Origin of the sequence: Streptomyces sp. NPDC006529 (assembly GCF_040611795.1) — a bacterium.
Lineage (GTDB): Bacteria > Actinomycetota > Actinomycetes > Streptomycetales > Streptomycetaceae > Streptomyces.
Window position 1 is genome coordinate 57,672 of record NZ_JBEXPB010000018.1, and the last position, 50,524, is coordinate 108,195.

Annotated in this window: 40 protein-coding genes (1 of these 40 running past the window's edge); 26 read left to right on the forward strand and 14 right to left on the reverse strand. The window is 73.4% G+C overall.

The annotated features are described in order from the left end of the window. Positions 1–932 carry the 3' portion of an ATP-binding protein gene (locus ABZY31_RS15565; protein ID WP_356409899.1) on the forward strand. 334 nt of this gene lie to the left of the window's left edge, so 932 of the gene's 1,266 nt are visible here — the last part of the coding sequence; its start codon lies beyond the left edge, outside the window; it ends in the stop codon at positions 930–932. Here the strand turns inward: ABZY31_RS15565 and ABZY31_RS15570 are convergent. Continuing rightward, positions 929–1,522: a GtrA family protein gene (locus ABZY31_RS15570; protein WP_356409901.1), complete on the reverse strand. Its 594-nt coding sequence runs from the start codon at positions 1,520–1,522 to the stop codon at positions 929–931. The genes ABZY31_RS15565 and ABZY31_RS15570 overlap by 4 nt on opposite strands. A gap of 157 nt (positions 1,523–1,679) precedes the next feature. On the opposite strand from ABZY31_RS15570, the gene ABZY31_RS15575 reads away from it, so the two are divergent. The 4 genes from ABZY31_RS15575 (at position 1,680) to ABZY31_RS15590 (ending at position 5,887) form a co-directional block, all read left to right on the forward strand. After that, positions 1,680–2,849, forward strand: coding sequence for a 5-(carboxyamino)imidazole ribonucleotide synthase (locus tag ABZY31_RS15575; protein ID WP_356410016.1), 1,170 nt, complete (start codon positions 1,680–1,682; stop codon positions 2,847–2,849). Further along, the gene (gene purE / locus ABZY31_RS15580; RefSeq protein ID WP_356409904.1) at positions 2,846–3,406 is read left to right on the forward strand and encodes a 5-(carboxyamino)imidazole ribonucleotide mutase; all 561 of its coding nucleotides are present in this window, start codon (positions 2,846–2,848) and stop codon (positions 3,404–3,406) included. Before ABZY31_RS15575 ends, purE begins: the two co-directional genes overlap by 4 nt. Before the next feature lie 26 nt (positions 3,407–3,432). Continuing rightward, positions 3,433–4,617, forward strand: coding sequence for a dipeptidase (locus ABZY31_RS15585; protein WP_356410019.1), 1,185 nt, complete (start codon positions 3,433–3,435; stop codon positions 4,615–4,617). Positions 4,618–4,753: 136 nt separating this feature from the next. Beyond that, positions 4,754–5,887 carry a membrane dipeptidase gene (locus tag ABZY31_RS15590; protein ID WP_356409907.1) on the forward strand — a complete coding sequence of 378 codons (1,134 nt, stop codon included), beginning with the start codon at positions 4,754–4,756 and terminating at the stop codon, positions 5,885–5,887. 21 nt (positions 5,888–5,908) lie between these two features. Here the strand turns inward: ABZY31_RS15590 and ABZY31_RS15595 are convergent, their stop codons facing one another. Continuing rightward, positions 5,909–7,249: a UDP-glucose/GDP-mannose dehydrogenase family protein gene (locus ABZY31_RS15595; protein ID WP_356409909.1), complete on the reverse strand. Its 1,341-nt coding sequence runs from the start codon at positions 7,247–7,249 to the stop codon at positions 5,909–5,911. A gap of 216 nt (positions 7,250–7,465) precedes the next feature. On the opposite strand from ABZY31_RS15595, the gene ABZY31_RS15600 reads away from it, so the two are divergent. The 3 genes from ABZY31_RS15600 to ABZY31_RS15610 all read left to right on the forward strand — a co-directional run bounded on the left by ABZY31_RS15600 (position 7,466) and on the right by ABZY31_RS15610 (position 11,038). Continuing rightward, positions 7,466–8,638: an acyl-CoA dehydrogenase family protein gene (locus ABZY31_RS15600; protein WP_356409912.1), complete on the forward strand. Its 1,173-nt coding sequence runs from the start codon at positions 7,466–7,468 to the stop codon at positions 8,636–8,638. Positions 8,639–9,084: 446 nt separating this feature from the next. Next, positions 9,085–10,167, forward strand: a complete 1,083-nt coding sequence (locus ABZY31_RS15605; protein ID WP_356409915.1) for an NDP-sugar synthase — start codon at positions 9,085–9,087, stop codon at positions 10,165–10,167. Between the two features lie 49 nt (positions 10,168–10,216). Next, complete coding sequence (locus tag ABZY31_RS15610) at positions 10,217–11,038, forward strand: polyprenol monophosphomannose synthase (RefSeq protein ID WP_356409918.1); 822 nt, start codon at positions 10,217–10,219, stop codon at positions 11,036–11,038. 92 nt (positions 11,039–11,130) lie between these two features. Here the strand turns inward: ABZY31_RS15610 and ABZY31_RS15615 are convergent, their stop codons facing one another. Then, positions 11,131–12,447: an LCP family protein gene (locus tag ABZY31_RS15615; protein WP_356409921.1), complete on the reverse strand. Its 1,317-nt coding sequence runs from the start codon at positions 12,445–12,447 to the stop codon at positions 11,131–11,133. Between the two features lie 105 nt (positions 12,448–12,552). Between ABZY31_RS15615 and ABZY31_RS15620 the strand changes: the two genes are divergently transcribed. From ABZY31_RS15620 to ABZY31_RS15630, 3 genes are all read left to right on the forward strand, one after another. After that, positions 12,553–13,110 (forward strand): acyl-CoA thioesterase, encoded by a 558-nt coding sequence (locus tag ABZY31_RS15620; protein WP_356409924.1) that lies wholly within the window; start codon positions 12,553–12,555, stop codon positions 13,108–13,110. Positions 13,111–13,276: 166 nt separating this feature from the next. Then, positions 13,277–14,455 (forward strand): acyltransferase, encoded by a 1,179-nt coding sequence (locus ABZY31_RS15625; RefSeq protein ID WP_356409927.1) that lies wholly within the window; start codon positions 13,277–13,279, stop codon positions 14,453–14,455. 93 nt (positions 14,456–14,548) lie between these two features. Continuing rightward, the gene (locus ABZY31_RS15630) at positions 14,549–16,066 is read left to right on the forward strand and encodes a glycosyltransferase family 39 protein (RefSeq protein WP_356409929.1); all 1,518 of its coding nucleotides are present in this window, start codon (positions 14,549–14,551) and stop codon (positions 16,064–16,066) included. 31 nt (positions 16,067–16,097) lie between these two features. Here the strand turns inward: ABZY31_RS15630 and ABZY31_RS15635 are convergent, their stop codons facing one another. Continuing rightward, positions 16,098–17,486, reverse strand: a complete 1,389-nt coding sequence (locus tag ABZY31_RS15635) for an LCP family protein (protein ID WP_356410022.1) — start codon at positions 17,484–17,486, stop codon at positions 16,098–16,100. Positions 17,487–17,738: 252 nt separating this feature from the next. On the opposite strand from ABZY31_RS15635, the gene ABZY31_RS15640 reads away from it, so the two are divergent. Then, positions 17,739–18,767, forward strand: a complete 1,029-nt coding sequence (locus tag ABZY31_RS15640; RefSeq protein ID WP_356409932.1) for a glycosyltransferase family 2 protein — start codon at positions 17,739–17,741, stop codon at positions 18,765–18,767. A gap of 73 nt (positions 18,768–18,840) precedes the next feature. On the opposite strand, the gene ABZY31_RS15645 is transcribed toward ABZY31_RS15640, so the two are convergent. From ABZY31_RS15645 to ABZY31_RS15660, 4 genes are all read right to left on the reverse strand, one after another. Beyond that, the gene (locus ABZY31_RS15645) at positions 18,841–20,553 is read right to left on the reverse strand and encodes an LCP family protein (RefSeq protein ID WP_356409935.1); all 1,713 of its coding nucleotides are present in this window, start codon (positions 20,551–20,553) and stop codon (positions 18,841–18,843) included. Positions 20,554–20,648: 95 nt separating this feature from the next. Next, a complete protein-coding gene (locus tag ABZY31_RS15650) occupies positions 20,649–22,418 on the reverse strand; it encodes an LCP family protein (RefSeq protein WP_356409938.1) in 1,770 nt (589 codons plus the stop codon). Between the two features lie 224 nt (positions 22,419–22,642). After that, positions 22,643–23,854: an LCP family protein gene (locus ABZY31_RS15655; protein ID WP_356409940.1), complete on the reverse strand. Its 1,212-nt coding sequence runs from the start codon at positions 23,852–23,854 to the stop codon at positions 22,643–22,645. Positions 23,855–24,036: 182 nt separating this feature from the next. Beyond that, positions 24,037–24,786, reverse strand: coding sequence for a TIGR03089 family protein (locus ABZY31_RS15660; protein ID WP_356409943.1), 750 nt, complete (start codon positions 24,784–24,786; stop codon positions 24,037–24,039). Positions 24,787–24,924: 138 nt separating this feature from the next. On the opposite strand from ABZY31_RS15660, the gene ABZY31_RS15665 reads away from it, so the two are divergent. Then, the gene (locus ABZY31_RS15665; RefSeq protein WP_356409946.1) at positions 24,925–26,361 is read left to right on the forward strand and encodes a peptidoglycan recognition protein; all 1,437 of its coding nucleotides are present in this window, start codon (positions 24,925–24,927) and stop codon (positions 26,359–26,361) included. 338 nt (positions 26,362–26,699) lie between these two features. After that, on the forward strand, positions 26,700–27,797 hold the full coding sequence (locus ABZY31_RS15670) for a DNA-3-methyladenine glycosylase 2 family protein (protein WP_356409949.1): 1,098 nt from the start codon (positions 26,700–26,702) through the stop codon (positions 27,795–27,797). A gap of 56 nt (positions 27,798–27,853) precedes the next feature. Here ABZY31_RS15670 and ABZY31_RS15675 read toward each other — a convergent pair whose 3' ends face one another. The 3 genes from ABZY31_RS15675 to ABZY31_RS15685 form a co-directional block, all read right to left on the reverse strand. Next, positions 27,854–29,179, reverse strand: a complete 1,326-nt coding sequence (locus tag ABZY31_RS15675; RefSeq protein WP_356409952.1) for a coenzyme F420-0:L-glutamate ligase — start codon at positions 29,177–29,179, stop codon at positions 27,854–27,856. Beyond that, the gene (cofD, locus tag ABZY31_RS15680) at positions 29,176–30,135 is read right to left on the reverse strand and encodes a 2-phospho-L-lactate transferase (RefSeq protein ID WP_356409955.1); all 960 of its coding nucleotides are present in this window, start codon (positions 30,133–30,135) and stop codon (positions 29,176–29,178) included. Before cofD ends, ABZY31_RS15675 begins: the two co-directional genes overlap by 4 nt. A 62-nt stretch (positions 30,136–30,197) precedes the next feature. Then, positions 30,198–30,797: a cysteine dioxygenase family protein gene (locus tag ABZY31_RS15685; RefSeq protein ID WP_356409958.1), complete on the reverse strand. Its 600-nt coding sequence runs from the start codon at positions 30,795–30,797 to the stop codon at positions 30,198–30,200. A gap of 674 nt (positions 30,798–31,471) precedes the next feature. On the opposite strand from ABZY31_RS15685, the gene ABZY31_RS15690 reads away from it, so the two are divergent. The 3 genes from ABZY31_RS15690 to ABZY31_RS15700 all read left to right on the forward strand — a co-directional run bounded on the left by ABZY31_RS15690 (position 31,472) and on the right by ABZY31_RS15700 (position 37,054). Beyond that, entirely contained in the window at positions 31,472–31,735 is a 264-nt protein-coding gene (locus ABZY31_RS15690; protein WP_003983763.1) for a WhiB family transcriptional regulator, read from the forward strand. Between the two features lie 214 nt (positions 31,736–31,949). After that, on the forward strand, positions 31,950–35,561 hold the full coding sequence (locus tag ABZY31_RS15695; protein WP_356409961.1) for a glycosyltransferase family 2 protein: 3,612 nt from the start codon (positions 31,950–31,952) through the stop codon (positions 35,559–35,561). Beyond that, entirely contained in the window at positions 35,558–37,054 is a 1,497-nt protein-coding gene (locus ABZY31_RS15700; RefSeq protein WP_356409964.1) for a DUF5719 family protein, read from the forward strand. The genes ABZY31_RS15695 and ABZY31_RS15700 overlap by 4 nt, the downstream gene beginning before the upstream one ends. 64 nt (positions 37,055–37,118) lie before the next feature. Here ABZY31_RS15700 and ABZY31_RS15705 read toward each other — a convergent pair whose 3' ends face one another. Next, positions 37,119–37,592, reverse strand: a complete 474-nt coding sequence (locus ABZY31_RS15705) for a metallopeptidase family protein (protein WP_356410025.1) — start codon at positions 37,590–37,592, stop codon at positions 37,119–37,121. A 62-nt stretch (positions 37,593–37,654) separates the two neighbouring features. On the opposite strand from ABZY31_RS15705, the gene ABZY31_RS15710 reads away from it, so the two are divergent. The 6 genes from ABZY31_RS15710 (at position 37,655) to ABZY31_RS15735 (ending at position 43,433) form a co-directional block, all read left to right on the forward strand. Beyond that, positions 37,655–38,146 (forward strand): DUF3499 domain-containing protein, encoded by a 492-nt coding sequence (locus ABZY31_RS15710; protein ID WP_356410028.1) that lies wholly within the window; start codon positions 37,655–37,657, stop codon positions 38,144–38,146. 97 nt (positions 38,147–38,243) lie between these two features. Further along, the gene (locus ABZY31_RS15715) at positions 38,244–39,611 is read left to right on the forward strand and encodes a phosphomannomutase/phosphoglucomutase (RefSeq protein WP_356409967.1); all 1,368 of its coding nucleotides are present in this window, start codon (positions 38,244–38,246) and stop codon (positions 39,609–39,611) included. Between the two features lie 124 nt (positions 39,612–39,735). Next, a complete protein-coding gene (locus ABZY31_RS15720) occupies positions 39,736–39,921 on the forward strand; it encodes a Trm112 family protein (protein WP_356409969.1) in 186 nt (61 codons plus the stop codon). A 107-nt stretch (positions 39,922–40,028) separates the two neighbouring features. Then, the gene (locus ABZY31_RS15725; protein ID WP_356409971.1) at positions 40,029–41,162 is read left to right on the forward strand and encodes an SIS domain-containing protein; all 1,134 of its coding nucleotides are present in this window, start codon (positions 40,029–40,031) and stop codon (positions 41,160–41,162) included. Positions 41,163–41,204: 42 nt separating this feature from the next. Then, on the forward strand, positions 41,205–42,371 hold the full coding sequence (manA, locus tag ABZY31_RS15730) for a mannose-6-phosphate isomerase, class I (RefSeq protein WP_356409973.1): 1,167 nt from the start codon (positions 41,205–41,207) through the stop codon (positions 42,369–42,371). Between the two features lie 93 nt (positions 42,372–42,464). Next, the gene (locus tag ABZY31_RS15735; RefSeq protein WP_356409976.1) at positions 42,465–43,433 is read left to right on the forward strand and encodes a cation diffusion facilitator family transporter; all 969 of its coding nucleotides are present in this window, start codon (positions 42,465–42,467) and stop codon (positions 43,431–43,433) included. Between the two features lie 73 nt (positions 43,434–43,506). Here the strand turns inward: ABZY31_RS15735 and ABZY31_RS15740 are convergent, their stop codons facing one another. Next, a complete protein-coding gene (locus ABZY31_RS15740; protein WP_356409979.1) occupies positions 43,507–45,567 on the reverse strand; it encodes a fructose-specific PTS transporter subunit EIIC in 2,061 nt (686 codons plus the stop codon). A 334-nt stretch (positions 45,568–45,901) separates the two neighbouring features. On the opposite strand from ABZY31_RS15740, the gene ahcY reads away from it, so the two are divergent. Both ahcY and ABZY31_RS15750 read left to right on the forward strand, forming a co-directional pair. Beyond that, entirely contained in the window at positions 45,902–47,353 is a 1,452-nt protein-coding gene (gene ahcY, locus ABZY31_RS15745; protein ID WP_356409982.1) for an adenosylhomocysteinase, read from the forward strand. A 99-nt stretch (positions 47,354–47,452) separates the two neighbouring features. After that, positions 47,453–48,076 carry a hypothetical protein gene (locus tag ABZY31_RS15750; protein ID WP_356409985.1) on the forward strand — a complete coding sequence of 208 codons (624 nt, stop codon included), beginning with the start codon at positions 47,453–47,455 and terminating at the stop codon, positions 48,074–48,076. 24 nt (positions 48,077–48,100) lie between these two features. Here ABZY31_RS15750 and ABZY31_RS15755 read toward each other — a convergent pair whose 3' ends face one another. Beyond that, positions 48,101–48,994 carry an RDD family protein gene (locus tag ABZY31_RS15755; RefSeq protein WP_356409988.1) on the reverse strand — a complete coding sequence of 298 codons (894 nt, stop codon included), beginning with the start codon at positions 48,992–48,994 and terminating at the stop codon, positions 48,101–48,103. A gap of 103 nt (positions 48,995–49,097) precedes the next feature. On the opposite strand from ABZY31_RS15755, the gene ABZY31_RS15760 reads away from it, so the two are divergent. After that, complete coding sequence (locus ABZY31_RS15760; RefSeq protein ID WP_356409991.1) at positions 49,098–50,105, forward strand: stage II sporulation protein M; 1,008 nt, start codon at positions 49,098–49,100, stop codon at positions 50,103–50,105. The last annotated feature ends 419 nt before the right edge of the window (positions 50,106–50,524 follow it).

Sequence of the window (50,524 nt, forward strand, 5' to 3'; positions counted from 1 at the left end):
AGGAGTCCCGCTCGACGGTCACCAAGGAGGTCGGGCGCACCCTCGTGGTCGTCGGCGCCGTCGCCCTGCTGGCCGTCGTGGCGGCCGTCCTGCTCGCCGTGCGCCAGGCCAACCGCCTGGCCTCCCCGCTCACCGACCTCGCCGAGACCGCCGAGCGCCTGGGCTCGGGCGACCCGCGGCCGCGCCACAAGCGGTACGGCGTGCCCGAGCTGGACCGGGTCGCGGACGTCCTGGACGCCAGCGCGGAGCGGATCGGGCGGATGCTGACCGCCGAGCGGCGGCTGGCCGCCGACGCCTCCCACCAGCTGCGGACCCCGCTGACCGCGCTGTCGATGCGGCTGGAGGAGATCACCGTCACGGACGATCTGGAGACCGTACGGGAAGAGGCCAGCATCGCCCTCACGCAGGTGGAGCGGCTCACGGACGTGGTGGAGCGGCTGCTGACGAACTCCCGCGACCCGCGCACGGGCTCGGCGGTCCCCTTCGACCTGGACGAGATCGTCAAGCAGCAGGTGGAGGAGTGGCGGCCGGCCTACCGCAGCGCCGGGCGGGCCATCGTGCGGTCGGGGAAGCAGGGGATGCGGGCCGTCGGCACGCCGGGCGCGGTGTCCCAGGTGCTGGCGACGCTGGTCGAGAACGCCCTCATGCACGGGGGCGGCACGGTCGCCCTGCGCACCCGGGTGACCGGGAACCAGTCGGTCATCGAGGTGACGGACGACGGCCCGGGCGTCCCTCCGGATCTGGGCAACCGGATCTTCGAGCGGGCGATCAGCGGGCGGAACTCCACGGGCATCGGCCTCGCGGTGGCCCGGGACCTCGCCGAGGCGGACGGCGGACGGCTCGAACTGCTCCAGGCGCAGCCGCCGGTCTTCGCCCTGTTCCTGAGCCGGACGGCCCCGGAACGGGTGGAGCAGGAACAGCCGGTGCGCTAGCGGGCGGCGGGCGCGGGGGTGACCGGAGCCGGGACGACGGCCGCGGCCGCCTCCACGACCGGCGCGTCCACGGCCGGCGCGTCCGCGCCCTCGCGCTGCGCGGCGAGGACGGCCGTGGCGCTCGCGTCCGTGGCGCTCGCGTCCGTGGTCTCGGGCAGGGCGCGGAACACCCAGGTCCGGTAGGACCAGAAGCGGAAGACGGTCGCGATGGCCATGCCGAGGAACTTGAATATGTTGCTCTGCAGGTTGCTGTCCCAGCCGAAGCCGTAGGTCGCCACGTAGAGCACGCCGCTCTCGATGACCATCCCGATCAGGCTGAACGTCACGAACAGGGTCATCTCGCGGCGCCGGCTGCCCCGGTCGCGGTCGCGGTAGGTGAAGTACCGGAACCCGATGTAGTTGCTGATGATGGCCACGACGATGGCTATGACGCTCGCGCGCACCACGGCCAGGTCGGTCGTGTGCCGGAGCAGGTTGAAGACGCCGAAGTTGACCAGCACGCCCAGACCGCCGACCGCGCCGAACTTCAGGACCTCCCGGCCGATGCCCCGGAAGCGTTCGGACAGCGTGACGTGCGTGGGCGTACTCATATGAGGGTTTCAGTCCTTGCCGGTCGAGGGTGCCAACCCATCCATGTTAAGTCTCGGTCCCCTGGAACGCGTGTGCCTTCCGACACCCGCCCGGCGCAGCGGGCGGGACGCGCGTAGACCTCGCCGGGTGACGCGAACCGGCCCGGGCGCCGTCCGTATGGCGGAATCCGGCCGATACCCTGGAGGAGTGACGTTCCCGGTAGTTGGCATGGTCGGCGGCGGGCAGCTCGCCCGCATGACCCACGAGGCGGGCATCCCCCTCGGCATCAGATTCAAGCTCCTCAGCGACGGCCCCCAGGACTCGGCGGCCCAGGTCGTGAGCGATGTCGTCATCGGCGACTACCGCGACCTGGAGACCCTGCGCGCCTTCGCGCGCGGCTGCGACGTGATCACCTTCGATCACGAGCACGTCCCCACCGAGCACCTGCGGGCCCTGGAAGCGGACGGCATCCCCGTCCGCCCGGGCCCCGCCGCGCTCGTCCACGCCCAGGACAAGGGGGTGATGCGCGCCAAGCTCGACGAGATCGGCGCGCCCAGCCCCCGCCACCGGATCGTCAGCGATCCGGCGGACGCGGTGGCCTTCGCGGCCGAGGTCGGCGGCTTCCCCGTCATCCTCAAGACCGTCCGCGGCGGGTACGACGGCAAGGGCGTGTGGTTCGTCCGCACGCCCGAGGACGCCGAGGCGCCCTTCAAGGCGGGCGTCCCGGTCCTCGCCGAGGAGAAGGTGGACTACGTGCGCGAGCTGGCGGCGAACATCGTCCGCTCCCCGCACGGGCAGGCCGTGGCCTACCCCGTCGTCGAGTCCATCCAGGTGGACGGGGTCTGCGACACGGTGATCGCCCCCGCCCCGAACCTCTCCGAGGCCCTCGCGGGCGAGGCCCAGGCCCTCGCCCTGCGGATCGCGAGCGAACTCGACGTGACCGGCCACCTGGCCGTGGAGCTGTTCGAGACCACCGACGGCCGGATCCTGGTCAACGAACTGGCCATGCGCCCGCACAACTCCGGGCACTGGACCCAGGACGGCGCGATGACCTCCCAGTTCGCCAACCACGTACGGGCGGTCCTGGACCTCCCGCTCGGCGACCCGCGCCCGCGCGCCCGCTGGACGGTCATGGCGAACGTCCTGGGCGGCGACTACCCCGACATGTACGCGGCGTACCTGCACTGCATGGCGCACGACCCCCAGCTGAAGATCCACATGTACGGCAAGGACGTGAAGCCCGGCCGCAAGGTCGGCCACGTCAACACCTACGGCGACGACCTGGACGATGTGCTGGAGCGCGCACGTCACGCAGCCGGCTACCTCCGAGGGACGATCACCGAATGAGCTTCTCCGGCACCCCCGCCGCGACCCCGGCCCCGGCGGGCCCCGTCGTCGGCATCGTCATGGGATCCGACTCCGACTGGCCCGTCATGGAGGCCGCCGCGAAGGCGCTCGACGAGTTCGAGATCCCCTACGAGGTCGACGTCGTCTCGGCGCACCGGATGCCGCGCGAGATGATCGCGTACGGCGAGCAGGCCGCCGGGCGCGGGCTGAAGGCGGTCATCGCGGGCGCGGGCGGTGCCGCGCACCTGCCCGGGATGCTCGCCTCGGTGACCCCGCTGCCCGTGATCGGCGTACCCGTCCCGCTCAAGTACCTCGACGGCATGGACTCGCTGCTCTCGATCGTCCAGATGCCCGCCGGGGTTCCCGTCGCCACCGTCTCCGTCGGCGGCGCGCGCAACGCCGGACTGCTGGCCGTCCGCATCCTGGCCACCCAGGACCCGGAGCTGATGGCCCGCATGCGGGAGTTCCAGCAGGAACTGAACGACCAGGCCACCGAGAAGGGCAAGCGGCTGCGCACCAAGGTCGCGGGCGCCGACTCCTTCGGGTTCGGCAAGTGAGCGCGGCGCAGCGCCCGGCCGCCGCGCTGAGCCCGGAAGCGGCCCAGTGCCTGCCCCAGGCGCTGGACCTGCTCGCCGAGCACCCGGTCGTCGACGGCCACAACGACCTCCCCTGGGCGCTGCGCCACCAGGTCCGCTACGACCTGGACCGGCGGGACATCGCCGCCGACCAGTCCGCGCACCTGCACACCGACATCCCCCGGCTGCGCGCCGGCGGGGTCGGGGCCCAGTTCTGGTCCGTCTTCGTGCGCTCCGACTACGCGGGCGACGAGGCGGTCAGCGCGACCCTGGAGCAGATCGACGCGGTCGGCCAGCTGATCGAGCGCTACCCGCACGACCTGGTGCGGGCGCTCACGGCCGACGACATGGAGGCGGCGCGGGCGAACGGCCGGATCGCCTCCCTGATGGGCGCCGAGGGCGGCCACTCCATCAACAACTCGCTCGCCACCCTGCGCTCCCTGCACCGGCTCGGCGTGCGGTACATGACGCTCACCCACAACGACACCATCGACTGGGCCGACTCGGCGACCGACGAGCCCCGCCACGGCGGGCTGAGCGACTTCGGCCGCGAGGTCGTGCGCGAGATGAACCGCATCGGCATGCTGGTCGACCTCTCGCACGTGGCCGCCACCACCATGCGCGACGCGCTCGCCGTCTCCGAAGCGCCGGTGATCTTCTCGCACTCCTCCGCGCTGGCGGTCTGCGACCACCCGCGCAACATCCCGGACGACGTGCTCGCGCAGCTCCCCGCCAACGGGGGCGTGGCCATGGTCACCTTCGTGCCCAAGTTCATCCTCCCGGCCGCCGTCGCCTGGACCGCGGCCGCCGACGAGAACCTGCGCGCGTACGGGCTGCACCACCTGGACACCGGACCCGAGGCGATGGCCCTGCACCGCGCCTTCGAAGCGGCGAACCCGCGCCCGGTCGCCTCGGCGGCCACGGTCGCCGACCACCTGGACCACATGCGCGAGGTCGCGGGCGTGGACCACCTCGGCATCGGCGGCGACTACGACGGCACGGCCTTCACCCCGGCCGGCCTGGACGACGTGTCCGGCTACCCGAACCTGATCGCCGAGCTGCTGACCCGCGGCTGGTCGCGGGCCGACCTCGCGAAGCTGACCTGGTCGAACGCGGTACGGGCGCTGCGCGACGCGGAGTCGGTGGCGGCCGGGCTGTCGGCGCGGCGCGGACCGTCGAACGCGATGCTGTAGCCCCGGGCGGCGGCGCGGGCCGCCGCCGTGAGGGTGGCGCGGGATCCCGCGCGGTGCTGTAGCCCCGGGCGGCGGCGCGGGGTCCCGGTCCCGCGCCACCCGAACGCCACATCCGCCGCGTACCCGCGCGTCCCCCATGTCACGGTGGCAGCACTTCTCCCTCCCCGCTGCCGCCGAGACCGGAGCGAACGCCATGGCCGACCTGCAGGACGACCCCGCGCACGTGGGCTCCGCCCCCGCCGCGCCCGACGCCGCCGGAGCCGACCCCGCGGCCGCGCCCGGCACGGGAACGCCCGGGGCCCTCGACCGGGCCGCCGCGCTGCTGGCCGCCCATCCCGTCGCCGACGGGTGCAACACCCTGCTGTGGACGCTGCGCCAGAGCCCCTACCACGACGACCTCGGCACCCCCGAGGGCGGCGTGGACACCGACATCCCCCGGCTGCGGGCCGGCGCGGTCGGGGCCCAGTTCTGGTCGCTGTTCACCCCGGGGCGGGACCGGGTGCTCGTAGAGACCCTCGAACAGATCGACCTCGCGCAGCACCTGCTGCGGCGCCACCCCGACAGCCTGAGCCTCGCGCTGTGCGCGGACGACATGGCCGACGCGCGCAACCGCGGGCGGATCGCCTCGTTCCTCGGCCCGGCGCCCGGCCGCGCGCTGACCGACTCGCTCGCCACCCTGCGGGCCCTGCACGCGCTGGGCGTGCGCAGCCTGGCCCCGGCGGGCGCCGCCTGGGCCGACCAGGGGCTGACGGTCTTCGGCCACGAGGTGGTGCGGGAGCTGAACCGGCTCGCGGTCCTGATCGACCTGACCGGCTGCGAGGACGCGGTCGCGGTGCAGATCGCGGGCGCCTCGAAGGCCCCGGTGCTGATCTCCCACACCGCGGCCGCAGCCGTCACCCCGCACCCCGGGAACGTCTCCGACGAGGTCCTGCTCGCCCTGCGGGCCGCGGGCGGCCTGTGCATGGTGACCTTCGCCTCCGCCCGCACCGGGGACTCGCTGCACGCGGTGGCGGACCACCTCGACCACGTACGGGCGGTGGCGGGCCCGCAGGCCGTCGGCCTCGGCGCAGCCTTCGGCGCCGAGGCCCCGCTCCCGCGCCCGGCGGGCCTGACCGACCCCTCCGGCTACCCCCGCCTGATCGCGGAACTCCTGGACCGCGGCTGGACGGAACCGGACCTGGCCCTGCTGACCTGGGGCAACGCCCAACGCGTGCTGCGCGACGCGGAGTTCACCGCCCGCGCGGCCCACCACCGGCGCGGGGGCCCGTAGCCCACCGGCCTGCAACCCCGACTACGCCCGCGGGCGCCCCATGGCCCGGTAGGTCCAGCCCGCCGCGCGCCAGCGGGCGGAGTCGAGGGCGTTGCGGCCGTCCAGGATCAGCGGGACCGAGACCAGGGGGGTCAGGGCCGCCGGGTCCAGGTCGCGGAACTCGCTCCATTCGGTCAGGTGCAGGACGACGTCCGCGCCCGTCACCGCCGCGACGGCGGAGTCGGCGTACGCCAGGGTGGGGAAGACGCGGCGGGCGTTGTCCATGCCCTTGGGGTCGTAGACGGTGACCTGGCCGCCCTGGAGGTGGATCTGACCGGCCACGTTCAGCGCGGGCGAGTCCCGGACGTCGTCCGAGTCCGGCTTGAAGGTGGCCCCGAGGACGGCGACGCGCTTGCCGAGGAAGGACCCGCCGACCGCGTCCCGGGCCAGCTCGACCATGTGGCCGCGGCGGCGCATGTTGATCGAGTCGACCTCCCGCAGGAAGGTCAGCGCCTGGTCGGCGCCCAGCTCGCCGGCCCGGGCCATGAAGGCCCGGATGTCCTTCGGCAGGCAGCCGCCGCCGAAGCCGATCCCGGCGCGCAGGAACTTGCGGCCGATCCGGTCGTCGTGCCCGATCGCCTCGGCCAGCTTCATCACGTCGCCGCCCGCGGCCTCGCACACCTCCGCCATCGCGTTGATGAAGGAGATCTTCGTGGCGAGGAAGGAGTTCGCGGCGGTCTTGACCAGCTCGGCCGTCGGGAAGTCGGTGACGACGAGCGGCGACCCCTCGCCGAGCGGGATCGCGTAGACCTCGCGCAGCAGCTTCTCCGCGGACTCGCCCTGCACGCCGACCACGATCCGGTCCGGGTGCAGGGTGTCCTGGACCGCGAAGCCCTCCCGCAGGAACTCCGGGTTCCAGGCCAGTTCCACGTCCCGGCCCGCCGGGGCCAGCTCCGCCAGCCGGGCCGCAAGCCGGACCGCCGAGCCCACCGGCACGGTGGACTTGCCGACGACCAGGGCGGGCCGGGTCAGGTGCGGGGCCAGCGACTCGATCGCGGAGTCGACGTACGACATGTCGCAGGCGTACTCGCCGTGCTTCTGCGGAGTGTTCACGCAGACGAAGTGGACGTCGCCGAAGGCGCCGACCTCCTCCCAGGAGGTGGTGAAGCGCAGCCGCCCGCTCGACCCCGGCAGCCCGGCGACGTGCGCGCCGAGCAGCTCCTCCAGCCCCGGTTCGTACATCGGGACGCGGCCCGCGGCCAGCATCTCGATCTTCTCCGGGACGATGTCCAGCCCGAGCACCTCGAAGCCCAGTTCGGCCATGGCAGCGGCGTGGGTGGCGCCGAGATAGCCGGTACCGATCACAGTGATCTTGGGGGCCATGCGTGCTCCAGGGGTGCGGGGCCGATTGCGGCAACCGAGCATAGTCGGGCGGGGACGGGGGGACGCTCCTCCGTGTCCCCGGCGTGCGGCGGCCTCCCCGTACCGGCTGTCACGCAACTCACGTGCGGCCCACGTATCCGTGACCGGGCCGGGACACTAAGCTCAGGGTTACTTAACGGTAGTTAGCATCACGCATCACCTTGGGGAGTGAGAGTCTTGGCGGGTTCTGCCGACTTCGACCTGTACCGCCCGGCCGAGGAGCACGACATGCTCCGCGAGTCGGTCCGCTCGCTCGCCGAGGCCAAGATCCTGCCGTTCGCGGCCGCGGTCGACGAGGAGTCCCGCTTCCCGCAGGAGGCCCTCGACGCGCTCGTCGCCAGCGACCTGCACGCCGTCCACGTCCCCGAGTCCTACGGCGGCGCGGGCGCCGACGCGCTGGCGACCGTCATCGTGATCGAGGAAGTGGCCCGCGTCTGCGCCTCCTCCTCCCTCATCCCGGCCGTCAACAAGCTCGGCTCGCTCCCGGTGATCCTCTCCGGCTCCGAGGAGCTGAAGGCGAAGTACCTGGGCCCGCTGGCCAAGGGCGACGCGATGTTCTCGTACGCGCTCTCGGAGCCCGACGCGGGCTCGGACGCGGCCGGCATGAAGACGCGCGCGGTGCGCGACGGCGACTTCTGGGTGCTCAACGGCGTGAAGCGCTGGATCACCAACGCGGGCGTCTCCGAGTACTACACGGTGATGGCCGTCACCGACCCGGAGAAGCGCTCCAAGGGCATCAGCGCCTTCGTCGTCGAGAAGTCGGACGAAGGCGTCTCCTTCGGCGCCCCGGAGAAGAAGCTCGGCATCAAGGGCTCGCCGACCCGCGAGGTCTACCTCGACAACGTGCGCATCCCGGCCGACCGCATGATCGGCGCCGAGGGCACCGGCTTCGCCACCGCCATGAAGACCCTGGACCACACCCGCATCACCATCGCGGCGCAGGCGCTCGGCATCGCGCAGGGCGCCCTGGACTACGCCAAGGGCTACGTCCAGGAGCGCAAGCAGTTCGGCAAGCCGATCGGCGACTTCCAGGGCGTGCAGTTCATGCTCGCGGACATGGCCATGAAGCTGGAGGCCGCCCGCCAGCTGACGTACGCGGCCGCCGCCCGCTCCGAGCGCGTCTCCGGCGGGGGCCCCCACGAGGACCTCACCTTCTTCGGCGCCGCGGCCAAGTGCTTCGCCTCCGACGTCGCCATGGAGATCACCACGGACGCCGTCCAGCTCCTCGGCGGCTACGGCTACACGCGCGACTACCCGGTGGAGCGCATGATGCGCGACGCGAAGATCACGCAGATTTATGAAGGCACGAACCAGGTCCAGCGGATCGTCATGGCCCGCAACCTGCCGTAGCGGCGCGGCGGCCACGCAGTCCGCGCCACCACGGCGGCCCCCGCGCGAGCGCGCCGGGGGCCGCCGTGCGGCGTACCGAGGCGCGGCCGGCTGCGCGGGGTCCGGTGCCGCGGCCGCCCCGCGGGTACCGGCTCGCTAACGATCCGGTTCCGGCGCGGGCCGTACGCGGGCCCGGGCGGCCCGGGACCGGCGCGGCGGGTGAGTGGCCGTCACCAAGGCCCGCGCCGGGGTGAGTTGGGCCCGTCCGCGGGTCGGGCGGCGCGTCGCGTGGGCGCGGGAATTCCCGGGAAGGGAACCAACCGGTCCGGTGGATCGTCCTGGTACGTAACCTCCCATAAACAGTGCCGTGGCCGCAGGGGTTCCCCGGGCGCCGCCTCCGGCCTCCGCACGTCCCCGGGTGGGCTAAATTTGAACCTTCGTGTGCCCGTACCTGTTGGGGAGAAAAAATGACGGAAGCGATCCTGCTGGTCGGTGGGCAGGGGACGCGACTGCGCCCCGTCACGGTGAACACCCCCAAGCCGATGGTTCCGGCCGCCGGTGTGCCGTTCCTCGCCCACCAGATAGCCAGGGCCGCCGACGCCGGTGTCACGCACATCGTGATGGCCACCTGCTACCTGGCCGAAGTGTTCGAGCCCTACTTCGGTGACGGTTCCGCTTTCGGTGTCCACCTCGAATACGTCGTCGAGGACGAGCCCCTCGGCACCGGTGGCGCGATCCGCAACGCCGCCCGGCTGCTGACCGGCGGCGCCGACGAGCCCGTCCTGGTCTTCAACGGCGACATCCTGACCGGCCTGGACATCCGCGGTCTGGTCGATTCCCACCGGGCCGCCGACGCGGACGTCTCCCTGCACCTGGTGCGGGTCGAGGACCCGCGCGCCTTCGGCCTGGTCCCCACCGACTCCGAGGGGCGGGTGCTGGCCTTCACCGAGAAGCCGCAGACCCCGGAGGAGATCGTCACCGACCAGATCAACGCCGGCTGCTACGTCTTCCGCCGTTCCGTCATCGACTCCATTCCGGCCGGTCGGCCGGTCTCCGTCGAGCGCGAGACCTTCCCCGGGCTCCTCGCCTCCGGCGCCAAGCTGTACGGCAAGACCGAGGACACCTACTGGCTGGACCTCGGCAAGCCCGAGTCCTTCGTCCAGGCATCCGCCGATCTCGTCCGCGGCGTCGTCCACTCCCCGGCCGTCCCCGGCCCGCGCGGCGAGGCGCTGGTCCTCCCCGGCGCCCGGGTGGCGGAGGACGCCAAGGTTGCGGGAGGTACCGTGGTGGGTGCCGGTGCCCGGATCGAATCGGGCGCCGTCGTACTGGGCTCCATCGTGCTGGACGGCGCCACCATTGGGCCGGACGCGCACGTGACCGCCAGTCTGATCGGTGCCGGCGCCGCCGTGGGCGCGCGCACGGTGCTGGACGGCGCCGTGATCGGCGACGGTGCGCTGGTGGGGGCTGACAACGAACTTCGTGCCGGGGTGCGGGTGTGGTGTGAGGCAGAGCTGCCTGACGCCGCCGTGCGCTTCTCCTCGGACCGGTGATTGCGGCCGGGTGCACGCGTACCGACCGACTTCAGTGAGGCATAACCCTGTGATAGGCGAGCAGAAGACTCCCCGCGAGAGCGCGGCCGCGGCCGCGACCGCTTCCACCACGCTGCCCGACGCGTGGGCGCACACCCCGCTGACCGTGGTCATGCCCACGTACAACGAGGCGGGCAACCTGCCGGGCATGGTCGAGCTGCTGATGGGCCTGGACCTGCCGGGTCTGCGCCTGCTGGTCGTCGACGACTCCTCGCCCGACGGCACCGGCAAGATCGCCGAAGACCTCGCCGAGGGGCACCTCGCCGAGGACGGCTCCCCGCGCATGTCGGTCCTGCACCGCACCACGAAGGATGGCCTCGGCCGCGCCTACGCCGCGGGCATGACCAAGGCCGTCGAGGACGGCGCCCGCTACGTCCTCCAGATGGACGCCGACGGCTCGCACCCCTCCGGCAAGATCGCCGAGATGCTGGGCGTGGCCATGTCCACCGGTGCCGGGCTCGTCGTCGGCAGCCGCTACGTCCCCGGCGGCACCCTCTCCGACGCCTGGGGCGCCCACCGCAAGCTGCTCTCCCGCTGGGCCAACGCCTACGCGAGCACCATCCTGGGCACCCGCGTCCGCGACATCACGGGCGGCTTCAACATGTGGAGCGCCGAGGCGCTGCGCGCCATCGACCTCGCGTCGGTCGGCAGCGCGGGCTACAGCTTCCAGGTGGAGATGAAGTTCAAGGCGCTGCGCCGCGACTTCCAGGTCATGGAGGTGCCGATCCACTTCGAGGACCGCACCGTCGGCGAGTCCAAGATGAACCTCGCGGTCCAGCTGGAGTCCATCGCCATGCCGTGGAAGCTGCGCGCCCGCGCCGGCAAGCGCTGACCCGGTCGCACTCCGGACGCACTGCGTACGCAGCGAAGGGCCCGCGGACACCGTCCGCGGGCCCTTCGCCGTATCCGGTCGGGCACGGGCTTCTAGTTGGCCGTCACCGTGACCTTCTGGTCGTTCTGGATCTGCTTGACCAGCTGCTGCACCTTGGTCTTGTCCCAGATGAGGTTGCCGCCCCGCTCGCCGGAGATCGGCATGTTCATCGAGACGCCGTCGCCGCCGCTGATGCCCTTCATCGCGAAGAACATCTCGCCCAGGTCGAACAGGCCCATGTCCTTGTCCACGATCAGGGTGTCCAGGCCCGCGCCCAGCGTCGGGTACAGCCGGAAGGGGTTCAGGACGGTGCCCGGCGTGGCCGCCTGGTGGGCCAGGGTCGACAGGAACTTCTGCTGGTTCTTGGTGCGCGCCAGGTCCGACTCGGCGAAGGCGTAGCGGGTGCGGACGAAAGCCAGGGCCTGCTGGCCGTTGAGGGTCTGCTCGCCCGCCTTGAAGTCGGCGCCGGACTTCTCGTCCTTGAAGCCCTTCTCGATGTTCATGTCGACGCCGCCGAGCGCGTCCACGATGTTCGCGAAGCCCGCGAAGCCGATCTCCGCGTAGTGGTCGATGCGCAGACCGGTGTTGAACTCCACCGTGCGCACCAGCAGTTCGGGCCCGTCGTCGGCGTACGCGGCGTTCAGCTTCTCCCGCTTGCCCTTGCCCGCGAACTTCTTGCCGGACTGCGAGCCGACGAAGGAGGGGATCTCCACGTCCGAGTCGCGCGGCAGCGAGACCATGGTGTTGCCGCTGGAGCAGGCCGCCAGGATCATCATCGAGTCGGTCCGCTTGCCCTCGGCCGAGCCGGTGTGCAGCTTCTTCTTGTCCTCGTCGGACAGGCCTTCGCGGCTGTCGGAACCGACGATGAGGTACGTCGTGCAGTCGCCCTCCTTGGGGCGCTCGATGACCTTGGAGAGGTCGACCTCCCGGCGCACCTTGGAATCGGCCCAGAAGTAGGTGCCGACGGTGGTCACGACGAGCGCCGAGACCAGCACGATGGAGCCGATCTTGATCCGCTTGCGCCAGTCCGGGGCCGGTCCCGGGGCGCGGCCCGGCCGCCCGCCCGGCCCTCCGGGGCCGCCGGGACCCGCGGGTCCGGCCGGGCCGCCGGGGCCGTGGGGCGCGGGGGATCCGTAGACCTGCCCGGTGTTGTACCCGCTGTCGTAGCCGCCGTCGTACGACGGCTGCTGCTGGGGCGGTACGCCGTACCCGGGCGGCGCCTGCGCGGGGCGGCCCTGCTGCGGTACGGGGGGCTGCCGGCGCTGGACGTGCGGCAGGCGCTGGGCGTCCTCGGGACGCGCCTGGGCGCCGCCGCGTCCGTACCGGTCGTCGCGGTTCTCGTTCCGCCGCCCATCAGGCCAGTCATTCATGGGACAAGGATGCCTGGCCGCCGGGGGCGCGGGACAGGGCGGGCGGGGGATCGTACCGGTGCTGTTGCACAGCTGATGCATCCGCGACGGCTTTAAGGTGGCGGTATGACAGACACACCGGCCGTGCGGGACGAGCGGGGCGCGCAGACGCCCGGCAAGCCGATCTCGGCCTCGCGGACCACCCTCAGCCACATCATGACGGCCAACGACACCAATCTCCTCGGCACGGTGCACGGCGGCGTGATCATGAAGCTGGTGGACGACGCGGCGGGCGCCGTCGCCGGACGGCACTCCGGCGGCCCCGCGGTCACCGCCTCCATGGACGAGATGGCCTTCCTCGCACCGGTCCGCGTCGGCGACCTCGTGCACGTGAAGGCGCAGTGCAACTGGACCGGCCGCTCCTCCATGGAGATCGGCGTACGGGTCCTGGCCGAGCGGTGGAACGAGTCGACCCCCGCCACCCAGGTCGGCAGCGCCTACCTCGTCTTCACCGCCGTCGACGCCGAGGGCAAGCCGCGCACCGTGCCGCCGGTGATCCCGGAGACCGACCAGGACCGGCGCCGCTACCAGGAGGCCGAGATCCGCCGCACCCACCGCCTCGCCCGCCGCCGGGCGATCATGGCGCTGCGCGAGGAGAGGACGGCCCAGGGCCTGGACGCCTGAGGCGGGCGGAACGGGGTGTTCCCGGTCACTTGGGCCGTGCACCGCCTGTGGGTCCGTGGCGGATCCCCGTAAAGTGTCGCGGACGTCCGCGGCTCGTCCGGCGGACCGGAACCCGGCTCTCCTGCCCTCCTGCCTACAGTCGGCCTCGCCGCGGAGTTGTCTTCACATGTCGACCGTCACACCGCCCCCGCCCCTGCGGGAGGCCGTTCCCGCCCCGCCGGACCGCGGCCCGAGGGGACCCCGGCGTCCCCGTCTCTACGTGCTCGACGGACTGCGCCTGATCGCGGCGCTCTCGGTGGTCGCCTTCCACTGGACCGGAGTCAACATCCACCCCGAGGTCTGGGGCCAGCGGGCCCAGACGGTGATGCCGACGGCCCACCGGTTCGGGGCCTACGGCTGGATGGGCGTCCAGCTGTTCTTCCTCATCAGCGGCTTCGTCATCTGCATGTCCTGCTGGGGGCGCTCGCCGCGGGACTACTTCACCTCCCGCGTGGTGCGCCTCTACCCCGCCTACTGGGTGGGCATCGTCATCACCACCCTCGTGGTGAACTTCGCGTCCACGGTCCGCGCCGCCCGCCGCCCGATGAGCCTCAGCGACGTGCTGACCAACCTCACGATGCTGGAGCGCCCGCTCGGCGTCACCGAGGCGGACGGCGTCTACTGGACCCTCTGGATCGAGCTGCGCTTCTACCTGCTGTTCGCCGTCGTCGCGGTGATGGGCCTGACGTACCGCCGGGTGCTCGCCTTCTGCGGCATCTGGACGATCCTGGCCGTCATCACGCCCGGTACGGGCAGCAAGCTGATGGACACCGTCTTCATGCCGCAGGACGCCCCGTACTTCATCGCGGGCGTGGCCATGTACCTGATCTACCGCTTCGGCGTGAACCCGATGCTGCTCGGAGTGGTCGCCTTCTCCTGGCTGTTCGCGCAGAACCGGCTGCACATCACCGTCGGCTCCTACGAGTACGAGGTCCACCACACCCTGTCCTGGCCGGTCATGGCCGTCATCTCGGGCGCGAGCTTCCTGGTCATGCTCGCCGTCTCGATGGGCGCCCTCAACTGGATCCGCTGGAAGTGGCTGACGGTGGCGGGCGCGCTGACGTACCCCGTGTACCTGCTCCACCAGGAGCTGGGCTGGGCCATGATCCGCTGGGGCCGCGACCACGGCATCGCCCCGTACCCGCTGCTCGCGATGTGCCTGGCCGTGATCCTCTCGCTGGCCTGGCTCGTCCACCGGTACGCCGAACGCCCGCTGTCCGCGTGGCTCAAGCGGCTGCTGGACGGGGCGCGGGGCCCCCAGGGCGCGCTCCCGAAGAGCGACCCGCCGGTCCGGGCCCGCGCCTAGGGCTCCCCGGGGCGGCGGCGCCGCCCCGGGTTGGGCTCCGGCTCCACCCCTCACTTACTCTGGATCGTTGACCGATCCGGAAGGCCTGAGCAGATGACCACCAGCAGTACGGCCGTCGTGCCCGACACCGGCTCCGGACGGGAGCCGTCGGCCGCCGGACGGGCAGGGGCGGCCCGCGCGCCGCGCGCCTCCCGCTTCGACTGGGTGTGGGCGGCGCTGCTGACCTTCGCGGTCGCCACCATAGGCAGCGGCAACGCCCAGCCCTGGCGCGACGAGTTCGCCAGCTGGAACGCTGCCCTCCGCGACACCGACGACCTCCTCGGGATGCTCGGTCACGTCGACGCCGTCTCCGGTGCGTACTACCTGATCCTGCACGGCTGGGTCTCGGTCTTCGGCGACTCCGAGGCCATGCTGCGGATGCCGTCGGCCCTGGCCATGGCCGGGGCGGCGGCCTTCGTCGTCCTGACGGCCCGCCATCTCTTCGACCGCCGCACCGCCGTCTTCGCCGGGCTGCTCTTCGCCCTGCTGCCGGCCGTCTCCAAGTACGGCCAGGAGGCCCGTTCCTACGCCTTCGTCGTCCTCGCGGTCGCCGCGGCCACCTGGCTGCTGCTGCAGGCGCTCGACCGGCCCACGGTGGCGCGCTGGCTGCCGTACTCCCTCGCGGTGGCCGCGGCGGGCCTCTTCCACGTGGTCTCCCTGCTCTTCCTGCTGCCCCACGCGATGATCGTGGTGCTGCGCTGGTGGCGCGCCCGCGCCTGGCGGCTGCCCGTCACCTTCGCGGCCGCGGTCGTGGTCGGCCTGCTGCCGGTGATCCCGCTGGCGCTGCTGGGCCAGCGCCAGGTCGGCCGCCAGATCAGCTGGCTGAAGGTCCCGCACCTGCGCGGCATCGCGGACCTGTGGACCAACCTCTTCGCCTCCCCCCTGGTCGCCCTCGGCATGATCGCGGCCGCGCTGCTGCCGCTGGCCTGGAGCCGCGGCCGGCGCCCCGCCGTCGAGGCGGGCCTGGTGGCCGCCGTGCCGATCGCCGTCGCCTTCGTGATCTCGCAGGGCAGCACGTCGTACTTCCTGGACCGCTACCTGCTCTTCACGCTGCCCGCCTGGGTGGTGCTCGCCGCGGCCGGCCTGGCGGCGCTGCGGCCGCGGGTGGTCGGTGCGGCCGGTCTCGCCCTGCTGATCCTGCTCGGCGCCGCGGACCAGCGGCAGCTGCGGACGAAGTACGTGAAGGACCGCACCGACGGCCGGGCCGTGGCGGACATCATCGGCAAGGACTACCGGCCCGGCGACGGCTTCGTGCCGGTCCGGGGCGCCGACCGCGTCTACATGATCGACTTCACGGTCGAGTACTACCTGCCCCCGCGGGTCCGGCTCAAGGACGTCTTCGCCCAGCGCTCCGCGATCGCGAGCGACGACCTCTTCCCCGTCGAGTGCGACCGCCCGGTCGTCTGCCTGGACGGGACCCGGCGGGTGTGGGTCGTCACCTGGAGCGGTACGGCCAACCCGTACCACAAGCTTCCCGAGCCGCAGGAGAAGGCGCTCAAGGACCACTACAAGGTGGTCAGGACCACGAAGGCGGGCAACCTCCAGGTCAGCCTGGTCGAGCGGAACCGCTGACCGGGGGCCCGGCCTTGGCCCCGCCCCCCGCTCAGCCCCCGCACACCACCTGGTCGCCCGTCACCACGCCGAACTCGCCCTGGTAGGGGTCCTCGGCGCGGACCGGGACCACCTTCTTGTAGTCCGCGCCCGCCGTCACGATCAGGGTCCGGCCCTGGCCGGCCACCGCCCGCAGTTCGATGCCGGGCAGCGCCGCCGCCACCGTCCGCGCCGAGCGGTCCCAGCGCGGGTCGTAGGTGACCACCGTGCGCTTGACCTCGCGGCTGGCCGCGTTCCCGGGGGCGCGGGTGGTGTCGAAGCCGGTGGCCCGCAGCGCCTCGTCGACGCGGCCGCCCATGCCGTCGATCCGGGTGCCGTTCTCCACCTGGATCCGGATCTGCTGGGGGGCCACGTCCACCGGTACGGCGGCCGGCGCCGCCGCCCGCCCCGGCGCGGCGGCCGGCCGGGCCGGGGCGAGCGGGCGGTCGTCGCGCAGCGCGGCGAACACCTTGGCGGCCTTCGGCCCGTCCCACTTGACCGTGTCGCCGAGGCCCTTCACCGGGAACGAGGCGTCGCCGACCGGTACGGACGCGAACTCGGAGGAGGACGGCGAGAAGCCCCGCATCGCCTGACCCAGCGCCAGCATCTGCTCGGAGCCGAAGCCCGGGTCGGCCCGCACCGAACCCAGCAGCGTCGAGCTGACCTGCTTGAACTTCACCGGGTTCAGCAGCATCCCGCCGTTTGCGGACTGCTTGATCAGCGCCGCGACGAACCGCTGCTGGCGCTGCATCCGGCCCAGGTCGGCGGCCCCGTCCACATGGCGCGAACGGACGTACTGCAGGGCCTGGCCGCCGGTCAGGCGGTGGGTGCCGGGCTGGAGGTCGAGGCCGGTGTAGGAGTCCCGCATCGTCTTGGCGGTGCAGATCTCCACCCCGCCGATCGCGTCGACCGTCTTCATGAAGCTGGTGAAGTCGACCTCCAGGTAGTGGTCGATCTTCACCCGGGTCATGTTCTCCACGGTGCGCACGGTCAGGTTGGGGCCGCCCTCCGCATAGGCGGCGTTCAGCTTCACCGGGTGCGCGCGGTGGGTCTTGCCGGTCGAGGGGTCGGTGTGTTCGGGGATCTCGGCGTAGCTGTCGCGGGGCAGGCTCACCACGCTGGCCCGTCCCCGGTCGGCCGAGATGTGCACCAGCATGATCGTGTCGGTGCAGTGGCAGGGCGCCCCGCCCAGCTTGTAGTCGCGCTTCTGGTCGGAGCTGATCTTGTCCCGGCCGTCGGTGCCGACGAGCAGGAAGTTCACGCCGTGCCCGGCCTGGGGGCGGTTCTTCATGTCCTTGAAGGGGTCCACCCGCTCGATCCCGGTGTCCAGGCCGGTCATCACCGCGTGGCCGATCGCCCCGGAGCCCAGGACCACCACCGAGACGGTCGCCGCCAGCCGCACGCCCCAGCGCGGCGGGTGAGGGCGCCGGGCGGGGCCGCCGCGCCGGGGGCGCTGCGGTGGTGCGGGACGGGGAGAGCGGTGCGGGTGGGGCACGGGGGACACGGGGGACACCTCCGCGGCGCAAAGCAGGGGGCAGATTCGCCAGAACAGTAGGCCCATACGATCAGCGACTGACCGTACCGATCGTCCGGCGCGCACCCGGTTCCCCCGTACGCGGTAACGTGACACCGATACCCGACCTTGAAGGACCACATGCCGACCCAGCAGCCCGCCGTCTCGGTGATCATGCCGGTGCTCAACGAGGAGCGCCATCTGCGCGACTCCGTCCAGCACATCCTGGGGCAGGACTACGCGGGCGAGATGGAGGTGGTGATCGCGCTCGGCCCGTCCACGGACCGGACCGACGAGATCGCCGCACAGCTCGTCAGCGAAGACCCGCGCGTCCACACCGTCCCGAATCCCACCGGCCGCACGCCCGCCGCCCTCAACGCCGCCATCAAGGCCTCGCGTCACCCGATCGTGGTACGGGTCGACGGGCACGGCATGCTCTCCCCGAACTACATCGCCACCGCCGTGCGGCTCCTGGAGGAGACCGGCGCGCAGAACGTCGGCGGCATCATGCACGCCGAGGGCGAGAACGCCTGGGAGGACGCCGTCGCCGCCGCGATGACCTCGAAGATCGGTGTCGGCAACGCGGCCTTCCACACCGGCGGCGAGGCGGGCCCCGCCGACACCGTCTACCTCGGCGTGTTCCGCCGCGAGGCGCTGGAGCGCGCGGGCGGCTACAACGTGGAGTTCATCCGCGCCCAGGACTGGGAGCTGAACTTCCGCATCCGCGAGGCCGGCGGACTGATCTGGTTCTCGCCCGAGCTGAAGGTCCAGTACCGTCCGCGGCCCTCCGTGCGGGCGCTGGCCAAGCAGTACAAGGACTACGGGCGCTGGCGCCGCGTGGTGGCCCGCTACCACGCCGGCTCGATCAACCTGCGCTACCTCGCCCCGCCGACCGCGCTCGTCGCGATCGCCGCGGGCGCGGTGGCGGGCGCGACGCTCACCCCCTGGGCCTTCGTGGTCCCGGCGGGCTACCTGGCCGCGATCACCGCGGGCTCCGTCCCGGCGGGCCGGGGGCTGTCGCCGAAGGCCCGGGTCCGGATCCCGGTCGCCCTGGCCACCATGCACATGTGCTGGGGCTTCGGCTTCCTGACCAGCCCGCGCTCGCTGGCGGCCAAGGTCATCGCGAGCCGCCGCCCGTCGGTGCGCGAGGACGCTCCGGCGGCGCCGTAGGACGCGTTGGCACCACACGACGCAGGGGCCCGGCGGATGCGATCCGCCGGGCCCCTGCGTCGTACGGGAGCGGCTACCAGGTGAAGCCCTCCTGGATCGCCATGCACTCCTTGTCGTTGTCGCCGTTCAGCGGGCGAGCCGAGTCCGGGGCCTTGTTCAGGGCCGGGGGAGCGGCGGCCGGGGCGTCGCCCTTGCGCCAGTCCTTGCCCACGAACAGGGTGATCCCGGTGACGTCGGTGGAGCGCTGCACGGCGCCCGCGGGCAGGCCGAGCGCGGTGGCCACGGCCTGCGCGTCACCGGCCTGGTCCAGGCCCGCGTAGCGGATCACCGTGGTGTCCTCGCCGGCGACCTGGGTGTCGGACCGGGCCCGGGTGAAGCCCTTGCCCGCCAGCAGCGCGGTGACCTCGGTCGAGCGGCCCTTGACCATGGCGCTCTCGCCGTTCTTGCCGCCGGTCGCGTTGCGCACCAGGACCGGGATCTGGGCGGGCGGCGCGGCCGGGTCGGCGGCGGGCTGTGAGGGAGCGGGCGCCGCGGACGCGGCGGCCCCCGGCTGGCCCTTGCCGTCGAGGGCGACGTCGTCCCGGACCATCTTGAACAGTTCCTCGGCCTCGACCGGCTTCGGCTCGACCCGGCCCTCCTCGCGGGTGCTGTACACCCACGGCATGGTGGTCATCGTGATCCGGCCCGGGGGGACCTTCTTCAGTTCCATGCTGAGGTCGAACAGCTTGTCGATCTTGTTCAGTCCGGTGTCGACGACCATGGCCTTGATCGCCGCCTGCGCCAGGCTGTTCAGCTTCACCGGGTTGGTGAGCTTGGCGTTCTTGCGGAACTCGCGGGCCATGGAGTTCATGTACATGTGCTGGGCGTGCGTACGGCCGATGTCGGTGCCGTCCTCGAAGCCGTAGCGGGTGCGCAGCCACTGGAGGGCCTGTTCGCCCTGGATGACGTTCTCGCCCTTGGTCAGCTTCAGGCCCGAGCCGTGGCCCTCACTGTTGTGCGAGTACACGTTCTGCTGGACGCACACCGGGACGCCGCCGATGGCGTCCGCCATCGCGACCACGCCCTTGAAGTCGATCAGCATGAAGTGGTCGATCGGGATGCCGGTCAGCTCCTGCCAGGCCGCGACCGTGCAGCCGGGGCCGCCGCGGTTGAGGGACTCGTTGGTCTGCACGAGCCTCGTGCTGGCCTGGTAGACCTTGCCGTCCGTGTCGGTGCACTTCGGCATCTTGATCATCGTGTCGCGCGGCATCGAGACGACCGACATGTTCGTGCGGTCCGCGGACAGGTGCAGCAGCATCTGCACGTCCGCCAGCGGCGGCCCGTCGAAGGTGTCCCTGGCCCCGCCGAGGGCCTGGTTCTCCTTGTCGTTGCGCGCGTCGGAGCCGATGAGCAGGATGTTCAGGGGGATCTGGCCGAAGGCGTTCGGCTTGGACCCGCCGAGCTTGCTGTCGCCCAGGTTCAGCGCGTCCGTCTGGATGCTGCCGTTCATGTAGCGGTAGTACAGGTATCCGGCGCCGGCCGTCCCGAGTATGACGAAGGCCAGCACCGAGGCCACCCAGCGCAGCGCGCGTCTGCGGCCCCTGCGCGGCGGTCCCGACGGGCCGCGTCTGCGGCGGGCGCGTGCGCCCGGGCCGTCGCCGCCGGGGGTGTCGCCACCGGTGGCGTCGCCGCTCCCCGGGCCGCGCCGCCGACGGGGTACCGCGCCGGGCGCGTCACCGCTGCCGCCGGATATGCCGCCGGTGGCCCCGGAGGGCGCACCCTCCCCGCGCACGTTGCTGTGCGTCACACGTACCCCCCTCAAGATCCTGTTCGTCAGGCATTGTGCCGGTCATCGCTGTGGAGGTCCCCCGGGGGACCCGTCATCGGGCCCCGTGGGCCCCGTTATCGGGCGCAGACCGCCTTGTCGGCCTCGACCCGCTGGACGCCCTCGGGCGTCTGCTGCGGCGCCGTGAGCGACACCCCCGCCCCCTTGAAGTCCGCGCCGAGCGTGAGCTTCATCGGGGTCTTCGGCGGCGCGTCCGCCGTGCCGGGCTTCAGGGCCGCCGCGGGCAGGCCCATCATGTCGGCGAGCGCCCGGGCCTGGTCGGCCTGGTTGGGCGCGTACTCCAGCGTGGTCCGTTCGAGCTTCGCGGGCGCGTTGCCCAGGTTGCTCGACTTCTGCACGCCCTTGGAATTCTGCAGCCACGCCAGGGTGGTGGAGGCGGAACCCTGCGGCCCGCCGCCGTTGGCGACGTTCACCCGGACATCGGCGGCCGGCGCGCGGTTGCCCTGGAGCAGCGCGTCCTGCTTGTTCTTGGCGTCCGCCGCGGCGGCCTTCTCCTTCTGCTCCACGGCGGTCAGCGAGACGTCCCCGCGGATCATCTGGAGCAGCGGGTCGGCCTGCCCCGGATTGACCACCACGGTCGCCTTGACCCGCTCGGCCGGATTGTCGAGCACCGGCAGCGTGGTGAAGGTGACGTTCTTGGGGTTGATCCCCTTCAACTCCCCGGCCAGCGCGGTGAGCTGGGAGATGGAGCCCATGCCCTTGTCGACCTTGAGCGCCTTCGTGGCCGCCTCCGCGAGCGCGAGCAGCTTCTTGGGGCTGCTCAGCGTGTCCTTCGACTTCATCTCGCGGATCATCGAACTCAGGAACTGCTGCTGGGTCTTGATCCGGTCCAGGTCGCTCTCGTTGCCGAAGGAGTGCCGGGTACGGACGAAGGCGAGCGCCTGCTCCCCGTCGAGCCGGTGCTCGCCGGCCGACAGGTCCAGTTTCGAGTCCCGGTCCTTGACGGCCTTGTCCAGGCAGACCGGGACTCCGCCGACCGCGGTGCTCAGCGTCTTGACCGCGTTGAAGTCCGCCATCAGGAAGTGGTCGACCGGGATCCCGGTCAGCTCCTGCACCGTGCGCATGGTGCAGCCCGGGTCGCGGCCCTCCTGGCCGAGGCTCGTGTTGAAGCGCACCCCGCGCTCGGCGGGGATGGTCTTCGTCGAGCCGTCGCTCTGCCGCGTGGGGCAGCTGGGGATGTTGGTGATCAGGTCGCGCGGGATGGACAGCGCCGTGGCGTTCGTCCGGTCCTTGGACACGTGGAAGAGGAACGTGGTGTCCGCGTGCCCGGGGCTGTCGGAGTCGCCGTAGCCCTGGTTGCCGTCACCGGTGCGCTTGTCGGTGCCGATGATCAGGAGGTTGATCGGCTGGTCCTTCTGGAAGCCGTTGCGGCCCGCACCGAGGGTGTCGGTGGTCTGGATGTTGCCGTTCAGGTGGTCGTAGTACAGGTATCCCGCCAGCGAGCCGCCCACCAGCAGGAACGCCAGCGAGCCGCCGACGATGACCAGCCCCTTGCGCGGGCCGCGGCCGCCACCGCCGCCGGCCGTCTTGCGGCCGCCGCGCCGCCCGCTGCCCGAACCCTCGCCGCGCCGCGGTTTGGGGACCGCGGGGGAGGCGGCCGTCGGGGAGGTGGCCGAGGGGACCGCGGCGGACCGGCCCGGGCGGGCGGAACGCTGCGCGGCGCGCGGGGCCGAGAAGGGTGCGCGGGCTCTTCGCGGGGAGGTCAGGGAAGGCTGCTGCGCAGCGGAGCGGTCCAGTCGCAGCTCGTAGTCGCCCGTTCGGGGGTCGATGACCCACTGGTCGGCGGGGTCGGCTTCATCTGCTCGCCCACGGCTGTGCGCATCCACGGTTGCTCGAATCCTCCGTCGGGTGCCTCGCGACGCGCCTCCCCCCAGGCGCCCGGTCAACGATCCGGCTGCTGGTGTGCGGTCTCTGGCCAGCCCGCGCACCGGATCGCTCACCTTATCCGCCCAGTTCGCCCTCAAACCATGCTGGTGACAAATTCCACCCCCCTTATAACCGGGCAATCCCCTCAACCCGCTCGGTTCGGACACCGGCTTTTGGGATTGCTTTACCGGCAGGTAGCCCTGCCCGCCGTCGTGCCCGTGAAGGTGGGGACGGGAGAGGCGCTCGCACCGGTTCCCGTGCTCGGCGCCGGCGTCCCGCCGCCCTCGGCCGTCCCCTCGCCCGCGGCCCGTTCCCGCTGATCAGCCGGGGCGGGCGGGACCACGGTGACGGGCTGGTCCATCCGCAGCTGACGGAAGAGCCGGGCCGCCTCCGGCTCGGCCAGTTCGTCCCGGTTCGGGTCGGCGCCGTAGGGCTTGCGGGGTACGGTCAGGAAGTTGATCCGGTCGGTGGGTATGTCCCGTATGCCGCGCACCAGTTCGTACAGCCCGCGCAGCGAGGCGAGCCCCGGGTCCGTGGTCACCGAGGACGTCGCCGCGTCCAGCAGCGGGTAGAGCCGGCCCGGATTGAGCAACACCCCCTCACTCTGCACCTTCTTGACCAGCGATCCGAGGAACTCCTGCTGGCGGGCCATCCGTTCGGTGTCACTGCCGTCGCCCAGGCTGTGCCGCGCGCGGACGAACCCGAGCGCCTGCTCACCCTGGAGGACCTGCCGCCCGGCGGGCAGCTTCAGCCGGGCCTCGGGGTCGTCGATCGGCTCCTTGAGGCAGACCTCGACCCCGCCGACCGCGCCGACCACCCTCTTGAACCCGCCGAAGTCCACCACCACGTGGTGGTCGACCCGGATGCCGGTCAGCTTCTCGACCGTGCGGACCGTGCAGCCGGCCCCGCCCCACTCGAAGGCCCAGTTGAACTGGGCCAGCTGCTCCGCGGTGCGCGTCCCGTCCGGTTTCAGACAGCTCGGGACGGTCGTCATCAGGTCCCGCGGCAGCGACACCGCCGTCGCGCTGCGCCGGTCCGCGGGCAGGTGCAGCAGGATCGCGGTGTCCGAGCGCTGGGTGCCGCGGTCGTGCCCGTACTTCGCGTTCTCCTTGCCGGAGCGCGAGTCGGAGCCGATCAGCAGGATGTTCTGCGCGCCGTCCACGACGTGCACGGGGCGCTCGCGGTCGTAGCGGCGCAGCTCCGCGGCGGCGGAGGTGTCCGCCTTGATGTTGCCTTCCAGCTTGCGGTAGACCCACCAGCCGGTGGCGGCCCCCGCCAGGACCAGCAGCACCAGCCCGAGGCCGATCCAGCGCAGCAGTCGGCGGCGCCGGCGCGGGGGCGGCGTCGCGCCCGTCTCCGCACCGGTGTCCCCGGGTATGCCTGCGCCGTCGGTCACGTCCGTGTCCGTCCCTCACCGCTGGGCGACGGCCGCTCAGGGGTGGGTACGCGGCCTACGCCGATCCTGCCCCCGGGTCGCCGGGGCGGCCCGGGGGCAGGGGTCCGTACTGGGCCATGTGGGTGACAAATAGCGCGTTCCCGCAGGTGGGCGGAGCGGGTGCCGGGGCTTTGACCGGCTGCTCACGCCGTGTGCGTGACGCGCTCGCTCTCGGTCCGCTGGGCCAGCGCGTCCGGTGACAGCCGGTCCAGGTGGCGGCAGAGCACCACCGACCCGCCCGCGGCCAGCGGCGCGAAGAGGCCCGCCGACAGCCCCTCCCAGGTGTCGAAGCCCTGCCCCGACAGCAGCCGGGAGCCCTCGGCCAGCCCGAGCCGGGCCGCGTCCGCCCGGGCCAGGTCCACCAGTTCCGCGGACGACAGCGCCCGGCCCCCGACGCTCAGCGCCGCCCCCGCCGGATCGACGGGCACGAAGGGAGCGAACCGGTCGCCCTGCCCCGGCACCTCCACCGCGTAGTCCGCGAACCCCGCCGGAGGCTGCGGGAAGCGCCCGCCCAGCGGCCGCAGCGCCAGCGCCACCCGCTCACCGGAACAGGCCCGCGCCTCCTCCAGCGTGTCCGGCCCGCTCACCACGAGGTCCGCGTCGGCCGGATCCCCGCCCACCACGACCTCCACGCCGACCGAGGCGCAGGCGAGCACCCACACGGCGCTCTGCCAGTGCGCGGGCAGCAGCAGCGCGAGCCGGTCACCGGGCTCGGCGCCGAGGTCGCCCTGGAGCAGATTGGCGGTCTTGGCCACCCAATTGGCGAAGGTGGCGACGGACAATTCGACGCGCTCGCCCGTCGCGTCGTCGTAGAAGGTGACGAGGGGGCGGCCCGGATCGGCGGCGAGCGCGGATCGCAGCAGGTCGGCAGGGGTGCGGTCAGTGGTGTTCACCCGGCTCAGGCTACGCGGGGCGCTGCGCCGTACGGCGGCCATACCCCTCCCCCGTACGGAGGAAGCCACGCGCCCGGCACCCGACGATCCGTCAGTTCTCGGATGGCGGGCCGTCAGCAGCGCGTCCAGCATCCATTTATGCGTGGATTCCTTGCTTCCTCGATCGGCGTCGCGACCGCGGCCGCACTGTCCCTCCCGCTCACCCTCGCCCTCCCCACGGCGGCGGCGGCCTCGACCGCGACGGCGGCGGCCCCCGTGACCCCGGCCGCCCCGGCCGGGTCCACCCAGTCGCTGCCCCTCGTCCCGCTCACGCCCGCGTCCGACCGGGACACCGGCGTACCCGGCATGAGCGCCTCCCCCCGCCTCCCCGAGACCAAGGGCCTGCCCGCGCGCGACGTGGGGACCTTCTCCCTGGTCGGCGTCGTCTGGGACGACGCGGCCACCCAGCTGACCGGCACCGTCCAGGTCCGGACCCGCTCCGCCCGCACGGCCGCCTGGTCCGACTGGCAGGACGTCGAGACCCACAACAGCGAGCACGCCGCCGACCCGGACGCCGCCGAACGCGCCGGGGGCCGGGTCCGGGGCAGCACCGCCCCGCTGTGGGTCGGCGAGTCCGACGGCGTCGAAGTCCGCGTCCGGGCCGAACCGGGCGACCGGACGGCCGTGGCCAAGCTGCCCGCCGGGATGCGGATCGAGCTGGTCGACCCGGGCGCCGCGCCGCGGACGCCGCCCGAGGGCGACGCCAAGAACGGTTCGGCGCCGCTGGGCGACGACAAGGGCGAGACCCAGGCCGGCATCCCGGGCCTGCCCGGCATGCCTGCGCTCAGCATGGAGGCGGCCGAGTCCTCGGCGGCCAACGTGCCGCTCGCGCCGCTCGGCGCCACCTCGATCCCGGCGCTGAACAAGGCCGACTCCACCGCCGACGCCGTCCTCGCGAGCGAGGGGACGCTCAGCCCGGCGGCCCGTCCCTACATCGGGCCGCGCCCCGCCATCGTCACCCGGCGCGGCTGGGGCGCCGACGAGCGGCTGCGCGAACCGGGGTTCGTGTACACGAACACCGTCAAGGCGGCCTTCGTCCACCACACCGCCTCGGGCAACAACTACGCCTGCCGGGACGCCCCGGCGGTGCTGCGCAGCCTGTACCGCTACCACGTGGTCAGCAGCGGCTGGCGCGACATCGGCTACAACTTCGCCGTCGACAAGTGCGGCACGGTGTACGAGGGCCGGGCGGGCGGGGTCACCAAGGCGGTGCAGGGCGCGCACACCATGGGGTTCAACACGGACAGCATGGGCATCGCGGTGATCGGCACCTTCGGCAACGCGCAGCCGCCGGCCGCCGCCGTGAACGCGGTCGCGCGGCTGACGGCCTGGAAGCTGGGGCTCTTCGGGGCGAACCCGCTGTCGAAGACGACGCTCCGGTCGGGGGGCGGCAACCTGTACCGCAAGGGCACCAATGTCCGGCTGAACGTGATCTCCGGCCACCGGGACGGCTTCGCCACGGAGTGCCCCGGCCGCCTGCTGTACGGCAAGCTCCCCACCACCCGCTCCTCGGCGGCCCGCCTCCAGGGCCGCTGAACCCCTGACCGTGCCGGAGCCACGTTCCCGGCCGCGGGCCAGGCGGCCACCCTCCCGGCCCCGGTCCAGGTCCCGCCCGGCCGGGACCCTTGCCCACCCGGCTCGGGCCGGCACCTTCCCGGCCGCTGTCCGTGCGCGGGCTCGCGGTGCCTCCGGCGGGCCCTCAATCGCCGGGCGGGCTTGAGCGGCCGTCCGGGGTCGGCGACGTGCCGGCTCGGATGGCGGTCCGCAGCCGGGGCCATCCAGCCTCGCCGGCGTTTGAGGCGCGGGTCCGGGCGGAGCCCGGGTTCGGGAAGGGGCGGGGAGGGGAACGGCCCCCGCAGGGCTACGCTCGACCCATGGCCGGCCGCTTCGATCCCCTCACCCGCACCGCGATCCGCGGCGGCCGCACCCACCTCCCCGAGCCCCCGGACGCAGTCCGACCCGCCGAAGCCCACCCCGCGGCCCCGGCCGCAGCCGAAGCCCCCGCCGCAGCCGAAGGCACCCCCCGTCCAGCCCACACAGCGCGGGATCAGGGCCGGGAGCGGGTGTGGGGAGACGGCGCCGGGCTGGACATCGGGCTCATCCTCGGGCCGCTCCGCCGCGGCCCCGGCGACCCCACCTTCCGGACCGCCCCCGACGGGGCCGTCTGGCTGGGGATCCGTACCCCCGCCGGCCCCGCCACCCTCCGCGTGGCGAAGGCGACGGGCGCGGACCAGGTCAGCGGCACCGCCTGGGGCCCCGGCACGGAGTGGGTCCTCGACCGCCTGCCCGCCTTCCTCGGCGCCGAGGACGACGCCACCGCCTTCGTCCCCCGGCACCGCCTCGTGCACCTGAGCCGCCGCCGCCGCCCCGGCCTGCGCCTGACCCGGACCGGGCTGGTCCTCCAGGTCCTGATCCCCACGGTCCTGGAGCAGAAGGTCACCGCCGACGAGGCCTACCGCGCCTGGCGCCGCCTCGTGCGGCAGTACGGCGAGCGGGCCCCGGGCCCGCACCCGGACCTGTATGTGATGCCCGACGCCCGCACCTGGGCGCTGATCCCGTCCTGGGACTGGCACAAGGCGGGCGTCGACGCGAAACGTTCCGCCACCATCGTCCGCGCGGCCCGCGTCGCACCCCGCATGGAGGAGGCGGCCGCCATGGACCTCCCGGCCGCCGCCGCGCGCCTGGAGGCGGTCCCCGGCATCGGCCCCTGGACCTCCGCCGAGACGCTCCAGCGCAGCAACGGCGCCGCCGACGCCGTCACCACGGGCGATCTGCACCTGCCGGGCATCATCGGCTACTCCCTGACCGGCGACCGGGACGCCGACGACGCGGTGATGCTGGACCTGCTGGCCCCGTACGCCGACCAGGGCACCGGCCAGCGCCACCGCGCCGCCCGCCTGATCCTGCTCGGGGGCCGCACCCCGCCCCGCCGCGCCCCCCGGATGTACCGCAACGACATCGGGCTGATCTGAGGGCCGCCGGGCGCCGGGGACGGCCCCGGCCCGGCGCACCGGTCAGCGCAGTACCGTCAGCGCACCTCGATGAAGTCCGCCGCGTCCCGCTCCGCCCGCTCCCGTGGCGCCCCCGCCGCGTGGCCGACCGCCACCGCGCCCATCGGGTCCCAGTCGTCCGGCAGCGCCAGCACCTCCCGCACCACGTCCCGGCAGAACATCGTCGAGGACACCCACGCCGAGCCCAGCCGCTCCCCGGCCAGCGCGACCAGGAAGTTCTGCACGCCCGCGCCCATCGCGACCACGAACATCTCCCGCTCCGCCGCGTCCCGCCGGGCGTGCCCGTAGTGGTGCGCGCCGTCCGTCACCAGGCAGGGCACCACCAGGTAGGGCGCCGCGCGCAGCACGTCCCCGCGCCGCACCCGCTTCGCGATCGACTCCGCGGACCTGCCGTCCCGCCGCAGGTCCGCGATCCACGCGTCCCGCATCGCGTCCAGCAGCTCCAGACGGGCCGCGGCCGACTCCAGCAGGACGAACCGCCACGGCGTCGTGTGGTGCGGCGCGGGGGCGGTGACGGCCGCCGCGACGGCCCGGCGCACGGCGCCCGGGTCCACCGGCTCGGCGGTGAACTCCCGTACGGTCCGGCGCCCGTGCACGGCTTCCCGTACCGCCTCCGAGGTCCCCAGCCGGAACATGTCGTCGGCGGCGGAGCGGACCAGTTCGCGCGCGTCGCCGTCCCCGCCGACCAGGTGGCCCAGGCCCCGCACGACGGCCACCGGCAGCCCGGCCGCCTTGCCCTTGACCAGGTCACCGGCCGCGGCCAGCTCGTCGGCGGTGGCCACTATGGTCGCGCTGAGCGGATTGCCGTGGGCGTCGCTGCCGCCGCGCAGGTCGTCCAGGACGCGGACCCCGGCGGCGCCGATCGCGACGTCCGTCAGCCCGGTGCGCCAGGGCCGCCCGAAGGTGTCGGTGACCAGGACCCCGACGTCCACCCCCAGGGCCGCGCGCAGTCCTTCGCGGACCGCGCGGGCCGAGGCGTCCGGGTCCAGGGGCAGCAGCAGGACGGTGCCCGGCGCCGTGTTCGAGGCGTCGACCCCGGCGGCGGCCATGACCAGGCCCTGCCGGTTCTCGACGATGCGCAGGGCGCCGCGGCGCGCGACGACCCGGACGGTCTCGGCGTCGATGGCCTCCTCGCGGGAGCCGGCGGTGACGATCCGGCCCTCCGCCTTGGAGACGATCTTCGAGGTGACGAGCAGGACGTCCCCGTCGCGCAGGTCCGGCGCGGCGCCCGCGATCAGCTTCGCCAGGTCGTCGCCGGGCCGCACCTCCGGCAGCCCGGCCACCGCCCGCACCTCGTAGGAGGGGAAGTCCGCGGGGTCGTACGGGGGGACGTCCGCGCTCACCGGGAGGCCTCGGCCAGGTCCAGCGCGGCCCGGGCCATCGCCGTGGCGGCGGCGAGGTCGGTCATCAGCAGCGGCACGGCGCGGCAGGTGATCCCGGCGGCCTCGACCTCGGCGGTCGCGTCCGCGTCCGAGGTGTCGACGAGCCAGCCGTCGAGCAGCCCGGTGCCGTAGTGCAGGGCGACCGCGGCGGCCGTGGACTCGACGCCGACCGCGGCCAGCACCTTGTCCGCCATCCCGCGCACGGGCGCGCCCCCGACGATGGGGGAGAGGCCGACCACGGGCGCCCCGGCGGCTGCCACGGCCTCGCGGATCCCGGGCACGGCGAGGATGGTGCCGATCGAGACGACCGGGTTGGACGGCGGGAAGACGATCACGTCGGCGGCCGCGAGGGCCTCCAGGACGCCGGGCGCGGGCTTGGCCTGCTCGGCCCCGACCGGTACGACGGCCTCCGCCGCCACCGCGGCGCGCAGCCGGACCCAGTACTCCTGGAAGTGGACGACCTTCCGCTCGCCGGTGGCCGCCTCCGTGATCGCGACGTGCGTCTCGACGCGGTCGTCGGACATCGGCAGCAGCCGCACCCCGGGCTGCCAGCGGTCGCACAGCGCCTCGGTGACGGCGCTCAGCGGGTAGCCCGCCGAGAGCATCTGGGTCCGCACGATGTGGGTCGCGAAGTCGCGGTCGCCGAGGCCGAACCAGTCCGGTCCGACCCCGTAGGCGGCGAGTTCCTCCTTGACGGTGAAGGACTCGTCGGTGCGGCCCCAGCCCTGGTCCTCGTTGATGCCACCGCCGAGGGTGTACATCACCGTGTCCAAGTCGGGGCACACCTTGAGCCCGAACAGGTGAATGTCGTCACCGGTGTTGCCGATGACCGTGATGTCCGCGTCGGGCTCGGCCGACTTGAGTCCCCGGAGGAAACGGGCGCCGCCGATGCCGCCGGCCAGTACAACAATGCGCATGCGGACAGTCTGTCAGCCGTGATCCGTCCCGCGCGGGGCGGTGGTCCGGCGGGGCGGGACCCTCAGGCCGAGACGGCGCTGCGGTCGGCCGGGGAGCAGGCGTGGGCGGCGGCGCGGGCGCCTTCGCGCCGGGGCATCTCGGTCAGGCCGGGGAAGTACACGTGCAGGCTGACCGCGCCGTCGAGGGCGTCGTTGACCACCTCGTGGGCGTAGCCCGGGGCGAAGACGCGCTGGCTGCCGGCGGCGAGGGTGCGCGGCCCGCGGTCGGTGTGCTCGGTGAGCTCGCCCTCCAGGACGGTGAGCACGCCGGAGGACGGTCCGTGGTCGTGGGCGCCGCTGCCCTGGCCGGGGACCCAGCTGAGCAGCCACACCTCGTAGCCGGGGCCGGTGCGCAGCCGGTGGTACCAGCGGGTGGTGGCGTCGTACTCGACGAGGTGCTCCCACTGGGAGCGGTCCCCGGCGATCGAGCGGGCGAGGCCGGCGAACTCGGCGACGGTGGCCGGGTGCTCGCGCGGGGGCTGGAGGAGGTGCTGGACGGCGAGGATGTCGCCCGCGATCTGGAGGTCGCTCTCGACGGGCGGGCCCGTTCGGGGGACGTCGGCGGCCGGGGGCTGCTGCGGGCCGCGGACCTGCGGGGCGTTCGGGGTGTTCGTCGCGTTCATTGCGGAGGTACCTCGACGGATGTCAGTGGCGCGATCGCGCGGGCGGTTGCTGGAGGTGCGAAGCCGGTGCTCGGGGAAGCCGAAGCTCCGCGGGCATCAACAGCTGCAACAGCAACAGCGAACCTGGGCAGCACGCAGGAACCCACGAATGGGGGTCCGGGGGGCGGCTGCGGGCGCTGACATGGAAACAAGGAGAGCGGGTGACCGGGGAGGCTGTCAACCCAATGTCTGGTTTGGCCGAAAAGTTTCACCTCATCCGGTTGCGGTGTCCGGAGAAAGGTTTGTGCACCCCCTGACCGGGGATGTGGCGGGGCATCCGTACCCGATCGCGCCAGGGTGGGGCCCCCGACCTCGTCACCTCGTGACCGGAATGTGATCTGCGCCGCTTCCGTGACCGAAACGCAACCCTCGCCGCGAGGGGCGCGTCGATCTTGGGGAAGGCGAGGGGCGGGGCTCTCCGGTCACCATCCGTCCGTACGTGTGGCATGTGTCGCGATTTTTGGCGATATGAACACTTTCTGCATACGCTTGGTTCCGCAGAGTGAATAAGGGGCCCAATAGCAGATCTCGGCTTGACTGCACAGGAGGCCCTCCTTGTAATTTCACTCGTGTCGTTCCGTAGCCATCGGTGACGACCACACCACGGGGACGCGAAGACAGAGCGAGGGGCGCACATGACCGAGCTGTTTCAGGAACTGCTGGTCGAGGAGGCGGACGAGGAGCTCGGCTGGCAGGAGCGCGCACTGTGCGCCCAGACCGACCCCGAATCCTTCTTTCCCGAGAAGGGCGGCTCCACCCGCGAGGCCAAGAAGGTCTGCCTCGCCTGTGAGGTCCGCTCCGAATGCCTTGAGTACGCACTCGCCAACGACGAGCGGTTCGGTATCTGGGGCGGACTCTCCGAGCGCGAGCGCCGCCGGCTGAAAAAGGCCGCCGTCTGATTGCGGCGATACGTCCCGGCATACGCCCTCGGGCGTGCCGGACCGGGGCGGTACGCGCACCACGCCGCACGGGTACCAGAGCAAACGGTCCGCCTCCTGCACCTTCCCCGCTGGAGGCGGACCGCTGTGTTCCCAGCCGTTAGTGTGGGGCGCTGTCCAGCAGCCTCCGAGGGCACACCACCCCCGGACCCCCGGCCGGAGGGCCCGTACCGCGATGTCCCTGCACAGCCACTCGTCGGCCTCCCCCCACGGGCCCGCCGTCCCCGAGTTCCCCCGGCACGTCGTCACCGCGGTCGTCGTCGCCCACGACGGTGCCCGCTGGCTGCCCCGGACCCTCTCCGGACTGCTCGGCCAGGAACGGCCCGCTCAGAACCACGTCGCCGCCGACAACGGCAGCTCCGACGACTCCGCGCGCCTGCTCGCCGAAGCCTTCGGCGACGACCGGGTCCTGCACCTCGCCCGCCGCACCGGATTCGGCACGGCCGTCGACGAAGCCGCCCGCACCGCGGGCGTCCTCACCCCCGAGGACCTGCCCTACCTCAAGCGCCCCAGCGGCTGGGACCCCGTCAGCCGCACCTGGCAGGACGAGAACTACGACCTCCCCGAACTGCCGTACGGCGAACCCGTCCAGTGGCTCTGGCTGCTCCACGACGACTGCGCCCCCGCCCCCGACGCGCTCGCCGAACTCCTGCGCGTCGCCGAGGAGAACCCCGAGGCCGCCGTCATCGGCCCCAAGCTGCGCGGCTGGTACGACGGCAAGCAGCTCCTCGAAGCGGGCGTCAGCATCGCCCGCAGCGGCCGCCGTTGGACCGGCCTGGACCGCCGCGAACAGGACCAGGGCCAGCACGACCAGGTCCGCCCCGTGCTCTCCGTCTCCACCGCCGGCATGCTGGTGCGCCGCGACGTCTACGACTCGCTCGGCGGCTTCGACCGCAGACTGCCCCTGATGCGCGACGACGTCGACCTGTGCTGGCGCGCCCAGAGCGCCGGGCACACCGTCCTCGTCGCCCCCGACGCCGTGCTGCGCCACGCCGAGGCCTCCGCCCGGGAACGCCGCACCGTCGACTGCGCCGGCCGCTCCGCCGTCAGCCCCCACCGCGTCGACAAGGCGGGCGCCACCTACACGGTGCTCGTCAACTCCGCCGCCCGCGCCCTGCCCTACGTCCTGCTGCGCATCCTGCTCGGCACCGCCCTGCGCACCCTCGCCTACCTCGTCGGCAAGGCCCCCGGCCAGGCCGTCGACGAAGTCGCGGGCCTGCTCGGCACCCTGCTGCGCCCCGGCCGCATCCTCGGCGCCCGCAGCCGCCGCGGCCGCCCCGCCGTCCCCGCCGCCGAACTGCGCCCGCTCTTCCCGCCGCCCGGCGCCACCCTGCGCGCCAACGTCGAACAGCTCGCCGGATACTTCGGCGCCGACCGCGCCAGCGAACCGGGCGGCGCCGGCAGGCACGGCGGAGCCGTCGAATCCGGTCCCGGCGGCGACGACGCCGACTTCCTGGAGATCGAGCAGTTCGCGCGCCTCAAGCGGATCGCCCGCAAGCCCGCGCCCGTCCTCTTCGCCCTCCTGCTCCTCGCCTCCCTCGTCGCCTGCCGCGCCCTCCTCAGCGGCGGCTCCCTCATGGGCGGCGCGCTGCTCCCCGCCCCCGACGGGGCCCTCGCCCTCTGGCACGCCTACACCGACGACTGGCACCCCGTCGGCACCGGCACCACCGCCGGCGCGCCCCCCTACCTCGCCGTCCTCGGCGCCCTGGCCACCCTGCTGTTCGGCTCCACCCAGACCGCGCTGACCCTGCTGCTGGTCTGCTCGGTCCCGCTCGCCGGACTCAGCGCCTACTTCGCCTCCCGGCCCCTCGTCGGCTCCCGGCTGCTGCGCGCCTGGGCCGCCGTCGCCTACGCCTTCCTGCCCGCCGTCACCGGAGCGCTGGCCACCGGCCGCCTCGGCACCGCCGTCCTGGCCGTCCTGCTGCCGCTCCTCGCCCGCTGCGCCGTCACCGCCTCCGGCCTCGCGGACCACGACGGCGACGGCGCCGGGGGCGGCTGGCGCGCGGTGTGGACGTACACCCTGCTGCTGAGCGTGGGAACCGCCTTCACCCCGGTCATCTGGCCCTTCGCCGCCGTCCTCGGACTCGCCGCGCTGGCCGTGCGCCGCGCCGCGTGGAAGACGTACGCCCCGCGCCTCGCCGCCGCGCTCGCCGTGCCCCTGCTGGTCCTCGCGCCCTGGTCGCTGACCCTCTTCACGCACCCCGCCGGCTTCCTGCGCGAGGCGGGCCTGCCCTACGGATCCGGCGCCGCCTCCGCCCTCGACCTGCTCGGCGCGAGCCCCGGCGGCCCCCGCGCCACCGCCGGACTCCTGCTCCTCGGCATCGTCCTCGCGGCGCTGGCCGCCCTGCTGCGCGACGAGCGCCGCTTCGCCGTCGGCGTCGCCTGGGCCGCCGCGCTCGCCGCGCTGCTCCTCGCCGTCCTGGTCAACCGCACCGCCTGGGCCGGACCCGCCACCCTCGTCTACGGCCTGGCCCTGCTAGCCGCCGCCGCCCTCGGCGCCGACGGCGCCAAGGAGCGCGTCGCCGCCCGCAGCTTCGGCTGGCGCCAGCCGCTCGCCGCGCTCGTCGCCCTCGCCGCCGCCGCGGGCCCGCTGCTGCTCGCCGCGGGCTGGATGCTCGGCGGGGCCGACGGCCCGCTGGAACGCCGCGATCCCGTCCAGGTGCCCGCCTTCGTCGCCGAGGAGAGCGGCACCCGCGACCAGGCCCGCACCCTCGTCCTCGGCGGCGGCTCGCCCGCCCGCGTCGACTACACCCTGGTCCGCGGCTCCGGCGGCCGCCTCGGCGACGCCGAACCGGCCGCCGCGGCCGGCGGCGACACCCGCCTCGACAAGGTGGTCTCCAGCCTGGTCGCCGGCTCCGGCGCCGACCAGAGCGCCCAGCTCGGCGGCTTCGCCATCCGCTACGTCCTGGTCCGCGACGGCGCCCCCCAGCAGATCCGCCGGGTCCTGGACGCCACCCCGGGCCTGAGCCGCCTCAGCCAGCTCGACGGCGACGCGCTGTGGCGGGTCGACCGGCAGGTCGCCCGCGCCGTGATCGTCCCCGGCAAGCCCGGCGAGGCCCCCATCCCGGTGGCCTCCGGACCCGTCGAGGCCCACACCAAGATCCCGGCGGGCGAGGCCGGACGCGTCCTGCGCATCGCCGACCGGGCCGTCCCCGGCTGGCGCGCCACCCTCGACGGAAAGCCGCTCAAGGCCAGGACCCTCGACGGCTGGGCCCAGGGCTTCGAACTGCCCGCCGCGGGCGGCCGCCTCGACCTGGTCCACACCGACTCCCTCGCCGGCACCGCCTGGCACTGGACCCAGGGCGCACTCGCCGTCCTGCTCCTGGTGATGGCCCTGCCGGGCCGCCGCCGCAGCCTGGACGACGACCTGCCGGACGAGGAGGGCGCCGTACCGGCCCAGCCCGGACCGGCCGAAGCGGGCGAGGGCCGCCGCGCCCGCCGCCTGCGCGCGGAGGCCGCGCCCCCGGCCGAGCCCGCCGCCCCCGAGGCGGTCGCCGACCCGTACGCCCAGATCCCGGCGCAGCAGGAGTACGTCCAGGACCCGTACGCCGGGGAGTACGCGCCCCAGGACCCGGTCTACGCCGACCAGGGCTACGCCCCCGGCTACGGGCAGCAGCCCGACCCGCACTACGGCCACCCCCCGCAGCCCGCGCCGCCGTACGACTCGTACGCGCAGCACTACCCGCCCCAGCAGCCCCCGCAGCAGCCGTACCCGTACGACGAACACGTCCGGTACGACGCCTACGGACAGCCCATCCAGCACCCGGACGGGAGCCCCCAGCAGTGAAGCGCGCCCCCCTGACCCTCGCGGCCGTCACCGCGGCCCTCGCCGCCGTCACGGGCGTCGCCTTCCTCACCGCGCCCGCCGCCCCGGCCGCCGCCGACGCCAAGGCCCGGCAGCAGTCCGCGGCCCGGCTCCCCGTCGAACGCTCCACCCTGGTCTGCCCCGCGCCCAGCACCTCCGACATCGCCGAGACCACCTACACGGCGATCACCCCGGGCAAGGCGCAGCCGCAGGGCAAGGGCGCCGCCCGGCTCACCGGCGCCACCAAGGACGCCAAGCCGTTCCTGGAACCGAAGACCCCCGGCACCCCCGTCGGTGCCACCTCCAGCGGCGCCGAGGCCCCCGCGCTCACCGGCACCGCCGACGGGTTCCTCGCCCCCGGCTGGACCGCCCAGCAGACCACCCAGGTCGCCGTGGGCCAGGCGCGCGGCCTGCTCGGGGTCGCCTGCACCGCCCCCGGCACCGAGTTCTGGTTCCCCGGCACCAGCACCGCCAAGGGCCGCCAGGACTACGTCCACCTCACGAACGCGGACGACACCCCCGCCGTCGTCGACGTCCAGCTCTTCGGCCCCGAGGGCGCCCTGAAGACCGAGCCGGGCGCCGGCGAGAACATCAAGATCGGCCCGAAGTCCAGCGTCCCGGTGCTGCTGTCCACCCTCGCGCCGGGCGCCCAGAGCGGCGACCTCACCACCCGCGTGACCACCCGCTCGGGCCGCGTCGGCGCCTCGGTCCAGGTCGCGGAGGAGGGCGTCGGCGCCGACTGGCTGCCCGCCTCCACCGACCCGGCGGGCTCGCTGGTCCTGCCCGGGATCCCGGCCGACGCCACCTCCGTCCGGCTGATCGCCTACGCGCCCGGCGAGGAGGACGCCGACCTGCGGCTGCGGCTCGCCGGACCCGGCGCCTCGATCACCCCGGCCGGCAACGAACAACTGCACGTCAAGGGCGGCATGTCGGCGAGCGTCGACCTCAAGGACGTCACCCGCGGCGAAGCCGGTTCACTCGTCCTGACCCCCTCCGACGGCAAGAAGGCCGTCCCGGTGGTCGCCGCGCTCCGGGTGGTCCGCGGCAGCGGGGCCAAGCAGGAACTGGGATTCATCGCCGCCGCGGGCCCGGTCGGCGCCCGCGCCACCGTCGCCGACAACCGCACCGACACGGGCGCGACCACCGTGTCCCTGACCGTGCCCTCCGGCGCGGCCGACGCGAAGGTCCGCATCACCGCCTCCCCGGGCACCCAGGGCGGCGAGGCGGCGGTCAGGGAGTTCACCGTCAAGGCGGGCACCACCCTGGCGCTCCCGCAGCCCCCGGCCCCGGCGGGCGGCAAGGGCTCCTACGCGCTGAGCCTCGAAACCCTCTCGGGCGGCCCGGTCCACGCGGCCCGCACGCTGTCCCTGCCGCACGAGGGCGTCGCGATGTTCACCGTCCAGACCTTCGCGGACGACCACGGCGCGGTACCGGTGCCCCGGGCCGTCCAGGACCTCTCGGTCCTCTTCGACTGAGGCGCCGCCCGGGGCCGCGGGACCACCGTCCCGCGCCCCGCGGCGCCCGGGCGCGCCGGTGCGCCTACTCCGGTCCGTCCTGCCCGTACCGCGGATCCACCGTCTCGGGCGTCAGCCCCAGCAGCTCCGCCACCTGCTCCACCACGATCTCGTGCACCAGCAGCGCCCGCTCGTCCCGCGACTTCGTCCGGATCTCGACGGGCCGGCGGTACACCACGATCCGCCCGGGCCGCCCGTCCACCGGGGAGACCATCCCGCCCAGCGGGACCGCCTCGTCGTTCCAGCCGCCGTCCGGGCCGCCCGGCGGCGCCGGCACCTCGCCCACCAGGAACTCCACGTCCGCCAGCTGCGGCCAGTGCCGCTCCAGCCGCTCGACCGAGTCCCGTACGAGATCCCCGAACAGCTCCGCCCGGCTCGCCGACAGCGGCACCTGCGGGGGAGCGAGCGGTCCGCGCATCCCCCGTCCGTGCCGGTCGCGCCGTCGCGTCCGCGGTTCCTGAGGAGGTCCATCGGCAGGAGGAGTCAGAGGGGTGTCCATCACCCTCGCAGGGTAGCCCTCGGCGCCGCGCCGGGGGCCCGACCCGGGCGCCCCCGGCCGGGATCCGGTCACGACACGGCACCCGGCCGCGGCGGTGTCGTCGCGGCCCGGTCAAGAGTGCGGTACCGTCCAACGTCGTGAGCCCTGTACGTCGCTGTTCTCGCACCGCGTGCGGCCGCCCTGCCGTCGCGACACTGACGTACGTCTACGCCGATTCGACCGCAGTCCTCGGCCCGCTCGCCACCTACGCGGAACCCCACTGCTACGACCTGTGCGCCGAGCACTCGGAGCGCCTCACCGCGCCCCGCGGCTGGGACGTCGTACGGCTGTCGGACGGCGGCGCGCCCTCCCGGCCCAGCGGGGACGACCTCGAAGCCCTCGCCAACGCCGTCCGCGAGGCGGCCCGCCCGCACGAACGCGCGGACCGGCCCGCCGGCTCCCCGGGCGTCGGCCCCCAGGGCACCGGCGGAGCGAATGGCTCCGCCGCTCCCGGGCAGACGAGCGGTCCCGCACGGCGGGGCCACCTGCGGGTCCTGCGCTCCCCGGAGTCCTGAGCCGCCGCGCCCCCGGCCGTTACCCGATCGCCGGAAGGGCCGCCCGCCGTGCAGGGTAGGTTTGGTGCCCCGTACAGAACCCTCAGGAGGGCAGGCAGTGGCTGCTGATCTTTCGAACATCGTCAAGGCGTACGACGTCCGGGGCGTCGTCCCGGACGAGTGGGACGAGCGTTTGGCGGAGCTGTTCGGCGCGGCCTTCGTCGAGGTGACGGACGCCTCGGCGATCGTCGTCGGCCACGACATGCGGCCCTCCTCGCCCGGCCTGTCGGGCGCCTTCGCCCGCGGCGCCGCGGCTCGCGGAGTCGACGTCACCCTGATCGGGCTGTGCTCCACGGACCAGCTGTACTACGCCTCCGGCCTGCTCGACCTGCCCGGCGCCATGTTCACGGCCTCGCACAACCCGGCCCAGTACAACGGCATCAAGCTGTGCCGCGCGGGCGCCGCCCCCGTCGGCCAGGACACCGGCCTGGCGCAGATCCGCGAACTCGTCGAGAAGTGGTCCGACGAAGGCGCCCCCGAGAGCGCCCCCGTCGCCGCGGGCACCATCACCGAGCGCGACACCCTCGCCGGCTACGCCGCGCACCTCAAGGGCCTGGTCGACCTCACCTCGATCCGTCCCCTCAAGGTCGTCGTCGACGCGGGCAACGGCATGGGCGGCCACACCGTCCCGACCGTCTTCGACGGCCTCCCGCTGGAGCTCGTACCGATGTACTTCGAGCTCGACGGGACCTTCCCGAACCACGAGGCCAACCCCCTCGACCCGAAGAACATCGTCGACCTCCAGGCCCGCGTCCTCGCCGAGGGCGCCGACCTCGGCCTCGCCTTCGACGGCGACGCCGACCGCTGCTTCGTCGTCGACGAGCGGGGCGAGGGCGTCTCGCCCTCCGCGATCACCGCCCTCGTCGCGGCCCGCGAGCTGGCCCGCAACGGCGGCACCGGCACCGTGATCCACAACCTCATCACCTCCTGGTCCGTCCCCGAGGTCGTCCGCGAGAACGGCGGCACCCCCGTCCGCACCCGCGTCGGCCACTCCTTCATCAAGCAGGAGATGGCCAAGTCCGGCGCCATCTTCGGCGGCGAGCACTCGGCGCACTACTACTTCAAGGACTTCTGGAACGCGGACACCGGCATGCTCGCCGCGCTCCACGTCCTCGCCGCCCTCGGCGGCCAGCAGGGCACGCTCTCCGAGCTGGTCGCCTCCTACGACCGCTACCGCGGCTCCGGCGAGATCAACTCCACCGTCGCCGACCAGGCCGGCCGGATGGCGGCCGTCAAGGCCGCGTACGCCGCCCGGGACGGCGTGGAGACCGACGAGCTCGACGGCCTCACCGTCAGCGCCGCCGACTGGTGGTTCAACCTGCGGCCCTCCAACACCGAGCCGCTGCTGCGCCTGAACGTCGAGGCCCGCGACACCGAGACCCTGAACGCGGTCCGCGACGAGGTACTGGCGCTCGTCCGCGCCTGAGCCGCGAGAGCACCGCACCACGGGCCGGAGGGCCCGCCACTGCCTCCACCCACCGCCGGGCCGCGCACGTCGCGGCCCGGCGGTACGCTGACCTGGCCCAATCCGCATGTTGAAGGGACGCCCCATGCCGCTCGAAGCCGGCCTTCTGGAGATCCTCGCCTGTCCCGCCTGCCACGCGCCGCTGCGCGACCGGTCGGCCGACGCAGACGCCCCCGAACTGATCTGCACCGGCCAGGACTGCGGTCTCGCGTACCCCGTACGCGACGGCATCCCCGTCCTCCTCGTCGACGAGGCCCGCCGCCCCGCCTGACACCGGGCCGCGGCCCCGGACCGTCGAAGAGATCGGCAATACGGGCCCCGGCTTCCCTCCGGGCGCTACGTTGGGCCCGCAACGCCCCTCAGAGACCGGAGGCCGCCATGCTCGACGACTCGCTCCTCGACGCGCCCGAGGAGCTGGCCCGCGCCGACCGCAGCGGCCTGCTCCGCGGCGCCGCCGACGCCGGAGCCAGGGTCCGCACCGCCGTACGGCACGCGGCCGAGGCCGGGCTGGACGACCTGCGCCCCGACGGACGGCCGCGCGCCGTCATGATCGCGGGCCCCGGTACCGCCGCCACCGGCGTCGCCGACCTGATCGCCGCCCTCGCGGGCGCCGTGGCCCCCGTCACCCGGCTGCACCCCGCGGGCGTGGCCCCCGCCGCCGGGGCCATGCGCTGGACCCTGCCCGGCTGGGCCGGCCCCGTGGACCTGCTGCTCCTCACCACCACCGACGGCACCGAACCCGGCCTCGAAGCCCTCGTCGACCAGGCCTACCGGCGCGGCTGCACCGTCGTCGCCGTGGCCCCCGAGCGCTCCCCGCTCAGCGAGGCCGTCCTCGGCGCGCACGGGCTCTTCGTCCCCATGGCCAAGGCGCCCTACCAGGAGTACGACGAGAGCGCGGCCGCCGGACCCGGCGCCCTGTGGGCGCTGCTGACCCCGCTGCTCGTCCTCCTCGACAAGCTCGGCCTGGTCAGCGCCGCCCCCGCCACCCTCCAGCTGGTCGCCGACCGCCTCGACCGCACCGCCGAACGCTGCGGGCCCGCCATCGCGACGTACGGCAACCCGGCCAAGACCCTCGCCTCCGAACTCGCCGACTGCCTCGCCCTGGTCTGGAGCGAGGGCTCCGGCGCGGGCCCGGCAGGCCGCCGCTTCGCCGCCACCCTCGCCGAACTGGCGGGCCGCCCCGCGATGGCCGCCGAACTGCCCGAGGCGCTGCCCGCCCACGGCACCCTGCTCGCGGGCGCCCTCGCCGCCGGCGCCGACCCCGACGACTTCTTCCGTGACCGGGTGGAGGAGCCCCAGGCCCTGCACGCCCGGGTCGTCCTGCTGCGCGACCGGCCCGCCGGCGGACTCACCGCCGCGCCCGCCGCGCGCGAACTCGCCCACAGCCACGACACGGCGATCAGCGAGATCGAACCCGAGGAGGGCTGCGACCTCGAACAGCTCGCCGAACTCCTCGCCGTCACGGACTTCGCCACCGCGTACCTCGCCCTGGCCACCAGGGGACGTACCTGAGGGGCAACCGCCCCGCCCTCCTCCCAGGAAGACGAAAGACCGATGGACCGCCTCACGAACACGATCCGCCCCTACGCCTGGGGCTCGCCCACCGCCATCCCGGCGCTGCTCGGCACCGAGCCCACCGGTGAGCCGCAGGCCGAGATGTGGATGGGCGCCCACCCCGGCGCCCCCTCACGGCTCGACCGCGGGGCGGACGGCGGGACGACCCTGTCCGCGGTCATCGACGCCGACCCCGAGGGCGAACTGGGCGCGGCCACCGTCGCCAAGTTCGGCCCGCGGCTGCCCTTCCTGCTCAAGCTCCTCGCCGCCGGCGCCCCGCTCTCCCTCCAGGTCCACCCCGACCTCGCCCAGGCCGAGGAGGGCTTTGCCGACGAGCAGCGCCGGGGCGTGCCGATCGACGCGGGCCACCGCAACTACAAGGACCCCAACCACAAGCCCGAGATGCTCTGCGCCCTCACCCCCTTCGACGGACTGTGCGGCTTCCGCCCGCCGGAGGAGGCCGCCGACCTGCTCGCCGGCCTGGAGGTGGACAGCCTCAAGCCGTACGTCGACCTGCTGCGCGCCCACCCGCGCGAGGCGGCGCTGCGCGAGGTGCTCACCGCCGTCCTGAGCGCCGACCGCGCCGAGATGGCCCGGACGGTCACCGAGACCGCGGCCGCCGCCGAGCGCCTGGGCGGCCCGTACGCGCCGTACGTCACGCTCGCCCGCGAGTTCCCCGGCGACCCCGGCGTGATCGCGGCCATGCTGCTCAACCACTTCCGGCTCCAGCCCGGCGAGGCCGTGTTCCTCGGCGCCGGAGTCCCGCACGCCTACCTCGACGGCCTCGGCGTGGAACTCCTCGCCAACTCCGACAACGTGCTGCGCGCCGGGCTCACCCCCAAGCACGTCGACGTCCCGGAGCTGCTGAGGGTCGTCCGCTTCGAACCCGGCGAACCGGGCGTGCTGCGCCCCGAGGACGACGGCGACGGCGAAGAGGTCTACGCGACCCCCATCGACGAGTTCCGCCTCTCCCGCTTCGTCCTCGCCCCCGGCGGCGCCCCCCGGCCCCTCCCGGCCGCCGCCCCGCAGATCCTGCTGTGCACCGCGGGCGCCCCGCGCGCCGGCGAACTGACCCTGGCCCCGGGCGACTCGGTCTTCGTGCCCGCAGGCGAAACGACCAGCTTGTCCGGAACGGGTACGGTCTTCCGTGCCACGGTGGTGCTCTGACGCACCGTCCGTGACGATGGCTGCGACAATGGTCGGCCGTACCACGGCGCCCCGGCCAGGGCAGCCGTACCGAGGAAGGGAAGTCCCCCCACCATGAGCGCGTCGGGCGGTACCAAGGCGATCGTGGCGGCACTCGCCGCCAATCTCGCCATCGCTGTAGCCAAGTTCGTGGCGTTCCTCTTCAGCGGCTCGTCGTCGATGCTCGCGGAAAGCGTCCACTCGCTGGCGGACTCCGGGAACCAGGGGCTGCTGCTCCTGGGCGGGAAGAAGGCCCAGCGCGAGGCGACGCCGCAACACCCCTTCGGCTACGGCCGCGAGCGGTACATCTACGCCTTCCTCGTCTCCATCGTGCTCTTCACCGTCGGCGGCATGTTCGCCATCTACGAGGGCATCGAGAAGATCAAGGAACCGCACGCCATCGACCACTGGTACTGGCCGGTCGGCGTCCTGGTCTTCGCGATCATCGCGGAGTCCTACTCCTTCCACACCGCGATCAAGGAGTCGAACGAGATCCGCGGCTCGCTGTCGTGGGGCCAGTTCATCCGGCGCGCCAAGGCCCCCGAACTGCCCGTCGTCCTCCTGGAGGACTTCGGCGCGCTGATCGGCCTGGTCCTCGCCCTCGGCGGCGTCGGCATCGCCCTGGCCACCGGCGACGGCGTCTGGGACGGCATCGGCACCCTGTGCATCGGCGCCCTGCTCATCGGCATCGCGATCATCCTGGCCGCCGAGACCAAGTCCCTGCTCCTCGGCGAGGCCGCCGGGGCCGACCAGGTCGAGCTGATCAAGACCGCCCTGGTCGACGGCGACACCGTCACCGGCGTCATCCACATGCGCACGCTCCACCTCGGCCCGGAGGAACTCCTGGTCGCGGCCAAGATCGCCGTCCAGCACGACGACACCGCCACCGAGGTCGCCCGCGCCATCGACGCCGCCGAGGAACGCATCCGCGCGGCCGTCCCGATCGCCCGCGTGATCTACCTGGAGCCGGACATCTACGACGCCGAGGCGGCGGCCCGCGGCGCCGACCCGGCCGCCACCCCGGGCGGCCCGGCCGCCCACTGACGGCCCCGACGTGTACGAGCCCCCCGCACCGATGGTGCGGGGGGCTCGTGCGTTCCGGCGGCCGGGGCGCGCCCTACCGGATCTCGCGCAGCACCTCCAGGACGGCCGGCCCGTCCGGCGCCGACTGGAGCCGGTCGCGGAAGCCGGGATCCATCAGCTTGCGCGACAGCAGCGCCAGGATCCGCAGGTGCTCGTCGCCCGCCGCCGCCCGCGGTACCGCGATCATGAAGAGCAGCCGCGCCTTCGTCCCGTCGAGGGCGCCCCATTCGATGCCCCCGGCGGACCGGGCGAAGCCGACCGTGGGGCGGCTGACCGCGTCCGTCTTGGCGTGCGGGATCGCGATCGACTCGCCGAGCCCCGTGGTCCCCTGGGCCTCGCGGGCGAGCACGGCCCGCACCAGCTCCTCGGTGTCCCGGACGCTGCCGGTGCCCGCCAGCATCGCCGCCATCTCGCGGATCGCCGTCTCCTTGCCGTCGGCGGCCAGCTCGGTCTTCACCGTCCGCCCGGTCAGGTACCCGGAGAGCACCTCCGGCTCCCGGCCTGCCACGGCCGCGGGGGGCGTGGCCGCGGGAGGCGCGGCGGCGGGGGCCGCCCGGGGAGCCCGTACGGCCGTTCCGGGGCCCGCGGCACCGGGGCTCGCGCCGGCACCCGCACCGGCCGCGGCGCCGCTCGTGCCGCGCTCCTTCAGCCCGATGAGCGCGTTCGTCGTGAGCGCGGTGACCACCGTGCCCGCCGCGATGGCGATCAGGAACCAGGCCCAGCCGCTGATCGCGCCGAGCGCGGCGACGACGGGGCCGCCGTGCGGCACGTGGTCGCCCACGCCCGCCACGCCCGCGATCGCACCGGCGACCGCACCTCCGAGCATGTTCGCCGGAATGACGACCGCCGGCCGCGCCGCCGCGAAGGGGATGGCGCCCTCCGAGATGCCGAACATCCCCATGAAGAGGGCCGCCATGCCGGTGTCGCGCTCCTGCTCGGAGTACAGCCCGCGGCGCAGCAGCGTCGCCAGGCCCTGGCCGAGCGGCATGACCGGAATGGCCGCCGCGCACATGCCCATGACCGCGTAGTTCCCGGACGCGATCAGGCCCGTACCGAAGAGGAACGCCGTCTTGTTGACCGGCCCGCCCATGTCGAAGGCGATCATCAGCCCGAGCAGCGCGCCGAGCAGGACCGCGCTGGTGCCGGTCATCCCGGACAGCCAGTCGGTGAGGTTCTCGAACACCCAGGAGATGGGCCTGCCGATGACGTAGATGAAGAACAGGCCGAGCGCGGTCGTCGCGACGACCGGGATCACGATGATCGGCATGATCGGCCGGACCACCTTCGGAACCCTGACCTTCTTGATCCACAGGACCAGGTAACCGGCCAGGAAGCCCGTGACGATGGCCCCGATGAAGCCCGCGCCCGCCTTCGAGCCGTACAGCGCGCCGGTGTTCGCGATGAAACCGCCGATCATGCCCGGCACCAGCGCGGGCCGGTCGCCGATGGCGTGGGCGATGTACCCGGACAGGATCGGGATCATCAGGGTGAAGCCGAGGACGCCGATCTGGAAGACGTGGTCCCAGAAGGTGCCGGGGGTCACCGCGTAACCGCTCTCCGTGGCGTGACCGCCCAGGGCCAGCGCGACGGCGATCAGCAGCCCGCCGACCACGACGAAGGGGATCATGTACGAGACGCCGTTCATCAGCGCCTTGTACGCGAGGCTGCGCTCCCTGCCCCCGCTCCCGCCCCCGGCCGCACCGGCCGCGGCCGACCCGCCCGCCTGCACCGGCGCGCTGCGCACGCGCCCGATCAGCTCCTCCGGCCGGTGGATGCCGTCCGCGACGCCCGTGGCCAGGACGCGCTTGCCCGCGAAGCGCGCGCGGTCCACCTCCTTGTCGGCGGCGATGATGATCCCGTCCGCCTCTCTGACATCGTTGTCAGTCAGGACGTTCTCGGCTCCGATGGACCCCTGCGTCTCCACCTTCATGTCGACACCGAGGCGCTCGGCCGCCTGCCGCAGCTTCTCCGCGGCCATGTAGGTGTGCGCGATCCCCGTGGGGCACGCGGTCACGGCGAGCAGCTTCGGGCGCTCGCGCCCGCTCTCGCGCCCGCTCTCGCCCCCGCCGCCCGCGGGGTCTGCCGGACTGGTCACTGGTGTCTCCTCACGCCGTGGACCGCGCGTACGTTCCGATCCGCCACCGGCATCCTCCCCCGGGCGGGGGGCACGCCAAAAGTCCGGAAGACCCGGAAAGCGCCCGCCGGACGGCCCCGATCGGGGCACGGAAGATCCACGGCCCACTGGGGCACGCTCGGCCGATCGGTGTAGATTCGTCATCAGTGTCAGGCGTCGCCGCTGATGGCGGTCGGGCGGTCCTCGTGACCGGCCGTGGGGAGAGAGGGCCTCCGACGGACTGTTCCCTGTGCGCCGGCCCGCCGGTGCACGGCTCAGCCGTACCCACCTCTCGAAACCACGAGGAGCAGCCCGCATGACTGCCGACTTCACCGACTTCAAGGTCGCCGACCTCTCCCTCGCCGCCTTCGGCCGCAAGGAGATCACCCTCGCCGAGCACGAGATGCCCGGCCTGATGTCGATCCGCGCCGAGTACGCCGAGGCCCAGCCGCTCGCGGGCGCCCGGATCACCGGCTCCCTGCACATGACGGTCCAGACCGCCGTGCTGATCGAGACCCTCGTCGCGCTCGGCGCCGACGTCCGCTGGGCGTCCTGCAACATCTTCTCGACCCAGGACCACGCGGCCGCCGCCATCGCGGTCGGCCCGACCGGCACCCCCGAGGCCCCGGCCGGCGTCCCCGTCTTCGCCTGGAAGGGCGAGACGCTGGAGGAGTACTGGTGGTGCACGGAGCAGGCGCTGACCTGGCCGAACACCCCCACCGGCGGCCCGAACATGATCCTCGACGACGGTGGTGACGCCACCCTCCTCGTCCACAAGGGCGTCGAGTTCGAGAAGGCCGGCGCGGCCCCGGACCCGTCGACGGCGGACTCCGAGGAGTACGCGCACATCCTCACCCTGCTGAACCGCACGCTCGGCGAGGCCCCGCAGAAGTGGACGCAGCTCGCGTCCGAGATCCGCGGCGTCACGGAGGAGACCACCACCGGTGTCCACCGCCTGTACGAGATGATGCAGGAGGGCACCCTGCTCTTCCCCGCGATCAACGTGAACGACGCCGTCACCAAGTCGAAGTTCGACAACAAGTACGGCTGCCGCCACTCCCTGATCGACGGCATCAACCGCGCCACCGACGTCCTCATCGGCGGCAAGGTCGCGGTCGTCTTCGGCTACGGCGACGTCGGCAAGGGCTGCGCCGAGTCGCTGCGCGGCCAGGGCGCGCGCGTCATCGTCACCGAGATCGACCCGATCTGCGCGCTCCAGGCCGCCATGGACGGCTACCAGGTCGCCCGTCTGGAAGACGTGGTCGAGACCGCGGACATCTTCATCACCACGACCGGCAACAAGGACATCATCATGGCCGCCGACATGGCCAAGATGAAGCACCAGGCCATCGTGGGCAACATCGGCCACTTCGACAACGAGATCGACATGGCCGGCCTCGCGAAGATCCCCGGCATCGTCAAGGACGAGGTCAAGCCCCAGGTCCACACCTGGAAGTTCCCCGACGGCAAGGTCCTCATCGTCCTGTCCGAGGGCCGCCTGCTGAACCTCGGCAACGCCACCGGTCACCCGTCCTTCGTCATGTCCAACTCCTTCGCGGACCAGACCCTGGCCCAGATCGAGCTGTTCACCAAGCAGGCCGAGTACCCGACCGACGTCTACGTCCTCCCCAAGCACCTGGACGAGAAGGTCGCCCGCCTGCACCTCGACGCCCTCGGCGTCCGCCTGACCACCCTGCGCCCGGAGCAGGCCGCCTACATCGGCGTCCCGGTCGAGGGCCCGTTCAAGCCGGACCACTACCGCTACTGATCCTCAAGAGGACCGGCACCGCACGACGACGACGGACAGGCCCCCGGCAGCACTGCCGGGGGCCTGCCCCGTACCCGCACCCGCCCCGAAAGTTGAGCCATGCCGCGCGGCCGCTACTCGCTCCACGACACGCACGACCACACCCCGCTCGGCGAGGAGCACTTCCACTGCGCGCCGGGCCCCTCCGGCTGGCGCTACGTCGCCCAGCTCACCACCCCGGACGGCGGCCACCGGGGCTCCATCGACCTCGCCGTGGACGAGCTGGGCCGCCCGATCCGGATGGAGCTGAACGCGTCGGGCTGGCAGGTGCGCGGGGCCGCGATCGACGGGGTCACCTGGGTCCGTACCGATCCCAACGGCAGCGCCGCCACCGAGGGCAACGTCCGCGCCCCGGGCTTCACCGGCGCCTCGCCGGCCTTCCTCGTCTCCACGGCCCGCCTGCTGCGCCTCGCGCCGGGCGGCCCCGCCACCCGGGTCCGCCTGGTGGCCCTCACCGACCCGGTGCTCGCGCCCCGCACCGTCGACCAGGCCTGGCAGCTGACCGAGCGCGCCGAACACCCCACGGACAGCGGCCCGCTGGTGGTGGACACCTACCGGATCAGCGCCCTCGACACGGGCGAGGTGCACACGGTCCACCTCGCCGGGGACGTCGTCCTTTCGGCCCCCGGCATCGAGCTGGAACACCTGGAGACCCCGCCCTCGGCCTTCCCGGCCGGCGACTGAGCGGGACCGGGAGGCGGGAACGGTCTACGCCGGTGGGGCGAAGCCGCCGGCCCGCGGCGCCGGGGGCTCCGCGGGCGGCGCGGACGCGACGGGCGGCGGGGGAGCGTACGCCCCGTACCCCGGGGCCGGCGCCTGCGGCGCGTAAGACCGGGGAACGGCGGCAGCGGCAGGGCGCCCGAAGGCCCGCGCCGCGTCGCGCGACTGCCGCTCGTGCACCACGGCCGCCAGGTACGCGGCGGCCGGAATCCCCGGCGGCGGGGGCGTCCCGGTACGGGCCACCAGGTCGTCGGCCAGCCGTACCGCCATCCCCGCGCCCACCTGCGGGTCCAGCTGGCCCATGCGCGTCAGGTACTGGCGGATCGCCAGCCACAGCCCGTCCGGTACGCCCGACAGGTCCAGCCCCGTGAACCGGCCGGCCAGCCCCGGCGGAGGAGGCGGCACGGGCACCACCCCGGCCCCCGGCACCCGCTCGCGGACCACCAGCGTCCCCGCGAAGACGTCCCCGAGCCGCCGGCCCCGCTCCGAGACCAGAGAGGCGGTGCAGGCCACGATCCCCGCGGTGCCCAGCAGCTCGACCGCGCCCATCGCCCCGCGCACCAGCGCGTGCCGGAAGCGGATCGGCCCGCCGTCGTCGCGCACCACGCGCAGCCCGCACGCCAGCTTCCCGAGCGACCGCCCGTGGCTCAGCGTCTCCACCGCGACCGGCACGCCGATCATGAACAGCAGGAAGCCCGCCACCATCACCGCGGCCATGGCCGCCGCGTCCAGGGAGGCGACGGCGAAGATCAGACCGATGTTGATCAACTGATAGCCGGTGAAGTACACGGCCAGGTCGAGGACGAACGCCAGCCCCCGGCTCGGCACCCTCGCGGGCCTCAGCCCCAGGACGACCGCGTCCCCCGTCACCAGATCGCTCACCGCTGCACATCCTTCACGTGACCTGCCCCGCCCCTTGTTCATCAAGTCTGCCAAGCTGACCACAGTAGGAGCAGGGAACCTGGGGCAGGGGAGCGGTAACCGGATGGATCTCGACGTCTTCGTGGCCGCGCACCGTGCGGAATGGGACCGCCTCGACGTGCTCCTGCGCCGCGGCCGCCGCCTCACCGGAGCCGAGGCCGACGAACTCGTCGCCCTCTACCAGCGCACCTCGACGCACCTCTCCCTGATCCAGTCCAGCGCGCCCGACCCGATGCTCACGGGCCGCCTCACCCAGCTCGTCGCGCGCGCCCGCGCGACGGTGACCGGTGCCCGCCGGGCCGGCTGGCGGGACGTGGCGCGCTTCTTCACCGCCGGTTTCCCGGCGGCGGTCTACCGCAGCCGCCGCTGGTGGATACCCACCGCCGTGCTCTCGACCGCCCTGGCCGCGCTCATCGGCTGGTGGATAGCCGCCCACCCGGAGGTCCAGGCCGCGATCGGAGCGCCGGAGCACCTGCGCGAGATGACCCGCCCCGGCGGTCAGTACGAGACGTACTACTCCAGCCACCCGGCGGCCTCGTTCGCCGCCCAGGTCTGGACGAACAACGCGCAGGCCGTCGCGATCTGCCTGGTCTTCGGCGCCTTCCTCGGCATCCCGGTGCTGTGGATCCTCTTCGAGAACATGCTCAACCTCGGGGTCGGCATCGGCCTCATGTCCTCGGCCGGCCGCCTCGACATCTTCCTCGGCCTGATCCTCCCGCACGGCCTGCTCGAACTGACGGCGGTCTTCGTCGCCGCGGGTACGGGCCTGCGCCTCGGCTGGACGGTCATCGAACCGGGCCCCCGCACCCGGCGCGAGGCCCTCGCGGAGCAGGGCCGCTCGGCGCTCGGCATGGCCCTCGGCCTGGCGGCGGTCCTGTTCGTCGCGGGCACGCTCGAAGGCTTCGTCACCCCCTCCGGCCTGCCCACATGGGCCCGCATCGGCATCGGCGTCGTGGTGGAGGCCCTGTTCCTGACGTACGTGTACGTCCTCGGCGGGCGCGCCGCCCGCGCGGGCGAGGTGGGCGACGTCGAAGCCGCCGACCAGAGCGCGACCCTCCCGACCGCTGCCTGATGTGCGGACCGGGCAGCTGAGCTGCTAGTCTCCTCGTCGTCCCGCAAACGCCGTTGACACGGCCGCTGTGGGGAGGTAGATTCGAACGGTTGCCTCGAACTGGACAAGTTCGGCAGCGATGGTTTAAAGTCTCTCTAGCCCCCTCCAGGAATTACATTCCCTTTTCGGGGGCGCAAGCCGACCTCTTTTCAGGATATGAACGCCGGGAAAACCGGTGGAAAACTTCTGATAGAGTCGGAATCGCCGGAAAGGGAAACGCGAAAGCGGGAACCTGGAAAGCGAAAAGCAGAATCCCGCTTCGACCGGGAATCGGACACGAAAGAGTCTGATAGAGTCGGAAACGAAGAACGAAGCCCGGAGGAAAGCCCGAGAGGGTGAGTACGAAGGAAGCGTCCGTTCCTTGAGAACTCAACAGCGTG

What these genes read in the sequence shown, in the direction of transcription:
- ABZY31_RS15570 (WP_356409901.1), bottom strand. Translation starts at nt 1,522, where the DNA reads ATGAGTACGCCCACGCACGTCACGCTGTCCGAACGCTTCCGGGGCATC.
- ABZY31_RS15575 (WP_356410016.1), top strand. Translation starts at nt 1,680, where the DNA reads ATGGCGGAATCCGGCCGATACCCTGGAGGAGTGACGTTCCCGGTAGTT.
- purE (WP_356409904.1), top strand. Translation starts at nt 2,846, where the DNA reads ATGAGCTTCTCCGGCACCCCCGCCGCGACCCCGGCCCCGGCGGGCCCC.
- ABZY31_RS15590 (WP_356409907.1), top strand. Translation starts at nt 4,754, where the DNA reads ATGTCACGGTGGCAGCACTTCTCCCTCCCCGCTGCCGCCGAGACCGGA.
- ABZY31_RS15595 (WP_356409909.1), bottom strand. Translation starts at nt 7,249, where the DNA reads ATGGCCCCCAAGATCACTGTGATCGGTACCGGCTATCTCGGCGCCACC.
- ABZY31_RS15605 (WP_356409915.1), top strand. Translation starts at nt 9,085, where the DNA reads ATGACGGAAGCGATCCTGCTGGTCGGTGGGCAGGGGACGCGACTGCGC.
- ABZY31_RS15615 (WP_356409921.1), bottom strand. Translation starts at nt 12,447, where the DNA reads ATGAATGACTGGCCTGATGGGCGGCGGAACGAGAACCGCGACGACCGG.
- ABZY31_RS15620 (WP_356409924.1), top strand. Translation starts at nt 12,553, where the DNA reads ATGACAGACACACCGGCCGTGCGGGACGAGCGGGGCGCGCAGACGCCC.
- ABZY31_RS15625 (WP_356409927.1), top strand. Translation starts at nt 13,277, where the DNA reads ATGTCGACCGTCACACCGCCCCCGCCCCTGCGGGAGGCCGTTCCCGCC.
- ABZY31_RS15630 (WP_356409929.1), top strand. Translation starts at nt 14,549, where the DNA reads ATGACCACCAGCAGTACGGCCGTCGTGCCCGACACCGGCTCCGGACGG.
- ABZY31_RS15640 (WP_356409932.1), top strand. Translation starts at nt 17,739, where the DNA reads ATGCCGACCCAGCAGCCCGCCGTCTCGGTGATCATGCCGGTGCTCAAC.
- ABZY31_RS15665 (WP_356409946.1), top strand. Translation starts at nt 24,925, where the DNA reads ATGCGTGGATTCCTTGCTTCCTCGATCGGCGTCGCGACCGCGGCCGCA.
- ABZY31_RS15670 (WP_356409949.1), top strand. Translation starts at nt 26,700, where the DNA reads ATGGCCGGCCGCTTCGATCCCCTCACCCGCACCGCGATCCGCGGCGGC.
- cofD (WP_356409955.1), bottom strand. Translation starts at nt 30,135, where the DNA reads ATGCGCATTGTTGTACTGGCCGGCGGCATCGGCGGCGCCCGTTTCCTC.
- ABZY31_RS15685 (WP_356409958.1), bottom strand. Translation starts at nt 30,797, where the DNA reads ATGAACGCGACGAACACCCCGAACGCCCCGCAGGTCCGCGGCCCGCAG.
- ABZY31_RS15690 (WP_003983763.1), top strand. Translation starts at nt 31,472, where the DNA reads ATGACCGAGCTGTTTCAGGAACTGCTGGTCGAGGAGGCGGACGAGGAG.
- ABZY31_RS15695 (WP_356409961.1), top strand. Translation starts at nt 31,950, where the DNA reads ATGTCCCTGCACAGCCACTCGTCGGCCTCCCCCCACGGGCCCGCCGTC.
- ABZY31_RS15705 (WP_356410025.1), bottom strand. Translation starts at nt 37,592, where the DNA reads ATGGACACCCCTCTGACTCCTCCTGCCGATGGACCTCCTCAGGAACCG.
- ABZY31_RS15720 (WP_356409969.1), top strand. Translation starts at nt 39,736, where the DNA reads ATGCCGCTCGAAGCCGGCCTTCTGGAGATCCTCGCCTGTCCCGCCTGC.
- ABZY31_RS15725 (WP_356409971.1), top strand. Translation starts at nt 40,029, where the DNA reads ATGCTCGACGACTCGCTCCTCGACGCGCCCGAGGAGCTGGCCCGCGCC.
- manA (WP_356409973.1), top strand. Translation starts at nt 41,205, where the DNA reads ATGGACCGCCTCACGAACACGATCCGCCCCTACGCCTGGGGCTCGCCC.
- ABZY31_RS15735 (WP_356409976.1), top strand. Translation starts at nt 42,465, where the DNA reads ATGAGCGCGTCGGGCGGTACCAAGGCGATCGTGGCGGCACTCGCCGCC.
- ahcY (WP_356409982.1), top strand. Translation starts at nt 45,902, where the DNA reads ATGACTGCCGACTTCACCGACTTCAAGGTCGCCGACCTCTCCCTCGCC.
- ABZY31_RS15750 (WP_356409985.1), top strand. Translation starts at nt 47,453, where the DNA reads ATGCCGCGCGGCCGCTACTCGCTCCACGACACGCACGACCACACCCCG.
- ABZY31_RS15760 (WP_356409991.1), top strand. Translation starts at nt 49,098, where the DNA reads ATGGATCTCGACGTCTTCGTGGCCGCGCACCGTGCGGAATGGGACCGC.